Consider the following 56,648-nt stretch of genomic DNA (forward strand, 5'->3'; position numbering starts at 1 on the left):
CCTCGCCCGCGTCGTAGATCGCCCGCGACACCCCCGCCGGATGGGCGAGCGTGCCCATCAGCACGAACAGCGGCACGATGGACAGGCCATAGGGAAAGACGCTTTCGAAGGGCAGCGCGCCGAGGACGAACAGCGTGGTGGGCCAGCCGTTCACCGCGATGCCGCCGAAAAGGCCCACCAGCGCCATGGCGATCCCGATGGGGCAGCGCAGCGCCAGCAGCAGGGCAAAGGCGGCGAGGCCGGCATATCCGATTTCGATGGGGCTCATCGGCTGTCCTTCCGGTTCAGTGCAGCCCGGCAGCGCCGGGCGGGGCGCCGCGCCATTCCGCCACCGCCGCCAGCACCGCGCCCAGACCCGATACCGCCAGCCCCGCCGCCACCGGGATCCAGTAGACGATCATCGGCCAGCCGAGCGTCTGCGAACGGTCGCCGTAGTCCCAGACGGTCAGCGCCTGCGCGATGGCCGCGCGGCTGAGCACGAGGCACACCCCCACCGCCGCCAGCCACCACAGCACGCCAAACGCGCGGTCCACCCGGCGCGGCATGCGGTCGGTCAGGATCGTGATCGCCACATGGCCGCGGGCGGCAAAGGCATGGGCCACGGCGAAGAACACCGCATACATCATGAAGAACTGGGTGATGTCGATGATGCCGGCCACGGGCGGCAGCGACAGCAGGCGCGCCAGGATGTCGGCGATGGTCACGACCGAGGACAGCAGGACCATCGCCATCGACAGGATGGCGAGCCCGGCGAAAAGCCTGGACAGCATCTGCATGGGGGTTCCCTTCCAGCGGGCGGGGGGCAGGCCGGGCCGCGGCGGGCGCGGTCCGGCGGCGGGGCCGGTCGGCTCAGGGATGCGCGGCCGCAAGGGCCTGCATCGCGGCGCGGATCTCGTCGGCGTTCTCGACGCCGCGGGCCTTCACCTCGGCCAGAAGGGCCTGCGCCACGGGTTCCAGCGCGTCGCGCCAGGCGGCGATCTGGTCGGGCGTCGCGGTCAGGATCGCGTCGGGGTCGCGCTGCATGGCGATGGCGCGCGAATCCGCCTGCCATGATGCCCAGAGCGGACCGAAGGTCGCCACCAGCGCCGCGCCCGCGTTCTGGTCGATGCAGGCGCGCGCGGCCTCGGGCAGATTGTCGTAGGATTTCTGGTTCATCACGAAGAAGAACCCGCCGACGAAGACCGGCGCTTCCAGATGGTGGCGGATCACCTCGTGCAGCTTGTATTCGCGCAGGTTGGTCCAGTCCGTCGCGCTGCCGTCGAGGGTGCCTTTCTGCAACGCCTCGTATTGCTCGCCCGGGGGCAGGTTCACCGGATCGGCGCCGAAATGCGACAGGATGGCGGATGTGGCGGCGTTCTGGGTGCGGATGCGCAGCCCCTTCATCTCTGCCAGGTCGGTGATGCGGCGGTTGGTGTGGATGCCGCCGGGGTTGTGGGTCATCATGCCCAGGATCTTCACCCCCTGGTATTCGGGGCGCAGATACTCCTCGGCCACGCCGTAAAGGGCGAAGCTGCCGGCATTCGCGCTTTGCGCCATGAAGGGCAGTTCGATGATGGACGACCGGGGGAACCGGCCGCGGGGAAAGGCGATATGGCCGAAGGCCACGTCCACCACGCCCGCGCGGGCCTGATCGTACTGCTTGTCGATATGGCCGAGCGCGGATCCGGCGGGATGCACCTCGAACGCCACGGCGCCGCCGGTGCATCGGGTGATGCGTTCGGTCCAGGGGATCATGAATTCGGTGCTGAGCCCGATGGTCGTCGGCACGAAATGGCTGAGCTTCAGCGTGATCGTGTCGGCCGCCGCCGGAGCGGCCGCAAGGCCGGCGGCAAGCGCGCCGAGGCAGAGGTATTTGCGCAGGTCCATGATCTTCCTCCCCGAAGATCCGGCCGCCGCGGGTCCGCGCAGGGCGGGCGCCGGGTGGGCCGGTGTCGGTATTTTGGTATACAAATTTTGGAACATTGGAAGAGAAATCTTCCCGTGTGTCAAAAATTGTGCACCAAACACCCGCAATCCTGCGGGTGCCGTTCGGCGGTGGCCTGGGGCTTATTCCGTGGCGCTGGGGGCGGGCAGGGGGCGCCGGGTCACGGATTCGGCGGCGTGCAGATGCGCGGACATCGTGCTTGCGGCCCAGTCGGGGTTGCGCGCGGCGATCGCGGCGACGATTTCGTGGTGGTGGTTGGCGGACCGTTGCAGGTCGGCCTCGGTATACATCCGGTAGGTCCGGTGCACGAGCCCGATGTCGAGCGTGATCGACAGCAGCGCCGCCAGCCGCGGCGAATGCGCGGCGCGGATGATCGCCTGATGGAATTCGGCATTCGCGGCCGACAGCGCGGCGAAACCGTCCCCGCCCCGCGGATGCGACAGGGTGCTGATCTGTTCGGCCAGCGCCCGCAGCCCGGCGATTTCGGTATCCGACGCCATCCGTGCCGCGCGGCGGACGGCATAGGTTTCGAGCATCTGGCGCAGTTCGAACACCTGCGCCATCTCGTCCTGGCTGAGCCCGGCGACGCGCAGGCCCTTGCCCGGTTCGCGTTTGAGGAAACCTTGCAGCGTCAGCCGCTTGATCGCCTCGCGCACGGGGGTGCGCGACATCTGCAACTGTTCGGCCACCCCCGCCTCTGTCACCCGTTCCGCCGAGGCCAGTTCGCCCGCGACGATCATCCGCCGCAGCGCCTCATAGGCCTGATCGGCGTTGTTCGCGGGGCGGTCGGCGGGGTCGGCGGCTGTGGGCATGGCGCTGTCCGGGGCTGGGTCCGGTTCTCGATACCATGCCGTGCGGGGCGCGGCCAAGCCGTCTTGGGGTGGGGGTACGATTTGTATACATGGTAGCGGGTGTGATCTGCCATCATCCCTGAATATCATCATCTTCATGGGGATCTCAAAACTTCAATCTTCCAATCGGTATACAAAACAGCCTATATCCTCCGGGCGGCGCCGCCGGATCGCGCCGCATCAGCGGAGGAAGACATGAGCGGCGAGCGGCAGGACATGGAACGGCGGGGCCCATTGGCGGACCTGCGGGTGATCGAGATGGGCCAGCTTCTGGCCGGGCCGTTCTGCGGCCAGATCCTCGCCGATTTCGGCGCCGAGGTGATCAAGATCGAACAGCCCGGCGCGGGCGATCCGATGCGGCAATGGGGGCGCGAAAAGATGCAGGGCGCCTCGATGTGGTGGCCGGTCATCGCGCGCAACAAGAAGTCGCTGACGCTCGACCTGCGCCGCGCGGAGGGCCAGCAGGTGGTGCGCGATCTGGCGGCGAAATCCGACATCCTGATCGAGAATTTCCGCCCCGGCACGCTGGAACGCTGGAACCTCGGGCCCGAGGTGCTGGCCGCGATCAACCCCCGCCTGATCGTGGTCCGCGTCACCGGCTATGGCCAGACCGGCCCCTATGCGGCGCGCGCGGGCTATGGGGCCATCGGCGAGGCGATGGGGGGCCTGCGCCATGTGGTGGGCGATCCCTCGACGCCCCCCTCGCGCATGGGGATTTCCATCGGCGACGAACTGGCGGCGGTCCATGCCTGCATGGGCGCGCTGATGGCGCTGCATGCGCGCGAACGCACCGGCCGGGGGCAGGTGGTGGATGCGGCGATCTACGAATCGGTACTGGCGATGATGGAAAGCCTTGTCAGCGAATACGACGTGGCCGGCCATACCCGCGAACGCACCGGCGCGATCCTGCCCAATATCGCCCCCTCGAACGTCTATCCCACCGCCGACGGGCGGATGCTGCTGATCGCGGCCAATCAGGACACGGTGTTCCAGCGGCTGGCCGGGGCGATGGGCCGGCCGGACCTGGCCGGGGACCCGCGCTATGCCACCCACAACGCCCGGGGCGCGCGGCAGGCGGAACTGGACGGGCTGGTGGCGGACTGGACGCGCAGCCTGCCGCTGGCGGACCTCGAATCCCTGCTGAACGCGGCCGGCGTGCCCTGCGGGCTGATCTACACCGCCGCCGACATGGTGAAGGACCCGCATTTCGCCGCGCGCGAGGCGATCGTGGAACGCCCGCATCCGGTGTTCGGCACGATGAAGATGCAGAACGTCTTTCCCCGCCTGTCGGAAACCCCCGGCGCGGTGCGCCATGTGGGCCCCGAACTGGGCGAGCATACCGAATCGGTGCTGACCCGGATCCTGGGTCTGGGCGCGGCAGAGATCGCCGCGTTGAAGGCGGGGGGGATCGTCTGATCCGCCGCTTTGCCCCGGAAAGCAGAATGCCCGTTGGCGGTGCCGGCCGAATCGGACTAAGTCGGCATCGTACAAGGGAGATGATCCGGTGGAGTCTCGAACCCGCGGCGGCCCTGGGGCGCCGAAACGCACGAGGCGCGCCCGCGGCGCGCCGGCGGCAGACCCGCGGCTGCGGCTGCTCGACGTGGCGCTGAACCTGTTCGCGCGCCACGGTTTCGACGGCGTGTCCACCAACATGATCGCGGCCGAGGCGGGGCTGTCGCAGCCGATGGTCTATTACCACTTCCGGTCCAAGGAGGATCTGTGGCAGCGCGCCATCGACATGCTGATGCGCGATCTGGGCCGCCGCTATCCGCGCAGCGGCGAGGAACTGAAGGACCTCGACCCGGCGGCGCAGCTGAACGTGATGACCCGCCGTTTCATCCAGATGAGCGTGGGCGACCCGCGGCTGTCGCAGATCGTCATCCTCGAAAGCCTCGCGCGGAGCGAGCGGCTGGACTGGATGGTGCGCGCCTATCTCAAGTCGGGGTTCGCGGATTTCGACACCGCCATCCGCAACGGCATCGAAAAGGGCCAGATCAAGGACCTGCCGCTGCATGTGATCAGCAACACGCTGGTCGCCGCCTCGTCGCTGACCTTCTGCGTCGCGCCGCTGGTGGAAAAGGTCTATGGCGTCGATGTGCGTCAGCCCGCGCGGTTCCGCGAGGCGGCGGATGCCATCGTCGAGATCCTGTTCAACGGCCTTCTGGCCAAGCCGCGGGGCTGAGCACTCAGTGGAAATCCCGGCTGGGAAACAGCCGCTTGGCCTGTTCGCGCGGGTGGCGCGCGGCGGGGCGGGGGGCGTCGCGGCCCGGTTCGGTCTGCCCCGGTTCGGTCTGCCCCGGTTCGGTCTGGCCGAGTGTGGACAGCAGGGGCGAGATGTCCTCGATCCCTTCCGCGATCAGGTGAACCACCGGCCCCTGCCGTTCCACCCTTCCGGTGACGCGCAGCAACCGCCCCGCCACCACCGCTTTGCGGAAGGTGTCGTAGATCCGTTTCCACACGACGATATTGGCCACGCCCGTTTCATCCTCCAGCGTCAGGAACACCACGCCGGAGGCCGTGCCGGGCCGCTGGCGCGTGACCACGAGGCCGGTGACGGTGACGCGCCCGCGTGCCTGTGCCAGCCGGTCGTGGGGCAGACTGCCGCCTAGCCGGGGGCGCAGCAGGGCCAGGGGGTGGGTGCGCAGCGACAGGCGCAGGGCCACGTAATCCTCCACCACCTCCTGCCCCTCGGTCATCCGGGGCAGGGCGACGGGCGGTTCCGCCACGCCCTCGCCTTCGGTCCCGAACAGCGGCAGGGGGGCGGGGGCGCGCAGGGCGCGGGCATCCCACAGCGCCGCGCGCCGCGACAGCCCGAGGGGGGCGAAGGCGTCGGCCTCTGCCAGCCGTTCCAGCAGCCCGGGCGCCACCCCGGCCCGGCGCCAGAGGCTTTCGACATCCGGGTAGCCGTTGGCGCGCGCGCCCATGATCCATTCGGCTTCTTCCTGCGGCATGCCCCGGATCTGCCGGAACCCGAGCCGCAGTGCCAGTGACCCGTCCCCGCAGGGCTCCAGCGTGCAGTCCCAGCCGGAATGGTTGACCGATACGGGCCGCACCTCCACCCCGTGTTCGCGCGCGTCGCGCACCAGTTGCGCGGGGCCGTAGAACCCCATCGGCTGGCTGTTCAGCAGCGCGCAGGTGAACACAGCCGGGTGGTGGCATTTCAGCCAGGCGGACACATAGGCCAGCATGGCAAAGGCCGCGGCATGGCTTTCGGGGAAACCGTAGTCGGCGAAGCCCCGGATCTGGTCGAAACAGCGGGTGGCGAAATCGGGGTCGTAACCGTTGGCGATCATGCCGTTGATGAACTTTTCCTCGAACATGTGCACGGTGCCCATGCGCCGGAACGAGGCGAGCGAGCGGCGCAGCTGATCGGCCTCTTCGGCGGTGAAGCCCGCGGCCTTGACGGCGATCTGCATCGCCTGTTCCTGAAACAGCGGCACGCCGAGCGTCTTGTGCAGCACCTCGCGCAGGTCCTCCGACGGATAGTCCACCGGGTCCAGCCCCTGGCGGCGGCGGATATAGGGCTGGACCATGCCGCCCTGGATCGGGCCGGGGCGGACGATGGCGACCTCGATCACCAGATCGTAGAAGATTTCGGGCCGCATCCGGGGCAGGAAGTTCATCTGCGCCCGGCTTTCGACCTGAAACACCCCGATGGCGTCGGCGCGTTTCAGCATATCATAGGTCGCCCCGTCGCCCTGCGGCACGGTGTCGAGCCGGTGGCGGATGCCGCGATGGTCGGCCAGCAGATCGAACGCCTTGCGGATGCAGGTCAGCATGCCGAGGCCCAGAACATCGACCTTCAGCAGGCCGAGCGCGTCGATATCGTCCTTGTCCCATTCGATGACGGTGCGGTCCTCCATCCGCGCGTTCTCGATCGGGCAGAGTTCGTCGAGGCGGCCCTGCGTGATCACGAACCCGCCGACATGCTGCGACAGATGGCGGGGAAAGCCGATGATTTCCGCGATCAGCCCCACCGTCAGCCGCATCCGCCGGTCCTCGGGTGACAGGCCGGCGGCGCGCAGCTGGTCGTCGGTCGGCGGATGGCTGGACCAGCCCCAGATCTGCCCCGACAGCCGCGCCAGCACATCCTGCGACAGGCCCATGACCTTGCCCACCTCGCGGATCGCGGCGCGCGACCGGAAATGGATCACCACGGCGGTCAGCCCGGCGCGGTGGCGGCCATAGCGGGTATAGATGTGCTGGATCACCTCTTCGCGGCGTTCGTGTTCGAAATCCACGTCGATGTCGGGCGGCTCGCCCCGGTGGCGGGACACGAAACGTTCGAACACCATGGTGATCATGTCGGGCGACACATCGGTGATGCCGAGTGCCCAGCACAGGATCGAGTTCGCCGCCGACCCCCGCCCCTGACACAGGATCGCGCGCGACCGTGCGAAGGCCACGATGTCGTGAACCGTCAGGAAATAGGCCGCGTAGCCCAGTTCCGCGATCAGGGAAAGTTCCTTTTCTGCTAGTTCCCGCAGGCGGTCGGGCACGCCGCCGGGGCAGCGGCGGGCCAGCCCCGCCCATGTCAGCCGGTCCAGCCGGGCCTGCGCGGGTTCCCCGTCCACCTCTTCATGCGGGTATTGATAGCGCAGTTCGCGCAGATCGAAGGTGCAGCGGGCGGCGATGGCCATGGTGCGGGCCACGGCCTCGGGGTGGCGGTGGAAAAGGCGCGCCATGTCGGCCGCGCCCTTCAGCCGGCGTTCGGCATTGGGCAGGCGGCGGGTGCCGATCGTGTCGATGGTGCAGCCCTCGCGCAGGCAGGTCAGCACATCGGCCAGCGGGCGGCGATGCGCGCGGTGCATCAGCACGTCGCCCACCGCCACCAGCGGCAGGCCGGTGTCCTGCGCCAGCGCGGCAAGACGGTCGAGCCGCGGCTGATCCTGCCCGTCATAGCGCGGCGCGGCGCCAAGGTGGCACTGGCCGGGCAGGGCGCGGGCCATGCGGCGCAGGTCCGCCGCGGCACAGGGGGCGGCCAGCGGGTCGGGCGGCAGCGCGATCAGCACCAGCCCCTGCGCGCCTTCCTCCAGATCCGCCCGGGTCAGGCGGCAATCCCCCTTTTCCGCCCGCAGCTTGCCGCGCGACAGAAGCCGCGTCAGCCGCGACCAGGCGGCAAGGTCGGCCGGCAGCGCCACCCAGTCCACCGCGCTGTCGGCCAGCACCAGCCGCGCCCCGGGGATCAGCCGGGGCAGGCGCGCGAACACCGGCAGGGCGGCCTTGTCGGCGGGCGACATGGTCTGGCGGCTCGACGGGTCCTGCCGGGTGCGGCTGCGGATGGTCAGGGTGCCGGCGGCGATGGCCTCGTCGCGCACACGGGCCAGTTCCTTCAGCGCGGTGAAGGCCCGCACCACCCCTGCGACCGAGTTCCGGTCGGTGATCGCCAGCGCCGACAGCCCCAGTTCTGCGGCGCGGACCACCAGTTCCTCGGGGTGCGAGGCGCCGGTGAGGAAGGTGAAGTTGGTGGTGGTGCAGAGTTCGGCGTAGTCTTGGGGGGATAGGGCAGGGCCGGGGGCCAGCCCCGCGCAGGCTGGTTCTCGAACCAGTGGCGCACCACCCTGCGCCCCCGGAGTATTTGGGGCAAGATGAAGCCGCGGAGGGTCGGGAGGGGTCATATGAACTCCCCCTGGACATGCCAGCCCGGGGCCTGCGGGGTGTGGAACAGCCACAGGCGCGGGCCTTCCTGCGTGTCGATGCGCCAGTAGTCGCGCAGGCCGCTGCGCCAGGCGGGATCGTCCAGCCACCATTCCGGCGCGATACGTTCGGGGCCGGTGGCGCGCCGCGTGGTGAAGGGCTGGCGGCGCCAGCGGAAGGCGCGGGGCGGGTGGCCGGCCGCGTCCAGCGCGGGTTCGGGAGGAAACAGGATCGCCGGGCGCGGCGGGCCCGGAGGCGCGGCGGTGGCGGGCACGGTATGGGCGGCGGGGGTGATCAGGAAGCTGCGTTCCGGGATCAGGCTTTCCGCCGGGGCCAGACGCTGCACCCGGTCGAATCCCAACCGGTTGCCGAGGCGCGAGATCAGGTCGGCCAGCGCGTCCTGCCCGGCGGCGGGGGCGCTGCGGGGGCCGGTCTGTTCGGGGGGCAGCGGTTCCGTCACCGGCGCGGTCAGGCGCAGCGCGTCGATGCCGAAGCCGGCCTCGACCTCCTCCACCCCCTTGGCGAAAAGCGCGGCGATGCGGGCGGGGTCGCGCAGCGGGCGGGCGAGACCGATTTCCACCCGCGCGGTGGCGTGATCGACCCGGCGCAGCTCCAGCGCCAGCCGCCGCGCGCCCCGGTGGTGTTCGGCCAGCCGCGCGCACAGCCGGTCGAGCAGCCGGTCGAGCCCCGCCATCACATCCTCCTGCCGCCCGATCGGTTCGGGCAGGGTCAGGCGGGCGCCGAAATGCGGCGGTTCCGGTTCCGGCGACAGCGGTTCGTCCTGCCGGCCGAGCGCCTGGTCGAGCCGCAGCGCCAGCCCCGCGCCGAAGCGGCGGGTCAGCGGCGCGCGCGGCAGCGGGATCAGGTCGCCGATGCGGGGCAGGCCGAGACGGCAGAGCGCCTCGGCCGTGTCATGGTCGATGCGCAGCGCCGCGACCGGCAGGGGGGCCAGCCCCGCGGCCAGCGCCCCCGCCGCGATGATCCCGCCGCCATGGCGGGCCAGCGCATGCGCCGCGCCGCGGCTGCCGGCGATGGCGCTGGCCGCCGCCAGCCCCATCCGGTCGAGCCGCGCGTGAAGGTCGTCGCGCAGCGCGGCCTCGCCGCCGAAAAGATGCGCGACGCCGGTGATGTCGGCGATCAGCCCGTCGCTGCCCTCTGCCGCGACCAGCGGGCCATAGCGCCCCGCCCACCGGCGCAGCGCGGCCAGCGCCGCGGCCTCTTGCGCCAGATCGGCGGGCCGGGTGGCGAGGGCGGGGCAGATCGCCCGCGCCTCTGCCAGCGCCATGCCGCGCGCCAGCCCTTCGGCCGCGGCGGCGGGGGTGAGGCAATGCAGGTGATCGGCATTGCCCGACCGCAGGGTCAGGGCGAAAGGCCCCTCAACGGGGCGGCGCCGCAGGCTCGCATCGCTCGCCAGCCGCGGAAACCAGATCGAAAGCAGCCGTCGCGCCATGCCAATCGAGGGTCCAGTTCGCCATCGTTCCCTTTTTGTTCTTTATGCAGGACCAGCGGTGCAGAGTCGAGTCCCCCGCCAGCGGGGCGCAATGCCAGCGGGTTTCGGCCGCGTTGCTGCCCTGGCCTTCGCGGATCAGCATCAGGCCCGTGGTCCTTCCCGCCTCTGCCGCCAGTTGCAGCCGCCGGCCCGCGGTCAGCGACAGGGGCCTTTCCGGTTCGGCGATGACCAGCGCGGGGGCGGGGCTGCGCAGCGATTCCTCTGTGGCCCAGAGAAGATCGGCCTCGCCCGCCGGGCGGATCAGCATCAGCCGCGCCCCCACCCCGGGGGGCAGGCCGGGCAGCATCGGCGTTTCCGGCGCATGGGCGGGCAGGACCCAGACCAGCGGTCCCGGGTGCCGCAGCGCCTGGAACAGCGCGAAGGCGCGGCGGCCGGGGCCCTGGGCCTCGTGCACCCGGGCGGGAGCGAGCGTGTCAGGGGTCCTCATGCGCGCCCTCCTGCACAATTTCCAACTCGCCATCCGGCAGCGGCTGTTGCAGCGCCAGCGCCAGCGGCGCGGGGGCGGTCAGCCAGCGGTGCCAGTCCTCGGGCCGGGTCAGGATCACCGGCATGGCCTTGGGGTGGATCGCCGCGACCTCGCGGTTGGGCGGGCAGGTGAGGAAGGCGAACAGGTCCGCCGTCACCGGTCCCTCGGCCAGCCGGCGGGTCGAGGTCCATTGCGTGCGGATCCCGGCGAAGAAGGCCAGCGGCCGGTGCGGGCCGAGCGCGAACCACACCGGCCGGTTGCGCGGCGCGCCGGGGCGGGCGTCATGTTCGGCAAAGCTGGTGAAGGGCACGAGGCAGCGGTGTTCGACCCCGAGCCAGCGGCGCCAATGCAGGCTTGCCGTGTTGCGGATATTGGTCACGCCCGGGTCGGTGCGCCGGGTGCCCAGATGCTGCGCCGGCGTCGGCATCCCCCACCGGGCGCGCGCCAGCCGGTAGCCGCGGGGGCCGTGGCGCAGGATCGGGGCGGAACTGTCGGGCCAGATCGCGGGCAGGGGGGGCAGATTGCCGGCGGCATCCTCGATCAGCGGATCGTCCTTGTCCTCGTTCCCGTCCTCGCCGGGCGGGCCGGCGGGCAGGTCGGCCAGCACCTGGCGCAGGGCGTCCTGGCTGCGGGTCTGGGCATAGAGGTTGCACATGGGCGGGCCGGTTCCGGGGGTGGAATTGGAACATTAGCGGAACTTCCGGCCCGAGGGAAGGGGGGCGGCCCGGTGGTGGGAGCGCCGCCGGGGGCCAATCCCGCGCAGGCTGGTTCCCGAACCGGTGGCGCTACCCGCCAGCGCCCCCGGGATATTTGGGCCAGCCTGAAGACGCGGGCCCTGTTTCATCTGAAGGGGGCCCCGCATCTTCAGGCTGGACATAAATATCCCCGCCGGAGGCCGCTGTCCTTTCCATCGGTGCAGCGGTGCCGGGCTATTGCTGGATCACCGCCACATTCGCCTCGCCGTTCTGGATCAGGCCCGCGGCGTTGCCGTTGCCGATCTGGCGCAGGATCGCCTCGTTCCGGCCGCCCTGCACCGACAGGGTGATGGCGTTGTCGAGCCCCTGTTGCCAGAAGGCGGCAAGGTTCGCATCGCCCAGTATGCCCGCCGTGGCGGTATTGCCGAAGCCTTCCTGCACAAAGCTGCCGGCCGTCATTCCCGGCGGGGCGGTGACGGAAAAGCCGCCGGCGGTGTTGTTGCCGCTGCCCGCGATGGTCAGGGCAAAGCGGTTGCGTCCCTCCTGCCGCAGGTCGGCAAGGTTGTCGTCGCCGGCGATGACGGTTTCGGCCCGGTTGGTGCCGCCGAGCCCGGCGGCATAGCCCTGCCGCGTCACCGCATGGTTGCGGCTGCCCTCGATCGCGATGCGGGCGTCCGAACTGCCCATCTGTTCGATCAGCACCCGGTTGGCGTCGCTGTCGCCCAGAAGCGCCAGTTCCGCCACATTGGTGCCGAGCTGCGAGATGCCCGCCTCGTTGTCGTTGCCCTCGATCAGCGACATCACGATGTCGTTTTCCGTCCCGTCCTGCGCGAGGCCGAGCGCGTTGCCGTCGCCGGTCACGATCACCGCCCCGGTGCGGTTGAGCCGCCCGCGTTGCAGGATCCCGAAGGCGGTGGCATGGCCCAGGATCTCCAGCTGCATCTGGTTGCCGTTGGCGCCGGTATCCTCGGTTCCCCGGCGCTGGATCAGCGTGCCGGCGATGGCCCCGGTTTCGCCGGCATGGCCGCGCAATGCGGCGGTGCCGTTGACGTCGCCCTCGAACAGCGCGAAGATGGTGTTTTCGGCCGCCATCAGGTCGGAGGCGCTTTCCTGTTGCAGCAGGTCGAGGTGGTTGCCGAAACCCAGCATCGTCACATCCGCCGACTGGCCCGGCATGCCCGCCTGCTGATACTGGTCCACCCGCCGGATGGTGTTGTGATCGCCCCCCGCCTGTTCCAGCACCAGCCGGTTGCCCGCGCCGGGCGCGGGGCCGGCGGTCTGCTGGACCACCTCGTCCACCCGGTTGTGCGCGCCGTCCTGCGTGATGCGGGCGTCGTTGAACCTATCCGGGCTGCCGAAGAGGCTGCGTTGCAGAACGCCCACCCCGGCGGTGCCGATACTGTTGCCGGTGCCGGTCTGGCGCAGGGTCAGGCTGTTGTAATAGCCGTCCTGCGACAGCGGCAGAAGGTCGGTTCCCGCGCTGTTGCCAAGACCGATCTGGTCGATGACGGCGGCGTTGTCGGCCCCGTCCTGATCCACCACCGCCGAATTGTCGAGCGTCTGCGCCGCCGCCGCGCCACCGAGGCACAACGTCAGCGCCAGACCGCAACCGATGCCGGAACGATGGATCATCCGGGCCTCCTGCCGCTACTGTTTCACGACGACGGTGTTGAACCCGCCGACCTGGGTGAAGGTGGCGGAATTCGAGTTGCCGGTCTGGGTGATCTCTGCCCGGTTGGAGGTGCCGTTCTGTTCGCCGTCGATCAGGTTGTCGCTGCCGAGGATGCTGAAAAGGCTGGTGTTGGCGCTGCCGGTCTGGAACAGGGTGATGGTGTTGCGGTGGCCGTCGACGGTTGCGCGGGCCTCGTTGTCGGTGCCGTCCTGTTCGAGCCAGAGCGCGTTGTCCGCCCCCTCGTATTCGGTGACGATCTTGATCCGGTTGGCCACGCCGGTCTGCCGGGTGCCGATGTCGTTGCGCCAGCCCGAGATGACATTGACCGTCAGCCGGTTGTCCTGCCCGTCCTGATAGGCGCCCAGATCGTTTCCGCCGCCCCAGATGCGCAGTTCGTCCCCCGGATCGGCGCTGCCCATGCGGTTGCCGGTGCCCTGCTGCACCGTGCCCGTCTGGTTGCCGTCGCCGGTGATGGCGATGACCTGATGGTTGTCGTGGTTCGCCGCGCCGGGCACCACCGGCCCCTGGCGGTAGACGCCGCCCGCCGCGCCGCTGGCCGCCGCGAAGCCGCCAAGCGCGCGCCCGCCGTTGCCGAGGCCCAGTTGCAGCAGGTCGATGCGGTTGGCGCCCGTGGCTGCGGCGCCGCCGCTGGCGGTCTGGATCACGGCGTCGATCGCGTTGCCCCCGCCGCGCTGTTCGATCGCGGCGCTGTTGCCGTGGCGGGCGTCCGCCCGCGTCTGCACCACCGCGTCGATGCGGTTGTCGGTGGTCGCTGTCCAGCCGGCCTTGCCCTGGGTGATGACCAGGCTGTTGCCCGACAGCGGGGCCGACAGGTCGGTGGCGGTCTGCACCAGCACGCCGAGGCTGTTGCGGTCGGTATGCTGGGCGATCAGCGCGGTGTTCGACGCCCCGCCGGCAGAACCCGAGATCTGCGCCAGCCCCGGCACCCCCGCCAGCGGGCTGTCGCCGAGGCCGACCGTATTGCCGTCGCCCGCCTGCACCACCGTCAGGGCATTGTCGCGCCCCACCTGCACCATCGCGCGGGTGGCCGATCCGGCGCGGTTGGTGTTGCCGTCGGTCTGGTCGATCCGCGCGCTGTTGTTCTGCCCCGGCATTGGGCCGAACCCGCGCTGGTCCAGCCAGGCGCCGTTGCCGTCGGCCAGCGCGAACCCTGCCGTCAGGGCGAACCCGGCGCACAGCGCACCGATACCATGAAACCTGCGCACCACCGATCCCCCGGTTGCGATCACTCACTCAAACGGTCCGGCGCGCCGCGGCGGGGCGGCGCGCCGGGTCTTGCCCTATTGCGCGATGCCGGCGTTGTTGCCGTTGCCGATCTGGCTGAAATGGGCGGTGTTGCCGTTGCCGCCCTGCACCACCGCCACATGGTTCGCATCGCCCGTCTGCACACCGGTGATGACGTTGCCGTCGCCGGTCGAGACCAGCGCGAAGGCATTGGCATTGCCGGTCACGGTCAGACTGGCGAGGTTCAGGTCGCCGATCTGCTGGACGATGCCCGAGGGATGGGCCCCCGCCACCAGCCCGGCCACGCCCGTCAGCGACTGGTTCCAGCCGTTGTCGTTGCCGGTGATCATCACCGAAACCTCGTTCGACAGGCCCTGTTGCAGGCTCAGCACGCCATTGCCGTCGCCCCTGACATCCAGCGCGGCAAGGTTGAGGTCGCCCAGTTGCGCCGCACCGATGTTGTTGAAGGCGCCGGCGACAGTGGCGGCGGTGATCGTGTTGCCGTTGCCGTTCTGGTAGGTGCCGACCTCGTTGTCGTCGCCGGTGATCGTCAGCCGGCCCACGGTGTTGGAATCGCCGTACTGGGTGACGCCGAACTGGTTGCGGTCGCCGCTGATGTTCAGCGTGGCGGTGCTGCGCGCGGCGCGGATGCCGAAATCGCCCTGGATGATGGTGGAGGATGTCGCGCCCGCCATCGCCGCCGCGCCGCTCAGCGCGCCGGCATTGCCGTTGTTCCGGCCCGACATGTTCACCATGGCCTCGTTGCGGTTGTTGCCGCCGCCCGTGGTGGGGCTGGCCTGGATCACCCGCGCCAGCGTGTTGCCGCTGCCGGTCTGCATCACGTCGAGCATGTTGCCCCGGCTCGACTGCCGCCACTGGGTGACGCTGCCGACCGTGTTGCCGCCCTCGCCCGCCTGTTCGATGGCGACGGTGTTCCTTTGCAGCGTGGTGTTGGTGCCGGTCGTGGTCTGGCCGACCGCGCCGATGGTGTTGTTGTCCGACGACTGGGTGATGTCGATGATGTTGCCGTAGGCGCCGTCGCGGTTGCTGATCTGATGGATGCCCGCATCCGCCGCATCCGGGTTCGTGCCGAGGCCCGCCGCGTTGCCGTTGCCCGATTGCAGGATGGTCAGCTGGTTGCGCAGGTCCACCTGCCGGATGTTCCGGCCGGTGCTGCCGGCGTCGTTGTCCGCGCCGGTCTGCCGGATCAGCGCGCTGTTGCCGCTGCCCGACTGATCCAGCCAGGCCTCGTTGTTGTCGGCCAGCGCGGCGCCGGCAAAGGCCAGGCTGCTGGTGGCCAGAAGGAAGGGGACAATCCGCATGCGAATGTTCCTTGGAAAAAGCTGTCCGCCGAAGGGCAGGGAAGGGGCGCGCGCATTCCGCGCGCGCGCCCCCGGTTCCGGGGCCCCCGAAGGGGCAAACCGTTACTGTGCGATGGACGCGACGTTGCTGTTGCCGGTCTGGGCGAAGGTCGCGGTGTTGCCGCCGCCCGTCTGCGCCACGCCGGCCTGGTTCAGGTTGCCGCTGACGGTGCCGGTGATCGTGTTGCTGCCGCCGTTCTGGGCCAGGCCGAAGGCGTTGTCGTTGCCGGTGACGGTCAGGGTGGCGACGTTCAGATCGCCGGTCTGGTCGATGTTGCCCGACACGAGACCCGCCGGGATCAGCGCGCTGGTGAAGGCCGCGGTGGTGCCGTTGCGGTCGCCGGTGATGGTCAGGCTGGCGTTGTTCAGGCCGCCGGTCTGGTTCACGTTGGCGCCGTTGTCGTCGCCGAACTCGGAAACGCCGGCCGTGTTGTTGTCGCCCAGTTGCGCGATCGTCGCCGCGTTGTCGTTGCCCGACTGGCTGCCGCCGCCGATGTTGCCGTTGCCGGTCTGGGTGATGGCCAGCGCGTTGCGGTTGCCCGACTGGATGCCCGCGCCCGTGTTGTCGTTGCCGGTCTGGAACAGGCGGGCGGAGTTCTGGGTATCGCCGGTGCTGGCGCCCTGAAGGATCAGGAACTGGTTGTAGTCACCGCGCTGGTCGACGACGATCTGGTTGCCGCCCGAGCCGACCATCTTGGCGGTCGACAGCACCGAACCGTTGCCCGTGCCCTGCTGCCAGATGTCCAGCGTGGCGTGCGCACCGGGGTTCGGAACGTTGCCGGCGCCCGAGGTCGGATGTTCGGCATCGTTGTTGTCGCCGGTGATCGAGGCGTCGTTGATGGTGTTGTTGTTGCCCTGCTGGAACAGCTGCATGCCGCGGTTCCAGCGGTTCACCAGGCCGCTGCCGTTGCCGTCGCCCACCTGCGACGCATTGCCGATGGTGTTGCCGCTGCCACCCTGCTGCGTCAGCGCCATGGAGTTGCTGTCGCCCTGCTGCAACAGCGTGGTCAGCGTGCTGTTGGCGCCCGAGTTGCGCAGCACGGTGGCCTGGTTGCTGTCGCCTTCCTGCGTCGCGCTGCCGATATGGTTGTTGCCCGACGACCCGCCGGTATAGGTCGAGCTGAGGCTGTTGCCGTCGCCGGTCTGGCGCGCCGCGTCGATCACGTTGCCGCCCATCGCATAGGTGCCGCCGCCGGTCGCCTGAAGTTCGCGGAAGGCGTTGTTGTTGCCGTCCTGAAGGATCGGGTTCGCCGCCGTACCCACGCGGTTGCCGCCGGTGCCGGCCGCCTGCTGCACCTGCGCGGTGTTGCCGTCGCCCTGCTGGAGCAGATAGGCCGCGTTGTCGTCGTTGGCCAGCGCCCCCGTCGCCGCCAGGACCGCCGCACTGGTCGAGGCGAGGAAAATACGTTTCAGGTTCATTTCAGTCTCCTGGCAATAAACCGGCATGCGCCCATAGGCGTTCCGGCATGGATACACACCTGACCGGGCGCCCGGAGAGGCGCCTGGCCACATATTCCGCAGGGCTGGACTGGAACCGGCCTGCCGCCGAATTCCCATCACCAGAATCGTCCGTGTTGAAAACGGGCCCCCAGGCCACAAGACGATCCGCGCTCCCCCGAGGCAGAGTTAACATGCCCCCGAAGCGATTTCGACAGCCCTTGCCGGAAAAAGCCACAATTTTTCCAAAATTCGTGCCAAATTTTTGTCATTGCGGGGGGTGTCGGCGACAATCCTGCTGTTCCCGGCGTGATCCCGCCGTGGTTGGAAACGAGATGCTGCGCCGCAGCATGGTATTCCGCAATAGCCGCAAAACCTGCCGTTGATTATTGTGAATGGCCATACAACCTAAGATTGCATATCCATCGGATTCGCAATTCGCTAATTCGAATCAGGCGCCTTTCCTTTTGCCGCGCGGGGCGGGTGGGCGGTTGCCAATCCGCAACATCTGTGCAATTCCGGCGCAATCGGTTCGACTCGGGTAAATTCCGCATTGGCAGGCGGGCCGCGGCCTGCGATGTTCCGGTCCAACGGGCAGAAAAAGGCAATCGGGCAAACGAGTATTTTCATTCCGAGTAAGAGGACGCCGATGCGCAGACAGACATGGCTCATTGCCGCGTTCGCCGGGGCGGCGATGGCGACCGCAGGCATGGCGCAGGATCTTGTGTACCGCCCGGTGAACCCGAGTTTCGGGGGCAACCCGCTCAATTCCAGCCATCTTCTGTCGATCGCGGGGGCGCAGCGCACCGCGACCGCGCGCGACGCCCCGCGGGCCGGCACCGGCAGCGGCGACCCGACCACCCCCGACACCAGCGACGCCGACCTGTTCGTGCGCCAGTTGCAGGGGCGGCTTCTGTCGGCGCTGGCGGCGCAGGTGACGGATGCGATCTTCGGGCCCAATCCGCAGGACAGCGGCACCGTCACCTTCGGCACCACCACCGTCACCTTCGAACGCACGCTCGATTCCATCCGCCTGCTGATCGTCAACACGCTCGACGGATCGGTGACGGAAATCGTCGTTCCCCAACTTGTCTCGAGTGCCCCATGATCACGTTGCCCGCCCGTTTCCTGCGCCCTGCGGCGCTCTTGCTCGGTGCCCTGGCGCTGGCCGGCTGCGACGAACTGGTCAGCAAGTCGCTGGTCGAACATCCCGCCACCGTCACCCGGATCACCGAACAGAACCTGCAACTGCGCCTCATGCCCGCGCCGGCCCGGCGCATCACCGTTTCCGTCTACGACCTGCCCGATCTGACGGGGCAGTTCCGGGAACGCGACACCGTGCAGTCGCTGTCGCGCGCGGTCAGCCAGGGCGGCGGGCCGATGCTGATCAAGGCGTTGCAGGACGCGGGCGAGCGGCGCTGGTTCAGCGTGCTCGACCGCACGGCGCTGGACAACCTGTTGCGCGAACGCCAGATCGTGACGGAAATGCGCCGCCTCTACCGCGGCGAACAGGAGCCCGACCCGACCGCGATCCCGCCGCTGCACCATGCGGGGATCATCATCCAGGGCGCCATCGTCGGCTATGACAGCAACACCCAGACCGGCGGCTTCGGTGCGCGCTATCTGGGGGTTGGGGGCGACCAGCAATGGAAGCTCGACATCGTGACGGTGGCGTTGCGCGCGGTGTCGTCCGACACGGGCGAGGTGCTGGCCAGCGTCATGGTGGACAAGCCCGTCGCCTCGACCGCGCTGCGCGGCGGCATCTTCAGCTATATCGAGATGGACAAGCTGCTCGAGGTCGAAACCGGCGTGGCCGCGAACGAGCCCAAGCAGCTGGCGGTGCAGATGGCGGTGGAAAAGGCGGTGTTCGGCCTGATCCTCGAAGGCGCCGATGTGGGCATCTGGGACTTCGCCGACCGGAAGGCGGGGCAGGATCTGCTGAAGCTCTACCGGGCCGAGAAATACCGCGGCACCACCGTGCGCACGGATGTGAGCCTGGCGATGCCGCCCGATACGCGCAACCCCGCCCGCGTGGTGCCGACCCGGCCCGCCGCCCGGCCGGATCCGCGCACCAGCGCGCTGCCGCCGGTGCAGGAACGCGTGCTGCCCCCGGCCGCGACGGCGGCCCCGCCGGCCCCCCCGCCCGCGGCCAGCGCGGACGAGACCATCGGGTGATCCCGCGCCCGGCCCCCGCGGCCGGGCTTTCCGTTCCGGCCCCGGCTCCGGGGCCCGATTTTTCCTCTGCAACTTCACAGTTTGACCATCTTTCCTTCCGATCCTGCGCCAAAGGATCGGGAGGGCGACATGAGCTTGCGGGTTTGGGGACGGGGGCTGGCGGCTGCCGCGGCGGCGATGCTGGCCGGGGCCGTCGGGGCGGCGCCGCTGCCGCTGCCGGGCAACGACATCCTGCTGACCGCGATCGCCGGGGCCGACAACCTGCTGTTCATCACCCAGGACAATGCCGCCGCCGCCGTTCCGGGCGCCGCGCCGAACGGGATGCAGATCCGCATCGACGGCGACCGCAACGGCGGCGCCGCGGACTGGCGCGACCGGCTGATGGGGCAGGCGGGGCTTGCGGCGGGCGAACTGGTGCAGCGCGGCTTCGGCAACCGGCTGGACCTGACCGTGACCGGCAGCGACAACCTGTTCGCCATGTCCCAGACCGGCACCGCCAACCGCATCGCCGGCATCGTCACCGGCCATTTCAACCAGGCCGCCGTGACCCAGACCGGGGCGGGCAACAGCCTGAGCTTCAGCCAGACCGGCACCGGCAACATGATTGTTGTTTCCCAGGGCGGATGGTGATGCTAACCTGAGCCCGTAAGGGCGAAGAGGTGCGTTGTGTTCAGGTTTCCCAGTCTCGCTGTCGGCCTTGCCGTTGCCCTGGCCCCGGCGGCCTTCGCCGGCGACGGCAACAGCCTCGACCTTCTCCAGATCTCCAGCGGTGCGCTCGGCAACGCGCTCTATCTCGACATGGAGGGCGCGCGCGGCGCGCGGGTCGCGGGCGATGCAGCGGGCCTTCTGCCGGCCAGCCAGATCGGGTCGGGCAACCGCGCCGACGTGACCATCACCGGCAGCGGCGGGCAACTGGCGCTGATGCAGAACAATGCGCTTTCCGGCCTCGGCCTCGGGAACAGCGCCGAGGCGGTGATTTCCGGTCTTTACGGCACGGGCTCGATCCAGCAGATCGGCGACGGCAATGTCGCGGCGCTGAACCTTGCGTCGCCCGATGCGCTGAACCCGGCTTCGGGCAGCATCCTGCAAACCGGCATGGCCAATTCCGGCGCGCTGACGGTGCGGGGCGCCGGGGCCTCGGGCCTGTTGGTGCAGGTCGGCAGCGGCAACAGCAACGCCCTGACCGTCGAGGGCGCGGGCACCACCGCCAGCTATACCCAGATCGGCAACAACGCGGTGAACCCGCAGGGCGCAACCGTCGTGTCGAACGGCGGCAGCGTGGCGATCACCCAGTATTCCTTCTGATATGCGCGGGTTCGGGCGCATCGCCTGCGCGGCGGCGGGCCTTGCCGTCGCGGGCGCGGCCTGGGCGGGGCCACCGCCTGTCGTGCCGGTGATCGAGCTGACCCCGGGCGAGGGCACGTTGCGCATCGAGGGCTTCGTCCAAGGGGCGGGGCAGGGGGCGGGCGCCACCGTCACCGCCACGCTCGGCATCACCCATGCCGGCGCGGGCGGCGGCAGCACCATCCGCCAGTCGCGCCGGATCGCGCTCGACGGCAGCCGCGCCGCCATCGGCGCCACCAGCATCGGCTTCGGCCCGGAGTCGTACCTGAACGTCGAACTGGTGGTCGAGGCGGACGGCGCCGTCATCGCCCGCAGCCAGACAGAGATCGGCCGCCGCTGACCCCTTTCGCCCCCGCCCCCGAACGCAAGCAAGAGACCCAGATGCGCATCCCCCTTCTTCCTGCCCTGACCTTCGGCCTTCTGGCGCTGGCCGCGCCCGCCGCGGCGCAATCGCGCGCGCAGCTGGTCGAGGCTTTCGCGGGCGAATGGTACGTGTTCGACAGCCTGCTGGCGCGCGACGGCAATCCCTGCGCGCTGGTGTTCAGGAAGGATCCGGTGTCGGCCGACGGGCGCATGGCGGCGGCGATGCAAGGCTGCACCGACGCCATCGGCGCGATCGCGTCGTGGAGCGTCGAGGGCGGGGTGTTGCGGCTTTTCGATGCCGGCGACGAACAGCGCGCCGAACTGGGCGGCAGCCAGCGGCGCATCACCGGGGTGACGATGCCTGGCCAGAAGGGGCTGGTGGTGGAACGCGCCGGCGGCGACGGCGCGGCGCAGGACATCGCGATGGCGGTGCAGCGCCACCGCTGCTATTACGTCGGCACCACCGCCACCTGCGCGACCGGGGCAGAGCGCGCGCCCCCCGCCTTTTCCGCCGCCGGCGGACCGCTGGCCGAGATCGAGATGCTGGGCAATCTCGTCGTGCGCAACCAGCCCCGGCGCGATGCCAGCACCATCGGCACCATCCCGGCGGGCGCCTGCATCAAGGTCAACCAGTGCCTCACCGCCTCGGACGGCATCTGGTGCCGGGCGCGGTTCGGCGAGGTCACGGGGTGGCTGGCGAAAACCGCGGTGCGGCAGGGCGAATGGCCGATCATCACCTATCGCAACACCTGCCCTGCGCCCGCGGAAGCCGCCGACGCGGCCCCCGCCCCCGCCCCGGCCGCGAAACCCGCCCCCTGACGCAAGGGGCCGCCGGCGCAGCGGTCAGAACCGGGTCGTCAGCCCGACCGAGGCGCCGAGGTTGCGGTAGCGGTTCAGCACCACGGTGGATTTCTGCCTTTCCCAGTTGAGCCGCAGCACCGGGGCGAAACCGCGCCAGGACCAGTTCTGGTTGGTCAGTTCCGCCTGCACCATCATGCGGCGGTCGCGGCGTTCCACCCCGAACAGCGGGTGCAGCCCCTCGTGATCGTTGGCGTCCAGCAGGAGGTCGAGCCCCAGCCGCAGCCCGCCGTCGAAAAGGTACTGCCCGCCGATATTGACCCCCGCGCCCGTTCCCGACAGCCAGGGCCGGTCGCTCGACCGGTCCTCGATCCGCGCGCCGAAACGCAGGTGCAGGCGCGCGGTCGCCATATGGGTGAATTGCAGCGACAGCGCGGTGCGCTGCTGTTCGCCGCGCTGCGCGCCGTAGTCCAGCCTTTCGGTCAGCAACTGCCCCCAGAAGGTGGACCGCGCGCCGATGTCGCGGGCATAGCTCGCCGACACGCCCGTCCCGGTGCTGTAGAGCGTGGGGGTGCGCACAATCTGTCCGGCGGGCGTCAGCATCAGTTGCTTGTCGTTCAGCCAGCGGCGGGTGGCGAACACCTCTGCCGTCACGCGCTGGCCCTGATCGGCAAAGCGCAGCAACCCGGCCTCGACCCGCAGCGACATGTCGTCGGGCGCGCGGCTGTCGAAGAACCGGCCCTGCACGGAAAAGCCCAGCCGCCCGCGCAGATCCTGCCCCAGCCGCGGCAGCGCCGCCAGCCCGAAGCCGAGTTCCACCCCGTTCGCGGGCTGTTCGCGCGCGGCCGGGCGGATGCCCAGCACCCAGCCGCCCACCGTCACCCGTTCCGCCGCCGTGCGCCGGGCAGCGTTGCTTTCGGGAACGATGGCGAAGCGGAAATGCCCTTCCCAGTTCTTGCGGCGGTCGAGCGTGTCGATGCGCGCCTGCACCTGACCCAGCACATCGGGCGGCAAGCCCGCGCCGCGCGACAGTTCGAAATGATAGCGCGCGCGGTCGTCCTGCCCGGCCTGCGCCAGCGCCGCGGCCAGTTCCAGCCGATAGCGCACCTCCTGCGGGCGCAGCGCCACCAGCCGTTCCAGCGGCGCGATGGCGGCGCGCGGGCGGCCCTGCCGGCCATAGGCGAAGGCGAGCGCCCGGAGCCGGCGGATCTCGTCCGCCTCCGTCCCGGGGCGCAGGGGTTCGAGCAGGGCGATGGCGGTCTCTGCCTGCCCGGAAGCGGCGGCGCGTTCCGCGGCGGCAAGCGTGGCGGCGGCCGGATCGGCGCGCGCGGCCAGCGGCGGCAGCAGGCAGAAGATCAGCGCGGCAATCCACGGGCGCAGGGCCATCGGGCGGTCATCCGGTCTGTCGGTGGGGGCGGCGGGTCTGCCGATACACACCCGGGCCACGCGGGGTACACGGGCCGCGCAGCCCGGGGCGGATCGCGGGCCGGGACCCCAGTATCCCCGCCCGCGGTCAAATCCTGCGGTCAGTTCTGTTCCAGATAGAACGTGCCGCCGATGGTTGTATCGAACAGGGCCGGATTGGTGCTGCCCTGTTCGCGCGCGCCGCCCGAGACGGCGCCGATCATCGCATTGGCCCCCGGCCCGAAGAAGCTGCCGCCCATCAGCACGTTGACCTCGTTCACCGTGCCATCCGACGCGGTCAGGTCGCCGCCCATGTTGAACTGGAACGAGCCGACCTGGGTTTCGGGCACGTTCACCCCGCCCACATTCATCGCCGGGTTCACCACGCGCTGGATCGCACCGCCGCCGAGGGTGGAATCCACCTGCAACTCGCCGGTGAGGTTCTCGCTCTGCCCACCCTGCGTAATGACGAAGTTCGACGCCGTGCCCGAGAACGGGTCGGCGGTCTGCCCGTCGGTCCAGTCGACGGAAATGGCGAGATCGCCCTCGACCACACCGGTTTCGCCGTTCGACACCGTCGCGTCCGTGACATCGGCGCGCAGGCGGCCGGAATAATCGGCCTGCAAGCGGGTGGGCATGTCCGAGGTGGGTGCCCGGCCCGAAACACGGTCGAACTCGGCCTGGTAGTCGCCCCCACCGCCGCCGCCCCCACCGCCCCCGCCACCGCCGTTGCCCATGCACCCGGCGACGAGCGCCACCGCACCCAGGCTGCCCATCAGCCTCGCAAATTGTTTCATGTCTCTCCCCTGTACAAAACGGGCCGGATACCGGCCGCGACCGTTATGTGCCGCGACTTGCCGCAACGTCTCCCCCCCGTTCGGGGGGTGGGATTCCGTCCCCCCGGTGTTAAGCAACGAAAACTCTGGCCTGTCAGAGTTTTCAGGGCCAATCTGCAACCGATGCGCCATGTGTTGACCCCCGGTTCCGTCCTGTTTTCGGCCGTGCTTCTGGGCCTGGTTCAGGTTGGGCTGGTGGTCTGGCTGGCGACGCAGCAACCCTGGGCCGGCCTGTCGCTGCGCGCGGATCCCGGCAGCACGACGCTCAGCATCGCGCGTGTGGCGGGGGCGGGCCCGGCGGCGGGGCTGGCCGCGGGGGCGCCGGCCACCGCGATCGTGACCCCCGACGGGCGGCGCATCGTGCTGGAACCGGCGGATGTGATCGAGGAACCCGACATGCTCGGCAGCGTGCCCGCGCTGCGCCGTTTCTACGACCGGCAGGAGGCATTGGCCGGGGCGCTGGCGGCGGCGCGCGACGGCCCCCTGCGGCTGGAGCCCTCGGGTCAGGTGATCCGGCCCGCGCCCAGGCGCCCGGTGTCGGACCTGCCGGTCAGCTTCTGGACCCAGATCGGCGTCGGGCTGGCGGGGATCTGGCTGGGGGCCTGGGTCGCCTCGCTGCGGCTGCGCGAGCTTTCGGCCTGGATGTTCCTGCTGGCGGGATGGGGGCTGGCGCTGGCGGCGCATAGCGCGGCGCTTTACAGCACGCGGGAACTGGCGCTGCCGGCGGATGTGTTCGCGCTGGCCAGCCGGGTGAATGCCACCGGCACGCTGACCTTCGGCATCGGCATGGTGACGCTGTTCCTGCTCTATCCCCGGCGGGTGGTGCGCGGCGCGCTGACCGCCCTGCCGGCGCTGCTGATCGGGGGATGGATCCTGCTGATGCAGGTCGACGACTGGCCGCGCCATGTGCCGCAGATGCCGACGGCGGTGTCGGTGACGATGCTGGTGCTGCTGGCGGTGATCCTGGCGCAGGTGCTGATGGCGCGGCGCGACCCTTCGGCGCGGGCGATGCTGGGCTGGTTCGGCCTGTCGGTCGCGGTGGGGGCAGGGGCCTTCGTGCTGACGGTGATCCTGCCCACCGTGCTCGACCGTCCGCCGCTGGTGGAACAGAGCACGGGGTTCCTGTTCTTCCTGCTGATCTATGCCGGGCTCGCGCTCGGCATCGCGCGGTACCGGCTGTTCGATCTGGCGGACTGGTCGTTCCGCATCCTGTTCTATGTGGGCGGCGTGCTGCTGCTTCTGGCGCTGGACGTGGCGCTGGTCTACGGCCTCGCGCTCGACCGCGGGCCGGCGCTCGGCCTGTCGCTGGCGCTGGTGGGGCTGGTCTATCTGCCGCTGCGCGAACGCATGGCGGTCTGGCTGCGCCGCGACCGGGCGCTTTCGGCAGAGGATCTTTATGCCCGGCTGACCGCCGTGGCCCATGCCGTCACCCCCGAAGAGGCGCAGGCGCGCTACGAGGGCCTGTTCCGCGAGGTGTTTGCGCCGCTGTCCATCGCCCCCTTGCCCGACACCCTGTCCCCCGAGGTCCATCTGGCCGACGGCGGCGAGGCGCTGGAACTGCCGCCGGGTGCGGGGCTGCCGGGGCTGCGGCTGCACTGGGCGCGGCGGGGGACGCGGCTCTTTTCGTCGGCCGACAGGCGGCAGGCGGCGCTGCTGCTGACGCTGCTGCACGGGGCTATCGACCAGCACCGCCGCCATGCCGCCGCGGTCGAGGGCGAACGCCACCGCATCAACCGCGACATGCACGACAACATCGGCGTGCTGCTGATGAGCGCGCTGCACAGTTCGGGCATCGACCGCAAGGACCGCCTGATCCGCCAGACGCTGAGCGACCTGCGCGAGATCATCGCCAATCCCAGCCACCAGCCCTGGCAACTGCCGCGCCTGGTGGCCGACCTGCGGGCGGAAATCGGCGAACATCTGGCGGCGGCCGACATCGCGCTCGACTGGCAGGACACGGATCTGCCGGAGGTCACGTTGCGGCCCCAGACGGTGCACACGCTGCGCGCGATCCTGCGCGAGGGCACGTCGAACCTGCTGCGCCATTCGGGGGCCACGCGGGCGCGGGTGCGGCTGGCGGCAGAGGACGGCACGCTGGCGATCGAACTGGCCGACAACGGGCGCGGCCTTTCCGGCGAACCGGGGCAGAACGGCAACGGCCTGGGCAATCTGCGCGCCCGGGTGGAACAATGCGGCGGCCGGTTCGAGGTTGCGGCCGAACCCACGGGCACGGCGCTGCGCGCCCGCCTGCCGCTGCCCCCCTGTCCGCCCGACCCCGACCGGAGTCTTGCGGCATGAAACATGTGCTGGTCGTCGAGGACATCGCCGAAACCCGCCGCTGGCTGGCCGATATCGCCGCCACCGCCTTTCCCGGCGCGACGGTGGACAGCGCGGGGTCGCTGCGCGCCGGACGCGGGCTGCTGACGCGGACTTTCGACCTGGCGCTGATCGACCTCGGCCTGCCGGACGGGTCGGGGCTCGACATCCTGCGCCAGATCCGGGCGGCGGGCGAACCCACGATCTGCGTGGTGACGACGGTGATGGGCGACGACGCCAGCGTGGTGGCGGCGCTGTCGGCGGGGGCCGACGGCTATCTGCTGAAGGAAAACGAGGCTGCGGTGCTGATCCGGCAACTGGGGCAGCTGTCGATGGGCATCCCCGCGCTGTCCCCGGCCATCGCCCGGCGGATCATGGAACATTTCCGCTACACCGGCCCGGTGGCGGAGGCGGGCGCGACGCTGACCGACCGCGAAACCGAGGTGCTGGCGCTGATCGCGCGGGGCCTGCGCAATGTCGAGGTCGCGGCCCAGATGGGCATCGCGGAAACGACCGTCGCGGGCTATATCAAGATCATCTACCGCAAGCTCGGCATCGGTTCGCGCGCCGAAGCCGCCTGGCACGCCGCGCGCCTCGGCCTGAACGAACCGCCGATGCCGCGCTGATCCTTCCCGAAACCGCCCGGCGCCTGCCGCATGCCCGCAGCGGGGCGGCGGGCGGAGTACCATGCGGATGGGATATACGCCGGCCCCTGCGGCGGGCCTGATCGGCGCTGCTTTGCCCGAAGGAACCCGTCCCCGATGACCCGACCTGACGCCCCCCGCGCGCCGCATGCCATGCTCTGGGCGCTGATGACCGGCAATCTGGTCATCGGCACGGGGGTGATGCTGCCCTCGGGCCTGCTGACCGGGCTGATGGCGGATTTCGCCATCCCGGCGGAAACCGCGGGGCTGGTGGTGCTGGTGGGCGCGGTCGTCGTGGCGGTGGGGGCGCCGGTGCTGGCCTGGGCGACGACGCGGGTGGACCGGCGGCGGCTGCTGGTCGCGGCGCTGGCGATCTATGCCCTGGGGCATCTGGCCGCCGCGCTGGTGCCGGGGTTCGTGCCGCTCTTGGTGCTGCGGGCGCTGACGGTGGTGGGGGCGGCGATCTTTACCCCGCAGGCGGCGGCGACAGCGGGGCTGATCGTCACCCCGCAGCGCCGCGCGGCGGCGATCGCCTTCATCATGACCGGCTGGTCGCTGGCCCCGGTGGTGGGCCTGCCGCTGGGCAGCCTGCTGGGCGATGTCCTCGGCTGGCGCGCGGCCTTTGCGGGGCTGGCGGTCCTGTCGGCGCTGGCCGCCGTGGCGGTCGCGTTCACCTTGCCGCGCGGGCTGCGGGTGGAGCCGCTGGTGCTGTCGTCCTGGACCCGGGTCCTGCGCAGCCCGGCGCTGATGTGCGTGCTGGGGGTGACGCTCTGTTCGCTGGCGGGACAGTTCGTGCCGATGGCCTATCTGGCGCCGCTTTTGCAGGATGTGTTCGGCGCGGGGGCGGGGGAACTGGCGCTGGTCTTCGTCCTGCTGGGGATCACCGGGGTGATCGGCAACCAGGCCGCGGGCTGGCTGGTGGGCCGCTGGGGCGTGGGGCGCGGGGTGATGGTGTCGCTGGTCCTGATCGCGGCGGGGCTGGTGGTGACGGCGGCGGGGTTCGGGCGGTTCGAGCTGTTCCTGCTGGGCGTCTGCATCTGGGGCCTTGCCGCCTTCGCGGTCAATTCGTTGCAGCAGGGGCGGCTGGTGGTGCTGGCGCCGGCGCTGGCCTCTGCCACCGTCGCGCTCAACACCTCGGTGGTCTATCTGGGGCAGGCGGTGGGCACCGGGATCGGCGGCGTGCTGATCGCGCGCGGCGGCGTGACGGCGGCGCTGCCGCTGGCGGGGGCGGTGCTTCTGGGGCTGGCGCTGGTGCTGTCGGTGGTGGCCGCGCGGGCGCGGGCGCCCGCGCAAGGGTGACGGCATGCGGCTGCGGTTGACAATGCCGCGGGGGCGGCCTTTGCTGACGCCGCGGACCCGGCGCAGGAGGAGCGCCCCCGCAACGGGAATGCGACAGGCCCGCCGCCCCATGGCAGGCGCCGCCGGTTCGGGGCAGGAGATTGGACAGCGATGACGGTGGGGATTGCGGGTGCGGCCGGTACGGCCGGAGGGGGACTTGCGCCCCGGGCGCGGGGGAACCTGCTGCTGCTGGCGGGATGTCAAGCGCTGGGGCAGGCGGCGAACACGATGATGTTCGCGGCCACCGCGCTGTCGGTCGTCACCTTCTACGACAACCGCGATCTGGCCACGCTGCCGATGACGATGCAGCATCTGGGCATCATGCTGTGGGTGTTTCCGGCCTCGCTTCTGATGCAGCGGATCGGGCGGCGCGCGGGCTTCATGCTGGGCGCGGTGGTGGGTCTGGTGGGCGCGGGCATCGTGGGGCTGGGGCTCTACCTCGCCAGTTTCGTCACCATGTGCCTGGGCGCGGTGGTGTTGGGCTATGCGGTGGCGAATGTGCACATGTACCGCTTCGCCGCGGTGGAACTGGTGCCGGGCGCCTATCGTGCGCAGGCGATTTCCTGGGTCACGGCGGGGGGCGTGGTCGCGGGGATCATCGGGCCGGGGCTGGTGCGCTGGTCGCATGACCAGATCCTGCCGCTTTACCTGATGACCTATGCGGTGATGGCGGGGCTGCATCTGCTGAGCATCCTCGGCATGGCCTTCATCCGCTTTCCCGCCATCGCCGCCCCGCCCCCGCCGGGCATCGCCCCGCGCCCCGAGGAGGCGCCCCGCCCGCTGCGGGTGATCGCGGCGCAGCCCCGGTTCGTCGCCGCGGTGCTGGCCGCGATGGTCGCCTATGGCGCGATGGCCTTCCTGATGGGGGCCTCGCCGCTGGCCATCGTCGCCTGCGGCCTGCCGCATGCCGAGGCGCATTGGGTGCTGTTCCTGCATGTGATGGGGATGTTCGTGCCCTCTTTCTTCACCGGCAGCCTGATCGCGCGCTATGGCACGACGCAGGTGATGCTGGCCGGGGTGGCGATCCTCGCCCTTGGCATCGTCGTGGCGCTGATGGGCGAGAGTGCCTGGCATTTCCGCATCTCGATGACGCTGAACGGCGTGGGCTGGAACTTCGTCTTCGTCGGCGCGACGACGCTGGTGACGACCTGCTACAGGCTGAGCGAGCGGGGAAAGGTGCAGGCGCTGAACGATTTCATGGTGTTCGGCACCACGGCGCTGGCGACCTTCCTGGCGGGGTTCCTGCAGGAACGGCTGGGGTGGTACCCGCTGAACTGGTTCGGGGTGATCCTCTGCGTGATCATGCTGGGTGCGGTGGTCTGGCTGCGGATGCAGCGGGAACCGGCGGGGGCGGCCGGGTAGGGCGGGGCCGGTGGCGGGGGCGGCGCCGGGGCGCTGCCCCGGACCCCGGGATATTTAGGGACAGAAAATGAACCGGGACGGGTTCTAGCCTGCGGGCCAGATCCCCGGCACCTTCGCCGCCAGCCATTTGGCCAGGATCGCGTTGACCTCGCGCGGGCGTTCCTGGGCCATCCAGTGGCCGCTGTCGGCCACGGCCTCGGTCAGGTCGCGGCAATGGGCGCGCATGGGATCGCCGAAGCGCGACAGGACGGATTCGCAGGTGATGTCGTAGCGCCCGGCGATGAAGAGCGCCGGCATGTCCAGCACGCCGCCGTTCGGGGCGCGGTCGGCATAGGCGCGGTTCGCGGCCTCGTTCATGTAATAGCTGTCGGGGCCGAAAAAGCCGTTGCGGGACAGGCTTTCGGCATAGGCGGCCACGTCGTCCTCGGACAGGACGGCGGGGTCGCGGGGCAGGTCGGGGGCGCGGTCGGCGCCGCCGAACCAGCCGCCATTGGCGAAGATCTGCACATGCGGGCTGGGTTTGCCGAGCGCGTCGGGATTGCCGCGCCGCATCAGCGCGCGGATCGTGGCCGAGGGATCGGCGCCGAGCACATCGCAGGCGCGGCCGAACTGGCGGTGGTAGAACACCTGATAGGCCCATTGCCCCCAGGGGTAGAGGTCTGCGGGATAGAGATCGCGGTCCACCAGATCCACCAGCGCATCCACCCCGCGTTCGATGGTGCGGTAGGGGATGCAGAGGCTGGCCACCGCATGGGTGCGCCCGGGGTGATGCGCGGCCAGAAGCCAGGCGGTGGGGCTGCCCCAGTCGTGCCCGACCCAGACCGCCTTGCGGATGCCGAGCGCATCGGCCAGCCCGATGATGTCGCCCACCACCTTTTCCTGCGCATAGGCGGCATGGTCGGCATAGGCCGAGGACCCGCCATAGCCGCGCATGTCCGGCGCGATGGCGCGAAAGCCGAGCGCGCCGAAGCAGGGCAGCACATGGCGCCAGCTGCGCGACAGTTCCGGCCAGCCGTGCAGGAACAGGATCGCCGGGCCGTCGTCGGGCCCCGATTGCAGGTAGAAGATGCGATGGGTGCCGATGTCGACGGTCTGTCCGCGGGTGCCGTAGTCGGGGGTCATGGGGTCTCCTGCCGTTTTGGACAGGATGGCAGCGCGGGCGCGGGCGGGCTGTCCCCGCCCGTGGGACAGCGGGCCCGCGCAGGGAAACCGGGCGGCGCGGGCCCGACAGGATGGACCGGCACCCCCCATTCTGCATATGCAAAATCGCGCCAGCGCCCCGACGTGGCATTTTTATGCCCAACCGGCGCGAATCCGCACGGCGGGATTTCGCCGGCATGCAGGACGATCTTGCAAATTCGGTCGACTCACCGATATGCCAGAGCGGTCGCGACTCTGTGCCAAGGGTCGCCCGCAACCGTATGGAAAGTGGTCCGATGTTTGCCGTTTCTGCCCGTAGCCCGATGCCGGGGCGGCGCGATCTGCTGAAATGGACGGCCAGCCTCGCCGCGCTTGCGGCCGGCGGGGGCGGGGCGGGGATCGCGCGGGCGCAGCAGGCGCCGGCAGAAGATGCCGCAGCGCAGCAATTTTCCTTCGACCAGTTGACCGCAGACATGCGCGCCGCCGCCGCCCGCGCGTTCGAACCCGCGCCGCGCCCCGAGGGGTTTCTGGGCGAACTGGGCTATGACGACTACCGCCAGATCCGCTTTCGCCCCGACCACGCGCGCTGGCAGGATCCCGCGTTGCGGTTCCGGGTGCACGGGTTCCACATGGGCTGGCTCTATGCCGATCCGGTGCGGCTTTTCGAGGTCGTGGACGGCCGCGCGCAGGAGATGCATTTCACCACCGCCGATTTCGAATACCGCAACCAGCTGGCCGACCGCATCCCGCCGGATGCCGAACTGCCGGGGCTGGCGGGGTTCCGGCTGCACCACCCGCTGAACCGCCCCGACGTCATGGACGAACTGGTGGCCTTTCTGGGGGCGAGCTATTTCCGCGCCGTGGGCCGGGGCAACGCCTATGGCATCAGCGCGCGCGGCCTTGCCATCAACACCGCCACCACCGCGCCCGAGGAATTTCCCCGCTTCACCCGGTTCTGGCTGGAACGCCCGGCCCCCGGGGCGGCGCATGCCGTCGTCCATGCCGCGCTGGAGGGGCCGAGCGTGACGGGCGCCTACCGTTTCATCATCACCCCGGGGGCGGAAACGGTGATGGAGGTGACGGCGCGGCTGTTCTTCCGCGCAGATGTGGTGCAACTGGGCGTGGCGCCGCTGACCTCGATGTTCCTCTTCGCGGAAAAGAACCGCGCGGGCTATGACGACTATCGCCCCAATGTGCATGACAGCAACGGGCTGCGCATCGCGCGGGCGGATGGCGACATGCTGTGGCGGCCGCTGAACAACCCCCCCAATCTGGCCGGATCCTATTTCGCCGAAGCCTCGCCCCGTGCCTTCGGGCTTTACCAGCGCGATCGCGATTTCGACAACTACCAGGACCCCGAGGCGCGGTACGAACTGCGCCCCTCGTTGCAGGTGGAACCGCTCGGCGACTGGGGGGCGGGATCGGTGCGGCTGGTGGAAATCCCGACGGGGCACGAGATCAACGACAACATCGTCGCCTTCTGGGTGCCCGAGGCGCCGGTGAAGGCGGGCGAGGCGCGCGAATTCGCCTATCGGCTGCGGTGGGGGGCGCTGGCGCCCGATCCGGCGCAGACGCTCGCCTGGGTGCATGAAACCCGGTCCGGGCAGGCGGGCATTTCGGGGGGCACGCCCAATCCCGGCCAGCGCAAGTTCGTGATCGACTTCCGCGGCGGGATCCTTGCGCAGCTGCCCGCGGATGCCGACGTGAAGGCCGTGACCTCGGTGCTGAACGGCGAGATCATTACCACCACGATGCAGCGCATCGCGGGCACCGACATCTGGCGCGTCGTCATGGACGTCGCCGCGAAGAACGGGGCGACGGTCGAGCTTGGCGCGCATATCGCCGGTTACGACCGCCGCCTGACCGAAACCTGGCTCTATCAGTGGATCAACATCTGATGCTCGACCTTACCGCCGTTTCCGGGACCGCCTCTGCCGGGCTGGATGCCGACCGTCTGGCGGAAACCCTGGGCGCACCGCCCGTGGCGCCGCTCGCCATGCCGCGGCAGGTGCTCGAACGCGGCCCCGGCGCGGTGCGCGCGGGGCTGGCGCTGCGCCTTTTCGGCCTTGGCGACGCCCGCACCAGCGGCCCGCGCACCGGGCACTGACCATGCCCGCCCCCCCGCGCCGTTCCGGCGAAGGCGCCGCCCCCGCGCGGGCGGTGGCGCTTGTGCTCAGCCTCGCCGCGGGGGCGGGGGCGTTCATGCTGTTCTTGCAGTTCGGGTCCGCCGACGGGCTGCAATGGATCGACATCCTGCGGTCCGTGCTCATCTTCCTGTCCACCTGGTGGCTGGCCTGGGGGGCGGTGCAGGGGGTCATGGGGCTGTTTACCCGCGCCCGGGTTCCCCGTGCCTGTGCGCCGGTGCTGCCGGATGCACCCATTGCGGGGCGCACGGTGGTGCTGGTCCCGGTCTACAACGAGGATCCGGCCGTCACCTTCGCGCGCATCGCGGCGATGGACGCAAGCCTTGCCGCCGCCGGCGCCGCCCCCGCGCAGGTGCATTTCGCCATCCTGTCCGACACCCGCGACGACGCCATCGCCCGGCAGGAACGGCTGTGGTTCCTGCATCTTCTGCGCGAACGCGAGGGCGTGGGGCGGATCTTCTATCGCCGCCGGGCCGACAACCGCGGCAAGAAGGCCGGCAATGTCGAGGAGTTCATCCAGGCCTCCGGCGCCGCCTACGACCATGCGCTGATCCTCGACGCCGACAGCCTGATGGAGGGCGGGACGATCCTCGCCATGATCCGCCGGATGGAGGCGGAACCGGATCTGGGCCTCTTGCAGACCCTGCCCAAGATCATCCGCGCCCGCACGCGGTTCGGCCGGGCGATGCAGTTTTCCGCCGCCTTCTATTCGCCGGTCTTCGCGCGCGGGCTGGCGATGATGCAGGGGCGCACCGGGCCCTTCTGGGGCCACAACGCGCTGGTGCGCATGCGCGCATTCGCCGAGGCCTGCGGCCTGCCGGAACTGGCGGGCAAGCCCCCCTTCGGCGGCCATATCCTCAGCCACGATTATGTGGAGGCCGCGTTGCTGGCGCGGGCGGGCTGGCGGGTGCGGCTGGACGACGATCTGGGCGGATCCTGGGAGGAAGGCCCCGAAAACATCGTCGAACACGCCAAGCGCGACCGCCGCTGGTGCCAAGGCAACCTTCAGCACAGCCGCCTTCTGGCCGCGCCGGGGTTGCGGCCGTGGAGCCGCTTCGTCTTTGTCCAGGGCATCTTCGCCTATATCGCGCCGCTGTTCTGGCTGGCGTTCATGGCCGCCAGCATCGCCGCGCCCTCGCTGACGCCGCCGCTGGACTATTTCCCCGAACCCTACTGGCCCTTCCCGGTGTTCCCCTCGGACGAGACGTCGAAGGCGATCGGGCTGGCCATCGGGATCTTCGGCCTGCTGCTGCTGCCCAAGCTGTTGATCGCGCTGGCGGCGGGGATCGGCGGTCGGGCGCGGGGGTTCGGGGGGGCGCTGCGGGCGATGGGGTCCACGTTGGCGGAGTTGCTGTTTTCGTCGGTGACGGCGCCGGTGCTGCTGATGTTCCAGACCCGTTCGGTGTTGCAGGTGCTGATGGGCCGCGACGCGGGCTGGCCCGCGCACAACCGCAGCGACGGTTTCGTGCCGCTGGCCCGCGCGTGGGAGGCCGCACACTGGATCGTGATCTGGGGCATCGCGGGGCTGGCGGGCACATGGTGGCTGGCGCCGGTGCTGGTGTTCTGGCTCTCGCCGGTGGTGGTGCCGATGATCCTTGCGCCCTTCATCATCACCTGGTCCTCGGGCGAAAGCCGCGGCGGGCTTTTCGCCACCCCGCAAGAGGCCGAAACCCCGCCGGTGGTGGCGCTGCACGATGCGATCCTCGCCCGCTGGCAGGCCGGCCCCCCGGCCGACATTCCCGCCGCCGCGGCGGGCTGAGGCGGGGCGCGTCCGTCAGGGCGGGTTGATATTCAGCCCCCTCGTCTGGCTGGCGATGGCGCGTGCCTTCGCCACATCCTGCCGGTTCCGCTTGTCCGGCCGGGGGCCCCAAGCCCCCGGCCAGCGCCCGCCGGGGCAGGCGCTGGCCTTTCCAGTTTTCCCGGCATCACCGTCCCTGCGGCACCGCCGTGCGAACGGGCGGGGGAAACGCGGTGCGTTTCCTGATCCCGCCCGGCCAAACCGCTATGTGAATGCCGATTTCAGCCCTGCGGGGCAAGCCGCGCGCGCAGCCAGGCCAGCACCTCGGCCCGGGTCGCGTCATCCACCGCGTCGATGTTCAGAAGCCGCATGTTGCGCAGCCCGTGCATGGCCAGGAACGCCAGCGCCGCCAGCGCCGGGTCCGAGGCATTGGCGCGGATCCGGGCGAGGAAATCGCGTTCCCACCGCCGCAGCGGGTCGAGCATGCCGGGATCTTCCGCCAGCGCCGCCAGCAGGCCCGCGGGCGGGTCGGGGTGGCGGCGGCATTCGTCCTCCACGATGTCGAGATAGGCCGACAGCACGCCATCGGGCCGCGCGCTGCGCCCGGGTTCGCCCAGCATCGCGGCGGCGCGTTCCATATAATCGGCCACCATCGCCTCCAGCAGTTCGGCCTTGGACCGGAAATGGTAGAGCAACCCGCCCTTCGACACCCCCGCCCGCGCCGCCACCGCCTCCAGCGACAGATGCCCGGCGCCGGTTTCGGCGGCCAGTTCCTCTGCCGCGCGCAAAAGCTTCTGGCGGGTGCTGATCTTTTCCTGGCGCATCGGCTCGGCCCCTTGACAATACCGTCCGGACGGTAAACTTACTTGCCGCGCAAGGCAAGGCAGCGCAGGCTGCACCTGCCGGGCCAACCCCATTGCCGGCTTCCAGGGACGGATTTCATGTTCAAGCGCCTCTTCATCGCCATCATTCTGTTGGGGGCCGTCGCCGGTGGCGTGGTCTGGTTCAACCTGTTCCGCGACAAGATGATCGCGGATTTCTTCGCCAACCAGCCGGTGGTGCCCAATACGGTATCGACGGCAGAGGCCCAGCCCGGCCCCTGGACGCCCGCGATAGAGGCGATCGGCACCGTCAACGCCGCGCAGGGGGTGGAACTGACGGTGGAAACCGCCGGGATCGTCAAGCAGATCCTGTTCACCTCGAACGCGCAGGTGGCGGCGGGGCAACTGCTGCTGCAACTCGACGATGTGGTGCAGCGCGCGGATCTGGAAGCGGCGCGCACGCAATATGCGCTCAACCGCCAGACGCTGGAACGCGCGCGCGAACTGGTGGGCCGGGGCGTCAGTTCCAGCGTGTCGCTGGAACAGTCCGAGGCGGCGGCGACCGCATCCGAGGCGCAGGTGAAAAAGCTGGAGGCCGTGGTGGAACAGCGCCAGCTGATGGCGCCCTTCGCCGGCACCATCGGCCTGCCGCGCGTCGATCTGGGGCAATATGTGGCCCCGGGCACCATCGTCGCCACCTTGCAGGACCTGTCGACGATGCGGGTCGATTTCTCGCTGCCCGAACAGGAACTGCCGTTCCTGCGCATCGACCAGCCGATAGAGGTGCGCATCGAGGGGCTTGACCAGGCGTTCCGCGGCGCGATTTCCGGGATCGACCCGCGCGTCGATCCGTCGAGCCGCATGGTCGCGATCCGCGGCACGATAGAGAACCCCGAGGGCCGGCTGACCCCGGGCCAGTTCGTGCGCATCCGGGTGGAACTGCCGCAGGAAGAGGGCGTGATCGCCCTGCCGCTGACGGTGCTGCTGGCGAGCCTTTACGGCGATCACGTCTATGTCGCGCGGCCCAAGGCCGACACCCCCGACATGCTGGAGGCGCGGCAGGTCTTCGTCACCTCGGGCCGCCGGACGGGCGGGCGGGTCGAGATCGTGTCGGGCGTGGCGCCCGGCGATCAGGTGATCACCGCGGGGCAGAACCGGCTGTTCAACGGCGCCCCCGTCGCCATCGACAATACCGTCAACCCCGCCGTGCAGGCGACGGAGGCGAAATGAGCTTTTCCGACATCTTCATCAAGCGCCCGGTACTGGCGACGGTGCTGGGTCTCTTGATCCTGCTTCTGGGGTTCCAGGGGCTGGCGAACCTTCAGGTGCGCCAGTATCCCAAGGTGGACGAGACCGTCATCACCATCACCACGGTCTATCCCGGCGCCTCTGCCGACCTGATCCAGGGTTTCGTCACCTCGCCCATCGCCGGCGCGGTGGCGACGACGGAAAACGTGGACTACGTGACCTCCGCCTCGCGGCCCTCGGCCTCGGTGGTGACGGTGAACATGCGCCTCGGCGCCGATCCCGACACCGCGCTGACCGAGGTCATGTCCAAGGTCCAGCAGGTGCGCAGCCAACTGCCGCAGGCGGCAGAGGACCCGACCATCGTCAAGGGCACGGGCATGTCCTTCGCCACGATGTATCTGGCGTTGCAGAACCCCAACATGACCTCGGAACAGGTCACGGAATATATCGAGCGGGTGATCCGCCCGCGCATGTCCACCATCCCCGGCGTGGCCCAGGTGCAGATCATGGGCGGGGCGAACTATGCCATGCGGATCTGGATCGACCCCATCAAGCTCGCCGGCCGGGGCATCACCGCGTCCGAGGTGATGGCGGCGGTCAACAGCGCCAACTTCCTCGCCGCGCCCGGCAAGACGGAAAACGAATTCGTCACCTATGCGATCACCATGCGTTCCACGCTCCAGACGCCCGAGGCGTTCGGGGAACTGCCGCTGGCGTCGCAGGGCGACGAGGTGGTGCGCCTGCGCGATGTGGCGCGGGTGGAACTGGCGGCGGAATCCACCGACACCATCGTGAACTTCAACGGCCAGCCCGGCACCTTCATCGGCGTGTTCCCCACGCCCTCGGCCAACCCGCTGGACCTGTCGACCGAGGTGCTGCGCGAACTGCCCGCGATCCAGGACAGCCTGCCCGACGGCATGACGATCACCCTGATGTACGATTCCACCGAACAGATCGGCGCCTCGATCGACGAGGTGTTCAAGACCATCGCCGAGGCGGTGGGGATCGTGGTGCTGATCATCCTGCTGTTCCTCGGGTCGTTCCGGTCGGTGCTGATGCCGATCATCACCATCCCGCTGTCGCTGATCGGGGTGCTGTTCATCCTCTATGTGCTTGGGTATTCGATCAACCTTCTGTCGCTTCTGGCGATGGTGCTGGCGATCGGGCTGGTGGTCGACGACGCGATCGTGGTGGTGGAAAACATCCACCGCCATATCGAGGACGGGTTTTCCCCGATGCAGTCGGCCTTCATCGGCATGAAGGAGATCTTCGGCCCCGTCGTCGCGATGACGATCACGCTGGCGGCGGTGTTCGCGCCGCTGGCCTTCACCGGCGGGCTGACAGGCGCGCTTTTCCGCGAATTCGCCATGACGCTGGCGGGGGCGGTGGTGATTTCCGGCATCGTCGCGCTGACGATCACGCCCACGATGTCGGCGCGGCTGCTGAAGGCAGGCAATCATTCGCGGTTCCAGCGTTTCGTGGACCGCACCTTCGAGCGGCTGGCGAACTGGTACGAACGGCGGGTGGACTCCTCGCTCGACTTCCGGCCGGTGACGCTGCTGATGGTGGTGGTGCTGGTGGGGGTGACGGGCTGGGCCTTCACCCGCACCTCGACCGAACTTGCACCCGAGGAGGATTCGGGCGCGCTCTTCTCGCTGGTCAACGCGCCGCCCTATGCGACCTCGGAATATACCAAGGTCTATATCGACCAGATGCGCGAACTGACCAAGGACCTGCCCGAGCTTGACGCGAACTTTTCCATCGTCGGCTTCGGCGGGGCGACGAATTCGGGGATCGCGCTCTGGGCCTTCAAGGACTGGTCGCAGCGCGACCGCAGCCAGAAGGAGTTGCAGACCGACCTGCAAGGCCGGCTGACCAAGGTCGCGGGGGTGCAGGCCTTCGTGTTCGCGCCGCCCTCGCTGCCGGGGGCGGGCGGGGGGCTGCCCATCGGGATGGTGATCCAGACCACGGGCGAACCCTCGCGCGTCTACGAGGTGGCAGAGCAGATCAAGAACGAGGCGATGGCGACCGGCCGGTTCATCGTGGTGCAGAACTCGATGGCCTTCAACGCGCCGCAGGTGTCGATCAGCATCGACCGCGACCGCGCGGCGGCGCTGAACCTGCCGCCCGCGCAGATCGGCGCCACGTTGGGCCTGCTGGTGGGTGGCGGAACCATCGCGCAGTTCGACCGCGATTCCAACAGCTACGACATCATCATGCAGGTGCCGCAGGAATACCGCGACAATCCCGAACGGCTGGGGGATTTCTATGTCCGTTCCGCCACCGGGCAGATGGTGCCGCTGTCGGCGGTGGTGAACATTTCCACCACCGTTTCCCCCGCTGCGATCGAGCAGTTCAACCAGCTGAACTCCGCCACGCTGACGGCGCTGCCGATGATCGGGGTGTCCACCGGCGACGGGTTGCAGATGCTGGAGGATATCGCCCGGCCGCTGCTGCCCGACGGGTTCTTCATCGACTATTCCGGCCAGTCGCGGCTGGAGGTGAAGGAGGGCAACACCATCGTGCTGGCCTTCGCGCTGGCGGTGGTGGTGATCTATCTGGTGCTGGCGGCGCAGTTCGAAAGCTTCCGCGACCCGCTGATCATCATGATGTCGGTGCCGCTGTCGATCTTCGGCGCGGTGATCCCGCTGAACCTCGGGCTCGGCACGCTGAACATCTATACGCAGGTAGGGCTGATCACGCTGGTGGGGCTGATCACCAAGCACGGGATCCTGCTGGTGGAATTCGCCAACCAGATCCGCCGTGAACGCGGGCTGTCGGCGCGGGCGGGGATCGTCGCCTCGGCCAAGGTGCGGCTGCGGCCGATCCTGATGACCACGGCGGCGATGTCGCTCGGCGTGGTGCCGCTGATCGTCGCCGCGGGCGCCGGTGCGGCGGCGCGCTATTCCATGGGGCTGGTGATCTTTTCGGGGATCAGCATCGGTACGCTCTTCACCCTCTTCGTGGTGCCGATGTTCTACACCCTGATCAGCCGGCGCGAGATGGCCCCCCCGCCGGAAGAGCCATCGGCCGCGAGCCGCGCCGCCGCCGCCCATCACTGACCCCTGCACGGCGCCTTCGGGCGCCGTGCCGCATTCCGGGGGGCAATCGGGGCGTTGACATCCGCCCGCGTCTGCGCCCCCATCGGCGCAGGTCACTGCGAGGGGGCGACGATGGCGGGATGGGGCGAATTCGTGCTGGCCTATGCGGCCTTCCTGCTCAGCCATGTGATCCCGACGCGGCCCGCGATCCGGGACCCTGCGGCGGCGGTGCTGGGGCAGCGGGGGTTCACGCTGGCCTATTCGCTGCTGTCGGTGGTGCTGCTGACCTGGCTGATCGTTGCGGCCGGGCGCGCGCCATATGTGGGGCTGTGGGATCACGCGGTCTGGCAGCGGTGGGCGGTCAATCTGGCGATGCCGGTGGCGCTGGCGCTGGTGGTGTTCGGCCTTGGCGCGCCCAACCCGCTGTCCTTCGGCGGGCGGGCCGCAGGGTTCGACCCCGACCGCCCGGGCATCGCGGGCGTCGCGCGCCACCCGCTGCTGTGGGCGCTGCTGCTGTGGGCGTCGGCGCATATGATCGCCAATGGCGATCTGGCGCATGTGCTGCTGTTCGGGGGCTTTGCGCTGTTTTCGGCGATGGGCATGCGGATGATCGACCGGCGCAAGCGGCGGCGGATGCCGGATTGGGCGCAACTGGCGGCGCGGACCTCGGCCTTTCCGTTCGCGGCGCTGATGACGGGGCGGTGGCGGCCCCGGGGCGGGCCTTCGGTGTGGCGGCTGGCGGTGTGGCTGGCGGTGTGGCTGGCGCTGCTGTGGCTGCACCTGCCGGTGATCGGGGCCGATCCGCTGCCCTGAACGCGGCGCGCCGTTGTCCCGGACCAAAAATTTTCGTCCGAAAATTTTTCGCCCTCCCCCCGGCGCCGCTTCCCTTCCAACCCCGGACTTGACCCCGCGCGGGGAATGCGGCTGATGGTGCGGACGCCCCCGAAGGAGCCCGCGATGGAGATGTCGACCGATCTGCTGATCCTTGCCGTGATCCTGCTGGCCTCGGGCGCGGTGACGGGGGTGCTGGCGGGGGTGTTCGGCGTCGGCGGCGGGGCGCTGATGGTGCCGGTGCTGTTCGAGACCTTCGGCTTTCTCGGCTATCCCGAGGCCGTGCGGATGCCGATGGCGGTGGGCACCTCGCTGGCGGTCATCATCCCGACCTCGATCCGGTCCTACCGGGGGCATCTGGCGCGGGGTGCGGTGGATCAGGCGCTGTTGCGGGCCTGGGCGGTGCCGATCATCGCGGGCGTGCTGGCGGGCGCGGTGATCGCGCGTTTCGCCCCGCCGCTGGTGATGCAGCTGGTGTTCGTCGTCGTGGCCGGGGTGAACGCGGTCAAGCTGATCTCGGGCACCCGCCGGCTGGATGTCGCCAGCGACCTGCCGAAGGGGCCCTTGCTCGCGGGTTATGGCGGGATCATCGGGCTTCTGTCCTCGCTCATGGGCATCGGCGGCGGGCAGATCGCCAATATCATCATGACTCTGCACGGCCGGCCCATCCATCAGGCGGTGGCGACCTCGGCGGGCATCGGGGTGCTGATTTCGATCCCCGGGGCGCTCGGCTATATCTGGGCGGGCTGGGGCAGGGCGGATCTGCCGCCCGCCAGCCTCGGCTTCGTGTCGCTGCTGGGGGCGGCGCTGTTCATCCCCACCACGATCCTGACCGCGAACCTCGGCGTGCGGCTGGCGCACAGCCTGTCGCGCCGGCGGCTGGAGATGGGCTTCGGCCTGTTCCTGCTGCTGGTCAGCGCGCGTTTCGTCTGGGCCATCCTCGCGGGCTGAGCCCGCCGGACATGAACGTCGCGTCAACTTTTGCGCGGCGCGCGCAACAAAGTTTCAATTCCGTTGACGGGTGGGGGCCGCTCCGCCAATAAAAAAGCAGGAAGCCGCGGCTGAACCGCGGCCGAAGCGCATGCAGGGAGGAACACATGTCCGGGCTCATCGGCCTGACCCGTTGGATCGACCGGATGAACGAGACGATCGGCAGGGCGGTGTCCTGGCTGATCCTCGCGGCCACCGTCATCAGCGCCACCAATGCCGTTATCCGCAAGGTCTTCAGCACGTCCTCCAACGCCTGGCTGGAACTGCAATGGTATCTGTTCGGCGCGGCCTTCCTGCTGGCGGCGGCCTATACGCTCAAGCAGAACGAACATATCCGCATCGACATCGTGTACGGCCTGTTCCCGCGCCGGGTGCAGCACTGGATCGACCTCTTCGGCCATGTCTTTTTCCTGATGCCCTTCACGCTGCTGATGATCTGGTATTTCGTGCCCTATGTGCAGCGGTCGGTGCTGAGCGGCGAGGTGTCCACCAACTCCGGCGGGCTGGTGATCTGGCCGGCAAAGGCGCTGTTGCTGGCGGGGTTCACGCTGCTGGCGATCCAGGGCGTGGCGGAAATCATCAAGAAGATCGCCGTCATGCGCGGCCTCATGGAGGATCCGCATCCCTTCGTCTCTGCCCATGAGGCGGCGGAAATGGAAGGCAAGGCCCTGGCCGAAGAGGTGCGCAAATGATGGAATTCATTGCGGTGAACATGGCGCCGATCATGTTCGCCTCGCTGATCGTGTTTTTGCTGCTGGGATATCCGGTGGCCTTCGCGCTGGCGGCGAACGGGTTGTTCTTCTTCTTCATCGGGGTGGAACTGGCGCCGTTGTCGAACGGCACGATCACGCTCGACTGGCCGTTGCTGGGCACGATGCCCGACCGTTTCTGGGGGGTGCTGTCGAACGAGACATTGCTGGCCATTCCCTTCTTCACCTTCATGGGGATCGTGCTGGAACGATCCGGCATGGCAGAGGATCTGCTGGACACCATCGGGCAGTTGTTCGGCCCAGTCCGCGGCGGGCTGGCCTATGCGGTGGTCATCGTCGGCGCGCTGCTGGCGGCGACGACGGGGGTGGTGGCGGCCTCGGTGATCGCGATGGGGCTGATCTCGCTGCCGATCATGCTGCGCTACGGCTATGACCGGCGCGTCGCCTCGGGCGTCATCGCGGCTTCGGGGACGCTCGCGCAGATCATCCCGCCCTCGCTGGTGTTGATCGTGCTGGCCGACCAGCTGGGCCGGTCGGTGGGCGACATGTACAAGGGCGCGATGGTGCCGGGGCTGGTGCTGACGGCGCTTTACATGGGCTATGTCTTCGTCATCACCATGATCAAGCCCAAGGCGCTGCCCGCGCTGCCGGTCGAGGCGCGCACGCTCGGGTCCGGCATCACCTCGCTGCTGGTGGCGCTGCTGCTGTGCGCGGCGATCGCCTATGGCGCGCATGTGTGGCTGGCGCCGACGCAGGGGGCGAATGCCGACATCCTGGGCGCCACCGTGGGCGTGATCGTGATCTATATCCTGGCGTTGCTGGACAAGGGGTTGAAGATCAACCTGATGTCGCGGCTGGCGCAGCAGGTGATCATGGTGCTTATCCCGCCGCTGGCGCTGATCTTCCTGGTGCTGGGAACGATCTTCCTCGGCATCGCCACGCCGACCGAGGGTGGCGCGATGGGGGCGGTCGGTTCGCTTCTGCTGGCGGCGCTGAAGGGGCGGCTGAGCCTTGGTGTGATCACGCAGGCGCTGGCCTCGACCACGCGGCTGTCGGCCTTCGTGATGTTCATCCTGTTGGGCGCGCGGGTGTTCTCGCTGACCTTCTACGGCGTGAACGGGCATATCTGGGTGGAACATCTGCTGACCTCGCTGCCCGGCGGGCAGTTGGGCTTTCTCATCGTCGTGTCGGTGCTGGTGTTCCTGCTGGCCTTCTTCCTCGACTATTTCGAACTGGCCTTCATCATCGTTCCGCTGCTGGTGCCGCCCGCGCTGGCGATGGACATCGACCTGATCTGGTTCGGGGTGATCCTGGCGGTGAACATGCAGACCTCGTTCATGCACCCGCCCTTCGGCTTTGCGCTGTTCTTCCTGCGGTCCGTCGCGCCGCGGTCGTCCTATATCGACAAGGTGACGGGGCGGAAGATGGACGGCGTGACCACGGGGCAGATCTACTGGGGGGCGATCCCGTTCCTCTGCATCCAGCTGGTGATGATCGCGGTGGTGATCGCCTTCCCGCAGATGGTGATGCACTACAAGGGCCCGCAGGTGGACCCGAGCACGGTGACGATCACCCTGCCGCAGATGCCGGGCCTCGGCGGCGGCCTGGGGGCCCCGGGCGGGCTCGGCGCGCCGGGCGGGGGGCTGGGATCCCCCGGCGGTCTCGGGGCGCCGGGTGGCCTGGGGGCCCCGGGCGGGCTTGGCACGCCGGGCGGGCTTGCGCCGCCTGCGTCGAACTGAACGCCCCCGCAGGCGGGGAAACGGCGGCGCAGCGATGCGCCGCCGTTTTTCTTTGCGCCGTGCAGGGCCAATGAAAAAGGCCCCGGGTTTCCCCGGGGCCCTGCAAGGCCGGATGGCGCGGGGTCAGATCTTGCCCGCGTTCCGCTGCACCATCATGAAGGTGTCGTAGTTGTATTCGGCGATCTGCGCCCAGGTGTAGTTGTCGGCGCGGAAGTCCTTGATCGAATCCCAGATCTTCTTGAAGCCGGGGTTCGAGGCCTCCATCTCGGCATAGACCTCGTTCGAGGCGTCGAAGCAGGCCGACAGGATTTCGGGCGTGAAGGGCCGCAGTTGCGTGCCCTGCGTCACCAGCGACTTGATGGCGGTCGGGTTCTTGTAGTCGTACTTCTGCAACATGTCGGCATCCGCCGCCTGACAGGCCGTGCGCAGCAGCGACTGGTAATTCTTCGGCAGCCCCTCATAGGCGGCCTTGTTGAACATGAAGTGGACCGTCGGCCCGCCTTCCCACCAGCCGGGGTAATAATAGTAGGGCGCGACCTTGAAGAAGCCCAGTTTTTCGTCGTCATAGGGGCCGACCCATTCGGCGCCGTCGATCGTGCCCTTTTCCAGCGACGGATAGATGTCGCCGCCCGCGATCTGCTGCGGCACGACGCCAAGCCGTTCCAGCACCTTGCCGGCAAAGCCGCCGACCCGGAACTTGAGACCCTTGAGATCCTCGATCGTGTTGATTTCCTTGCGGAACCAGCCGCCCATCTGGACGCCGGTGTTGCCGCCGGGGAAACCGATGATGTTGTGCTGGCCGAGGAATTCGTTGAACAGGTCGATCCCGCCGCCGTGGTAGTGCCAGGCGTTCATCCCCCGCGCCGACAGCGAGAACGGCACGGCAGAACCGAGCGCCCAGGTCGGGTCCTTGCCCCAGTAGTAATAGCCCACCGTGTGGCAGGCCTCGACCGTGGCGGTGGTCACGGCATCGGCGGCCTGCAGGCCCGGCACCAGTTCGCCGGCCGAAAAGACCTGGATCTGGAAATTGCCGTCGGTCGCCTCGGACAGCATCTTGGACAGGGTTTCGGCGCCGCCATAGATCGTGTCGAGCGATTTGGGGAACGACGAGGTCAGGCGCCACGTCACCTTGGGCGACGATTGCGCAAGCGCCGGGGCGGCGAGTGCTGCGGCACCCGCGCCGCCGATGGCGGCCTTGGTCAGGAAAGAGCGGCGGTCCATGTATCCTCCCTAGTATCTTGTGATGCCCGCCGGTCGGCCTTTCCGGGCGATGCGACATGGCGGCGGAAGGTCAGCTTACACGGCGCGGGCAACCTGTCCAGCGGGTGCTGCGCAAGATTGTGTCGCCGGGCCGGATGACGCAACGGCAGGGATGCGCAAAAACAGACGCGCCCCCGAAGGGGCGCGCCGGCAGGATCGGGGATCCTGCGAAAGGGTTCAGGCGGCTTCGGCCTGAAGTTCGGCGGCGTGGCGGCGTTCGCTTTCCTCGCGCGACAGCGCGACAGAGGTGCGCACACCTTTGGCCACGAATTCCATCAGGCCCTTGACCACCCGTTCGTTCGGGTCGATCCCGGCGCAGGACAGCACTTCGCGCCCGTCGCGCGAGCGCGCCCACCGGGCGATCTGTTCCGGCCCGTTGCCATATTTCTTGTCATCCGCGATGGCATCGTCCAGCGCCGCAAGGACCACGGCGGCGAACAGCTTGCGCGCGCGCTGGCCCTGTTCATGATTGAAGGCGCTTCCATCCACGAAATCAGCCATTCCGTCGTCCTTTGTTCTTGCTCTTGCGTTTTCCGGCGTCCGCCGAATATGACCTTTTCCCGGCGATTCGGTATTTCTGTATCGGAATGTCAGGTATGCGTCCCGTGCATGGAACAAAATGCCCCGACCGTTACCGACACTGCATCTGGTCGGGATCCGGCCGGATTGCCACCAAGATATAGGGCGCCCTTGCAGGACTTCAACCGTTGGCGGGGGGATCGGCGCGCACCTGCGCATTCCCCGCCGTCAACGGCCCCCCGGCGCGGTCGAACCGCAGCCAGGCGATGGCACGGTCACCCGAACGGGTGAACAGCATCCCCGCCGGCCGGTCGCCCGCCAGGATCGGCGTGCCCGGCCCGGCGGGGCCGGTGACGGTGACGCCGGTCAGGCCCTTGCGCAGGTCGGTCTTGTGCTTCATCCGCGCCGTGACCTCCTGCCCGACGTAGCAGCCCTTGCGGAAATCGACGCCGTTCAGCCGCTCGAACCCGGCCTCAAGGATATAGGTGTCGTTCGGCACCAGCTCGACCCCCGTTTCGGGGATGCAATGGGCGACACGGATCGCGTCCCAGTCGATTTCGGGCGGCCCGCCCGGTTCGGCGCTGTACATCCGCCAGCCGAGCGCGGGATGCCGCGGGTCGGCCACCGCGCCGGGGGGCGCCGTGCCCAGGCCGCGCAGGACATGCAGGCCCGTGGGCGCGATCTGCACATCCGCCCGCAGCCGGTAGAGCGACAGGCGCTTGGCGGTTGCCTCCGCCAGCCCCTCGTGGATGTCCAGCAGCACGCCCTCGCCATCCGGCACCAGCAGGAAATCCGCCAGATACTTGCCCTGCGGCGTCAGCAGCGCGGCATAGACCGGCCCCTCGGCCAGCCTGCGCGCATCGTTGGTGATCAACCCCTGAAGGAAGCTTTCGCGGTCCTTGCCGGTGATGCGAAAGACCTTGCGGTCGGGGGCGGTTTCGCCGGTCATCCAAACCTCCGTGCCAGACGCCCGATATAGGCTGCGGGGCAGGGGGCGGCAACCGTCAGCAGCCGAGCCGCCTTTCCAGCGCCCGGATCTCGTCCACCTGCCGCTGCGCCTCGGGCGTCAGGCGGGGGTTGCTGGTAAAGCAGCCGCCGTTGCCGAAATAGTCGATCGCCCGGCGCGAGGTGAAACAATAGCCGAAGGATTTGAAGATCGCATTGCGCTCGACCCAGAGGTCCTGACAGGTCGGCAGGGCGCGCTGCGGCGCGGGGATGCGCAGGTCGGTCTGCGCGGCGGCAGGCAGGGCGAAGACGGCGAAAGCGGCAAGGATCGGCAGGCGCATGGCAGGCTCCATCGCTGATGCGCGAAGGATAGCGCCGCCCCGGGCAACCGGCCAGCCCTTTCCGGGCCCCCGTTTCTCAGGCGCCCTCGAACTGCAACCGGCACAGATCGGCATAAAGCCCCCCGCGCGCCAGCAGTTCGGCATGCGTGCCCGCATCCACCACCCGGCCCTGATCCATCACCACGATCCGGTCGGCGCCCTGCACGGTGGACAGCCGATGCGCGATCACCAGCGTGGTGCGCCCCGCCGCCAGCCGTTCCAGCGCCTCTGTCACCAGCGCCTCGGATGCGGCGTCGAGCGCGCTCGTCGCCTCGTCCATCAGCAGGACGGGGGCGTCGCGCAGCAGGGCGCGGGCGATGGCGATGCGCTGGCGCTGGCCGCCCGACAGCGCCGACCCGCGCGGCCCCGCCCGGGTATCGAGCCCCTGCGGCAGGCGGGCGACGAATTCGGCGGCATTCGCGGCCTCCAGCGCGGCCTGCAACCGGTCCTCGGGCACATCCGTCCGGCCCATCAGGATGTTGTCGCGCAGCGTTTCGTCGAACAGCCACGCATCCTGCGACACGACCGCGAACATCCCCCGCAGCGCCGCCAGATCCATCTGCGCGATGTCCTGCCCGCCAAGCGTGATGCGGCCCGCGGCCGGTTCCGCCAGCCGCGTCAGCAGGTGAAAGACGGTGGTCTTGCCCGCGCCCGAAGGCCCCACGATCGCCGTGCGCCGCCCGGCCTCTGCCCGCAGGTCGAGCCCGCGCAGCACCTGATGTTCGCCATACCACAGCGCGACATCGCGGAATTCGATCCCCGGCGCGCCCTCGGGCGGGGGCAGGGGGCGGGCGGGCACGGCGGGCACCGCGGGGCGTTCGTCGAACAATGCATAGAGCCGCTCGAGGCTCGCCGCCGCCACCTGCCACAGCCCCGCCAGCGCGCCGAGCCGGCGCAGCGGCTGAAACGCCAGCGCCATCGCGGTGAAGAACGACATGAACTCGCCCACCGTGCGCTCGCCCGCCAGAATCTCGCGCCCGCCGAGGACCAGCACGCCGAAGAACCCGATGCCCGTCACCAGGTCGATCAGCGCGGGCAGCACGGCGCGGCTGGTTTCCTTGCGCGTCTCGGCGCGGATGATGGCGCGGATCACCCGTTCGAACCGGCGGGCCTGGTAATCCTCCATCCGGTTGAGCTTGACGGTGGCGATGCCGTGGAACACCTCGTCCAGCCGCGTCGCGCGTTCGCCCGACTGGCTGCGGATCTGGCCGGTCTTGCGCCGGATATAGCGTTGCAGCAGCGCCGTCGGCGCGATCAGGATCGGCGCGCCGATCAGTGCGACCACCGTCCAGCGCACGTCGATCGACAGCGCCACCGCGAACAGCGTGACCAGCGCGATGATGTCGCGCCCCACACCCATGATGACCGCCTGCCACACGCCCTGCACGGCCAGCGTGTCGCCCTGCACCTTCTCGATCAGCGTGCCGGGGGAATTGGTCTGGTAGAAGCCCATGTCGAGCGTCAGCAGATGGCGCAGCAGATCCGCCTGCATCTTGCCCGAGGACCGCTGAGAGATCATCGTCAGCAGCGCCTTGTCGATCACCGACACCACCGCCCGGATCGCGAACAGCCCCAGGATCGCGCCGCCCACCCACCAGATCGCGCCCGCGTCCCCGCCCACGAACACGCGGTCGAACAGCGGTTCCAGCATCCAGCTGAGCGCGGCGAGGGTGGAGCCCTCGATCACCATGAACACGCCCGCCAGCGCCATCATCCAGCGGTGTTCGCGCAGATAGTCGCGCCAGAGCCGGGCGAAAAGCGCGGGGCGGGCGGGACGGTTCGGGGCGGAGGGCTTGCGCAAGGGGACAGGCTCACGAGGGGCGCCCCGGCGGGGCATCGCCCGCAGGTCTAGGGAAAACCGCCCGTTTCCGCAAGCTGCGCGGGGTTGGGGCCGCGCCCGGCGGCAGTGCGGATGGACAGGGCAGGGCCGGGGGCCAGCCCCCGCGCCGGCTGGTTCTCGAACCGGTGGCGCTACCCGCCAGCTCCCCCCGGGATATTTAGGGACAGAAAATGAAGAACGGCGGGTAATAGCCAGATCCTGTTCATTTTCTGTCCAATAAATATCCCCGCCGGAGGCCCCCGCCCTCTCCACCCGCACTACCGTCGGGCAGAGGCGCGGGTCAGGGACCGTTGGCCGCCAGCCAGTCCTGCATCCAGGCGATTTCCGCCTCCTGCGCGGCGATCACCGCCTCGGCCAGCTTGCGGACCTCGGGGTCCTTGCCGTGGTCCAGCACCACGCGGGCCATGTCGACCGCGCCCTGATGGTGGGGGATCATGCCGCGGATGAAATCGACATCGGCGTCGCCGGTCGGCGGAATGTCCATCCCCTGGTGCATGCGGGCGTTCGCCTCGGCGAAGGCGCGGGCGGCGGGGCTGTCGGCGGCAGCATGGCTGCCGTGGCCGGAATGATCCTGGGCGAGCGCGGGCGCGGCCAGCCCCGCGGCCAGGGTCAGTGCAAGCATCGGTCGCATCGGTACCTCATTCGCAGACGCGGTAATCGTGCAACCTTCCCCCCGCGGGAAGGCAAGTCACGCCCGTGTGAGGCGTCAGCCCCGCGCCGCCGCCATTGCGCCGGGCAATGCGGCCTCCAGCGCCGCCAGATCCTCGGGGCGGCCGGCGCTGATGCGGATGCAGCGGTCGTGCGGGGGGACGAAGGGCATGCGCACGAACACCCCCCGCGCCGCCAGCCCGTCGCGCACCGCCCGCGCGAAGGCGCCGTCGCCGCCGCAGTCGAGCGTGACGAAATTGGTGGCCGAGGGCAGCGCCGCCAGCCCCTGCGCCGCGCCGATGCGGGCGATTTCGGCCCGCGCCGCGGCCACCCGGTCGCGCACCTGCGCCAGATGGGGCTGATCGGCCAGCGCCGCCAGCGCCCCCGCCTGCGCGATGCGCCCGACGCCGAAATGGTTGCGCACCTTGTCGAAGGCCGCCACCAGCCCCGGCGCGGCCAGCGCATAGCCCACCCGCAGCCCGGCCATGCCGTAGCCCTTGGAAAAGGTCCGCATGCGGATCACCCGGGGGTCGTCGGGGTCCAGCCCCGGCGCGGTGCCGGGGGGCGCGAGGTCGACATAGGCCTCGTCCAGCACCAGCAGGCTGCCCTCGGGCACGGCCTCGACCATCCGCGCCACCGCGGCGCCGTCGTGCCAGCTGCCCATCGGGTTGTCGGGATTGGCGAAATAGATCAGCTTCGCGCCCACCTGCGCCGCGCGGGCGACCAGCGCCTCCGGGTCCTCGGCATCGCCGCGGTAGGGCACCCTGTGCAGCACCCCGCCATGGCCCGCGACATGGAAGTTGAAGGTCGGATAGGCGCCGTCCGACGTCACCACCGCATCGCCGGGCCCGACCAGCAGGCGGACGAGATAGCCGAGCAGCCCGTCGATCCCCTCGCCCACCGTCACATGCGCGGGGGTGGTGCCGTGATGGGCGGCCAGCGCCGCGCGCAGGTCGTGGACCTCGGGGTCGCCATACATCCAGACATCGCGCGCCGCCCGCGCCATCGCCTCCACCGCCAGGGGCGAGGGGCCGAACACGTTCTCGTTCGCGCCGAGCCGGGCGGCGAAGGGGCGGCCCATCGCGCGCTCCTGCGTCTCGGGCCCGACGAAGGGGACGGTGGCGGGCAGCGCGGCGGCGAGCGGGGTGTAGCGGGGGCCAGTCATGATGACGGCATCAGAGCCGGAAATGCCGCGCCCTGCAAGGCCGCTCAAGCCAGCGGGATCGCCCGGTAGCTGTCGGCCCAGGGCGCGATCCCTTCAAGCGTCCGGGCGATGCGCAGCACCAGCGCCTCGTGATCCCGCGCGCCGATGATCTGGAGCCCGACGGGCAGCCCGTCGACAAGGCCGCAAGGCACCGAGGCCGCCGGGCAGCCGACGAAATTGACCACCTTGGTAAAGGCCGTCAGCCCCGGATGGCTGGGTGCGGCCGAGGGCACATCCCCCACCGGCGGCGCGACCATCGCGGCGGTCGGGGTCAGGATCGCGTCGTAGCGTTCGAAATACTGCCGGAACGCCGCGATGAAGCGATAGCGCATCCGCAGCGCATGGGTGTATTCGCCCGCGGTGATCGTCATGGCATGTTTCAGCCGCTCGCGCACCGTGGGCGTCAGCAGGGCGCGCCGGGCGGGGTCGAGGTAATAGTCCTGCCCCACCGACGAGGCCCGGTCGCCGTTGGTGATCACCCAGAAGGCATCGGAAATGTCGTCGAGCCTGTCGCCCAGTTCCTCGACCACCGCGCCTTCCTGCGCCAGCGCCCGTGCGCGGGCGGCCACCGCCGCGATCACCGCGGGGTCGGGGCGGTCGCCTTCCTCGCGGCAAAGGTCGGGGCACCAGGCGAGGCGCAGCCCCTTCACCCCCGCGTCCAGCCCGGCCAGATAGTCGCCGGGCGGGGTGGCGGAGGACGCGCCGTCGCGCGGGTCCGCCCCGGCGATGACCTGCAACAGGGCGGCGGCGTCGCGCACATCGCGCGTCATCGGGCCGAGGCCGGTGGCGAACAGCGTTTCCCCGAAGGACCCGTGCCGCGGCACCCGCCCGGTGCCGGGCAGCAGCGTGAACACGCCGCACAGCGCCGCCGGGATGCGCAGCGACCCGCCGCCGTCGCTGCCGATCGCCAGCGGGCCCATGCCGGCCGCCAGCGCCGCCGCCGCCCCGCCGCTGGACCCGCCGGGCGAACGGCCGGGCGCCCAGGGGTTGCGGGTAGGCCCGGCGAGGCGGTTCGTCGTATGGGCGGACATGGCGAATTCGGGCAGGTTGGTCTTGCCGATGACGGCGCCCCCGGCGGCCTTGACCCGTTCGACGCAGGCCGCGTCCTCGGCCGGCACGTTGTCGCGCAGCAGCAGCGAGCCGCCGGTGGTGCGGATGCCCCGGGTGGAGATCTGGTCCTTCACCGACACCGGCAGGCCGTGCAGCGGGCCGAGCCTGTCGTCCCGCATCACTGCCCGTTCGGCCTCTGCCGCCTGCGCCAGATACTGGTCCCCGGCCAGGGTGATGAAGGCGTTTATCTGCGGGTCCAGCCGCGCGATCCGGTCGAGGAAATGCCGGGCCACCTCGACCGGCGAGATGTCCTTGCGCGCGATCCGGTCGGCGATCCGCCAGCCCGGTTCATAGCTCAGCCCGTCGTCCCCGGCCATGGTGCCCCCTCCCTGTCGTGCCCGGGTGTGAGGATCGGCCCCTACCGTCCCGCGATCAACGTTTATCTGCGCGGTTTGCCGATGGAAGCCATCGGTAACGCCGATGGCTCGCAGGGGTGCCCGTGTTCCCGCAAGCGCCGGAATCGGTAGGCGTCGGGGTGACGGCAACCGGCCCGGCAGCGGGGCCCGCCCGGACCGCAGGACATGCAGACCAACGACAAGGAGAGGATGAGATGAGAAAGGAACATGCCTGCCTGCTGGCGGCCTGCGCGGTGGTGTCGCTATGGGCCGCAGGCGCGGCCGGGCGATGATGGCCGGGCTGACGCGCGACGGGCGGCCGCTGTCGGTGCAGTTCGTCGGCCGGTATTTCGACGAACGGACCCTGTTCCGGGCCGCCTGCGCATGGGAACGCGCCAGCGGCGTGGCGGACCGCCATTCGCCGACCCAGGGGGCGGCCCTTCGGTCTGGCTGGCGAAGGCGCGTGCCTTCGCCAGCCAAATGGTGGGACTTCAGGTCCGCCCCGCCGCCCCTACCGATCCGGCGGCAGCAGGCCGAGCCCGCGCAGGTAGATGCCGATCCCGGCCTCCAGCAGGTCCTCGGGGCTGAAGGGGGCGTGGGCGCCCGGGGTGCCGCGGGCGAAAAGCTCCACCACCCCGTGGCTCATCGCCCAGACATGGGCCGAGAACATCGCCGCGGGCGGGCGGCGCCCGGGGGGCAACTGTTCGGACAGCCGCGCGGCGGCGCGTTCCATCATCGCCCGGCTGCGCTGTGCGGCCTGCGCCAGTTCCGGGTAGGCCCCCGGCGCGAGGCCGCTTTCGAACATTGCCATGTAATGCCCCGGAAAGCGGCGGGCGAAGGCCAGATAGGCGCGTCCCGTCGCCTCGAACGCCGCCAGCGCCGAGGGACGGCCGTCGTTGAAGGCATGTTCCATCAGGTCGGCGAAGATGGCGTAGCCCTGGCGCGCGACCTCTGCCAGCAGGTCCTCGCGCCCCTGGAAATGGCGGTAGACGGCGGCCGGGGTCACGCCCGCCTCTTTCGCGGCCTCGGACAGGGTGAAGCCCTGCGGCCCCTTTTCGGCGATCAGCGCCAGCGCCGCCTCGACCAGCGCCTGGCGCAGGTTGCCGTGGTGATAGCCCGCCTTAGCCATCTGCGCCGTCGGCCGCCCCCACGCCATCCGCCCCCACGCCATCCGCAACCTGGGCCAGATCGCGCCCGCCGCAGATCGCGGGGTCGATGGCGCCGATGGCCGCGGTGTCCTTGTGGGCATAGTCCATGGCCGACAGCACCGCCTGCACCGCCGCGATCCGCGCGCGCAGCTTGTCGTCCGACCGGATCACCGTCCAGGGCGCATAGGGCCGGTCGCTGCGGGTCAGCGTCTCGGTGATCGCGGCGGTGTATTCGTCCCATTTGCCGAGGCCCTCGATGTCGATGGGGCTCAGCTTCCACTGTTTCAGCAGGTCCTTTTCGCGCGCGAGGAACCGGCGCAGTTGTTCGGGGCGGCTCACGTCCAGCCAGATCTTCAGCAGGGTGATGCCTTCGTCCACCATCAGCCGCTCGAATTCCGGCAACTGGTAGAAGAACCGTTCGCGTTCGTCGGGGGTGCAGAAGCCCATGACATGTTCGACGATGCCGCGGTTGTACCAGCTGCGGTCGAAGATGGCGATTTCGCCCTGCGCGGGCAGCCAGTCGATATACCGCTGGAAATACCACTGCGCCGCCTCGCGGTCCGAGGGTTTGGGCAGCGCCACCACCGCGGCCACGCGGGGGTTGAGGTTTTCCGTCAGCCGCTTGATCGTGCCGCCCTTGCCGGATGCGTCGCGGCCCTCGAACACCACCACCAGCCGCTTGCCCGTCGCCTTCACATCGGACTGGAGCTTGGCCAGTTCGATCTGCAACGCGTCCATGTGGCGGCTGTAATCCTTCTTCTTCATCTCCTTGCGGTAGGGGAAGGCGGGGTCGGGCATGTCGCCGTCATCCGCCGCCGCGATGGCCTTGCGCAGGGCAGGGGGGGCGGTGTCGCGGTAATAGCGGCTGATGGCGCCGTCGAAGGGCAGGCTGGTCATCGGGGCTTCTCCTCGAACGGGCCAGTATCCGGGCCGGTATCCGGGCCAGTATCGCGCAACGGGCGGCGGGCGCAATCTGCCGCGCCCGCTGCCGCCCGCCCGCTCAGCCGCCGATTTCCGCCATGTCGTAGGGCGTGGTCTGGTAGATCTCGTTGATCCAGTTGCCGTAGAGCAGATGCGCATGGCTGCGCCAGCGGTTCATCGGCGGCTGCGCGGGGTCGTCGTCGGGGTAGTAGTTCTGCGGCACGTTGATCGGCGTGCCGTTGGCCACGTCGCGGTCGTATTCCTGTTTCAGCGTGTCGCTGTCGTATTCGAAATGGTTGAAGATATAGAGCGCGCGGTGGCAGGTGTCCTCGATCAGGCAGGGGCCGACCTCTTCGCTGCCCAGAAGCGTGGCCAGGCCCGGGCGCGCCGCGACCTCTGCCTCGCGGACCTCGGTCCAGCGGCTGACGGGGATCACGAAATCGTCCGAGAAGCCGCGCAGATAGGGCGAGGCGGGCGTCAGGTTCCGGTGGCGGAAACAGCCGAACGCCTTGTGGCCGAGGATATGCTTGGGCAGGCGGTGGAAATGCCAGGCCATCGCCATGCCGCCCCAGCAGACGCCGAAGGTGGAATGGACATGCGTCTGCGTCCAGGCGAAGACGCGGGTCAGTTCGTCCCAGTAGGTCACTTCCTCGAACGGCAGGTGCTCGATCGGGGCGCCGGTGATGATCAGCCCGTCGAGCCTTTCGCCGCTCGCCTCCACCTCTGCGAAGGGGCGGTAGAAGGCTTCCATATGTTCGGGCGCGGTGTGTTTCGACTGGTGTTCCGTCATGCGGATCAGTTGCAGGTCGATCTGCAACGGCGTCGCGCCGATCAGCCGGGCGAACTGCGTTTCCGTCTGGATCTTCTTCGGCATCAGGTTCAGCAGGCCGATGCGCAGGGGGCGGATGTCCTGGCGCGCCGCGCGGCCCTCGCCCATGACCATGACGCCCTCGCGGGTCAGGATGTCATAGGCGGGCAGGCTTTCGGGCAGTTTGATCGGCATGATGCGACTCCTTCCGCACCGGGTTTAGGCCGTTGCGGCGCGGCGGTCCAGCGCATGGGCGATCAGGTCGTCGAAGTCGTGTGCGTCGCGGATCGCGCCCACCTCTTCGGCGGTGACGGCGATGCCCCAGTTGCGCGCCATCGCCGCATAGCGCGGCTGGCGGTGGGCCAGCGCGCGGGCATAGGTCCAGCGCACGAAGGCGTCGGGGTCCACTGCGCCCTCGGCCAGCCCGGTTTCCGCCAGATAGGCGGCCCAGGCGGCGGTGAGGAATTCGGGCTGGTAATACATCGGCTTCGGCGCGCGGTCGAAGCGGCGGATCAGTTCGGCGGTATGCGCGTCCGATCCCGCGATCCAGACCATCAGCAGGCTGCCCGACAGCCCCGTCAGCACCGGATCGGCGGGGTCGTCCGGGTCCACCACCTCGCAGATGGAGCCGCCCGAATCGCAGATGAAATTGCCGTAGCCGTAAATGTCCTGCGCCCGGTCGATGAAGCGCGGCGTGTCGAGCAGGGCGGCGATTTCCGCCTCGCGGTGCTGGTCCTGGCGGCGGCGGTATTCGTCGAACGACAGCCCCCCCTTCGCCGGATCGCCGGGCTTGCCCAGATAGGTCGAAAGCGGCGCGAGGTTGTGGAAGGTGATGTTCGACGCGATATAGACCGAATCGGTCAGCAGCAGTTCGCGCAGGAATGGGTTCTTCATCGCCTCGCGCTTGAAGTTGTCGGCGATATGTTCGCCCATGTAGCGCGTGCCGATGCGGTAATCGACGGAATAGTGGAACCAGCCGCCCTCGGCGCGCAGAAGGCTGGCCACATGGGTCTTGCCCAGACCCGACATCCCGAACAGCAGCACCCGCCGCTTGCGCGCCGCCCGCCAGTCCTGCGCCGTCCGGTAGATCATCTGCCCGCCCCCTTGTTGCCGCGCCGCGTGCTAGCGCGTTGCGGGGCGGATTTCACGCAGAAACTTTTTCCCCCGCCGGCGCGCGCAGGTTGAGCCAGTTGCCGGCGACGATCAGCGCCGCCCCCGCCAGCAGCGCCAGCGTGATCGATTCGCCCCAGAACACCGCCCCCACCACCGCGATCAGCGGCAGCCGGCCGAAGTCGATGGGCATCACCAGCCCGGCAGGGGCCAGCGACAGCGCCGAGGTGACGCAGAAATGCCCAAAGAAGCCGACGGCCCCCAGTAACACCAGCCAGGGCACCGACTGCCAGGTGGGCAGCGTCATGTGCAGATCCGCCGCCGCGGCAGCCAGGCCGAGGGCGGCCTGCATCACCCCCAGCCAGAACAGGATCCCCAGCACCGTTTCGCCCCGCGTCAGCCGTTTCGTCAGGATGATCGTGGCGGCGAAGAACAGCGCCGATCCGGCGGCGGCCAGCACGCCGGGCTCGATATGGCGGAAATCGGGCTGCGCCACCACCAGCGTGCCGGCGAATCCCAGCACCGCCGCCATCAGCCGCCAGCGCGTCAGCGCCTCGCCCAGAAACACCGCCGACAGCAGGATGACCCAGATCGGCGCGGTGAATTCCAGTGCAAAGACCTGCGCCAGCGGGATCGCCGT

General features: G+C 69.6%; 50 protein-coding genes (2 of these 50 only partly in view). 21 read left to right on the forward strand and 29 right to left on the reverse strand.

Features of this window, described 5'->3' with window-relative positions:
* From RGD00_RS11275 to RGD00_RS11290, 4 genes are all read right to left on the reverse strand, one after another.
* Positions 1-268 carry the 5' portion of a TRAP transporter large permease gene (locus tag RGD00_RS11275; RefSeq protein ID WP_310457432.1) on the reverse strand. Its footprint begins 1,037 nt before the window's first position, so 268 of the gene's 1,305 nt are visible here — the first part of the coding sequence; it begins with the start codon at positions 266-268; the stop codon falls past the left edge of the window.
* Positions 269-284: 16 nt separating this feature from the next.
* Positions 285-776: a TRAP transporter small permease gene (locus tag RGD00_RS11280; protein WP_310457433.1), complete on the reverse strand. Its 492-nt coding sequence runs from the start codon at positions 774-776 to the stop codon at positions 285-287.
* Positions 777-849: 73 nt separating this feature from the next.
* Complete coding sequence (locus tag RGD00_RS11285; protein ID WP_310457434.1) at positions 850-1,866, reverse strand: TRAP transporter substrate-binding protein; 1,017 nt, start codon at positions 1,864-1,866, stop codon at positions 850-852.
* 180 nt (positions 1,867-2,046) lie between these two features.
* Positions 2,047-2,736: a GntR family transcriptional regulator gene (locus RGD00_RS11290; protein WP_310457435.1), complete on the reverse strand. Its 690-nt coding sequence runs from the start codon at positions 2,734-2,736 to the stop codon at positions 2,047-2,049.
* Positions 2,737-2,970: 234 nt separating this feature from the next.
* On the opposite strand from RGD00_RS11290, the gene RGD00_RS11295 reads away from it, so the two are divergent.
* Positions 2,971-4,191, forward strand: coding sequence for a CaiB/BaiF CoA transferase family protein (locus RGD00_RS11295; protein ID WP_310457436.1), 1,221 nt, complete (start codon positions 2,971-2,973; stop codon positions 4,189-4,191).
* 88 nt (positions 4,192-4,279) lie between these two features.
* Positions 4,280-4,957 (forward strand): TetR/AcrR family transcriptional regulator, encoded by a 678-nt coding sequence (locus RGD00_RS11300; RefSeq protein ID WP_310457437.1) that lies wholly within the window; start codon positions 4,280-4,282, stop codon positions 4,955-4,957.
* 4 nt (positions 4,958-4,961) lie between these two features.
* Here RGD00_RS11300 and RGD00_RS11305 read toward each other — a convergent pair whose 3' ends face one another.
* The 8 genes from RGD00_RS11305 to RGD00_RS11340 all read right to left on the reverse strand — a co-directional run bounded on the left by RGD00_RS11305 (position 4,962) and on the right by RGD00_RS11340 (position 16,780).
* A complete protein-coding gene (locus RGD00_RS11305; RefSeq protein WP_310457438.1) occupies positions 4,962-8,393 on the reverse strand; it encodes an error-prone DNA polymerase in 3,432 nt (1,143 codons plus the stop codon).
* Entirely contained in the window at positions 8,390-9,862 is a 1,473-nt protein-coding gene (locus tag RGD00_RS11310) for a Y-family DNA polymerase (RefSeq protein WP_310457439.1), read from the reverse strand. The genes RGD00_RS11305 and RGD00_RS11310 overlap by 4 nt, the downstream gene beginning before the upstream one ends.
* On the reverse strand, positions 9,789-10,349 hold the full coding sequence (locus RGD00_RS11315) for an ImuA family protein (protein ID WP_310457440.1): 561 nt from the start codon (positions 10,347-10,349) through the stop codon (positions 9,789-9,791). The genes RGD00_RS11310 and RGD00_RS11315 overlap by 74 nt, the downstream gene beginning before the upstream one ends.
* On the reverse strand, positions 10,336-11,043 hold the full coding sequence (locus RGD00_RS11320; protein ID WP_310457441.1) for an SOS response-associated peptidase: 708 nt from the start codon (positions 11,041-11,043) through the stop codon (positions 10,336-10,338). The genes RGD00_RS11315 and RGD00_RS11320 overlap by 14 nt, the downstream gene beginning before the upstream one ends.
* Before the next feature lie 274 nt (positions 11,044-11,317).
* Positions 11,318-12,715, reverse strand: coding sequence for a hypothetical protein (locus RGD00_RS11325; RefSeq protein WP_310457442.1), 1,398 nt, complete (start codon positions 12,713-12,715; stop codon positions 11,318-11,320).
* Positions 12,716-12,730: 15 nt separating this feature from the next.
* On the reverse strand, positions 12,731-13,981 hold the full coding sequence (locus tag RGD00_RS11330) for a hypothetical protein (protein WP_310457443.1): 1,251 nt from the start codon (positions 13,979-13,981) through the stop codon (positions 12,731-12,733).
* 75 nt (positions 13,982-14,056) lie between these two features.
* Positions 14,057-15,322: a hypothetical protein gene (locus tag RGD00_RS11335; RefSeq protein WP_310457444.1), complete on the reverse strand. Its 1,266-nt coding sequence runs from the start codon at positions 15,320-15,322 to the stop codon at positions 14,057-14,059.
* A 102-nt stretch (positions 15,323-15,424) separates the two neighbouring features.
* Positions 15,425-16,780: a beta strand repeat-containing protein gene (locus tag RGD00_RS11340; protein ID WP_310457445.1), complete on the reverse strand. Its 1,356-nt coding sequence runs from the start codon at positions 16,778-16,780 to the stop codon at positions 15,425-15,427.
* A gap of 667 nt (positions 16,781-17,447) precedes the next feature.
* Between RGD00_RS11340 and RGD00_RS11345 the strand changes: the two genes are divergently transcribed.
* The 6 genes from RGD00_RS11345 (at position 17,448) to RGD00_RS11370 (ending at position 21,499) form a co-directional block, all read left to right on the forward strand.
* On the forward strand, positions 17,448-17,906 hold the full coding sequence (locus tag RGD00_RS11345) for a curli assembly protein CsgF (RefSeq protein ID WP_310457446.1): 459 nt from the start codon (positions 17,448-17,450) through the stop codon (positions 17,904-17,906).
* Entirely contained in the window at positions 17,903-18,973 is a 1,071-nt protein-coding gene (locus RGD00_RS11350) for a CsgG/HfaB family protein (RefSeq protein ID WP_310457447.1), read from the forward strand. The genes RGD00_RS11345 and RGD00_RS11350 overlap by 4 nt, the downstream gene beginning before the upstream one ends.
* A gap of 129 nt (positions 18,974-19,102) precedes the next feature.
* Positions 19,103-19,603 carry a hypothetical protein gene (locus RGD00_RS11355; protein ID WP_310457448.1) on the forward strand — a complete coding sequence of 167 codons (501 nt, stop codon included), beginning with the start codon at positions 19,103-19,105 and terminating at the stop codon, positions 19,601-19,603.
* A gap of 36 nt (positions 19,604-19,639) precedes the next feature.
* On the forward strand, positions 19,640-20,278 hold the full coding sequence (locus tag RGD00_RS11360; protein ID WP_310457449.1) for a hypothetical protein: 639 nt from the start codon (positions 19,640-19,642) through the stop codon (positions 20,276-20,278).
* Between the two features lies 1 nt (position 20,279).
* A complete protein-coding gene (gene csgH / locus RGD00_RS11365) occupies positions 20,280-20,657 on the forward strand; it encodes a curli-like amyloid fiber formation chaperone CsgH (RefSeq protein ID WP_310457450.1) in 378 nt (125 codons plus the stop codon).
* Between the two features lie 41 nt (positions 20,658-20,698).
* Positions 20,699-21,499, forward strand: coding sequence for an SH3 domain-containing protein (locus tag RGD00_RS11370; protein WP_310457451.1), 801 nt, complete (start codon positions 20,699-20,701; stop codon positions 21,497-21,499).
* Positions 21,500-21,523: 24 nt separating this feature from the next.
* Here RGD00_RS11370 and RGD00_RS11375 read toward each other — a convergent pair whose 3' ends face one another.
* Both RGD00_RS11375 and RGD00_RS11380 read right to left on the reverse strand, forming a co-directional pair.
* Positions 21,524-22,864 (reverse strand): surface lipoprotein assembly modifier, encoded by a 1,341-nt coding sequence (locus RGD00_RS11375; RefSeq protein ID WP_310457452.1) that lies wholly within the window; start codon positions 22,862-22,864, stop codon positions 21,524-21,526.
* Positions 22,865-23,004: 140 nt separating this feature from the next.
* A complete protein-coding gene (locus RGD00_RS11380) occupies positions 23,005-23,679 on the reverse strand; it encodes a hypothetical protein (RefSeq protein ID WP_310457453.1) in 675 nt (224 codons plus the stop codon).
* Between the two features lie 162 nt (positions 23,680-23,841).
* On the opposite strand from RGD00_RS11380, the gene RGD00_RS11385 reads away from it, so the two are divergent.
* The 4 genes from RGD00_RS11385 to RGD00_RS11400 all read left to right on the forward strand — a co-directional run bounded on the left by RGD00_RS11385 (position 23,842) and on the right by RGD00_RS11400 (position 29,378).
* On the forward strand, positions 23,842-26,016 hold the full coding sequence (locus RGD00_RS11385; protein WP_310457454.1) for a sensor histidine kinase: 2,175 nt from the start codon (positions 23,842-23,844) through the stop codon (positions 26,014-26,016).
* Positions 26,013-26,660 carry a LuxR C-terminal-related transcriptional regulator gene (locus RGD00_RS11390; protein WP_310457455.1) on the forward strand — a complete coding sequence of 216 codons (648 nt, stop codon included), beginning with the start codon at positions 26,013-26,015 and terminating at the stop codon, positions 26,658-26,660. The genes RGD00_RS11385 and RGD00_RS11390 overlap by 4 nt, the downstream gene beginning before the upstream one ends.
* A 135-nt stretch (positions 26,661-26,795) precedes the next feature.
* The gene (locus tag RGD00_RS11395; RefSeq protein WP_310457456.1) at positions 26,796-27,977 is read left to right on the forward strand and encodes an MFS transporter; all 1,182 of its coding nucleotides are present in this window, start codon (positions 26,796-26,798) and stop codon (positions 27,975-27,977) included.
* 150 nt (positions 27,978-28,127) lie between these two features.
* The gene (locus RGD00_RS11400; protein ID WP_310457457.1) at positions 28,128-29,378 is read left to right on the forward strand and encodes an MFS transporter; all 1,251 of its coding nucleotides are present in this window, start codon (positions 28,128-28,130) and stop codon (positions 29,376-29,378) included.
* Positions 29,379-29,462: 84 nt separating this feature from the next.
* Here RGD00_RS11400 and RGD00_RS11405 read toward each other — a convergent pair whose 3' ends face one another.
* Positions 29,463-30,500: an alpha/beta fold hydrolase gene (locus tag RGD00_RS11405; protein ID WP_310457458.1), complete on the reverse strand. Its 1,038-nt coding sequence runs from the start codon at positions 30,498-30,500 to the stop codon at positions 29,463-29,465.
* Positions 30,501-30,814: 314 nt separating this feature from the next.
* On the opposite strand from RGD00_RS11405, the gene RGD00_RS11410 reads away from it, so the two are divergent.
* Genes RGD00_RS11410 through mdoH form a run of 3 tightly spaced genes read left to right on the forward strand, consistent with a single transcriptional unit; the run spans position 30,815 to position 34,421 of the window.
* Positions 30,815-32,416, forward strand: a complete 1,602-nt coding sequence (locus tag RGD00_RS11410; RefSeq protein WP_310457459.1) for an OpgD/OpgG family glucan biosynthesis protein — start codon at positions 30,815-30,817, stop codon at positions 32,414-32,416.
* A complete protein-coding gene (locus RGD00_RS11415; RefSeq protein WP_310457460.1) occupies positions 32,416-32,625 on the forward strand; it encodes a hypothetical protein in 210 nt (69 codons plus the stop codon). The genes RGD00_RS11410 and RGD00_RS11415 overlap by 1 nt, the downstream gene beginning before the upstream one ends.
* 2 nt (positions 32,626-32,627) lie before the next feature.
* The gene (gene mdoH / locus RGD00_RS11420) at positions 32,628-34,421 is read left to right on the forward strand and encodes a glucans biosynthesis glucosyltransferase MdoH (protein WP_310457461.1); all 1,794 of its coding nucleotides are present in this window, start codon (positions 32,628-32,630) and stop codon (positions 34,419-34,421) included.
* A 260-nt stretch (positions 34,422-34,681) separates the two neighbouring features.
* Here the strand turns inward: mdoH and RGD00_RS11425 are convergent, their stop codons facing one another.
* Positions 34,682-35,224, reverse strand: coding sequence for a TetR/AcrR family transcriptional regulator (locus tag RGD00_RS11425; protein ID WP_310457462.1), 543 nt, complete (start codon positions 35,222-35,224; stop codon positions 34,682-34,684).
* 117 nt (positions 35,225-35,341) lie between these two features.
* Here RGD00_RS11425 and RGD00_RS11430 point away from each other — a divergent pair, with 117 nt between their 5' ends.
* The 6 genes from RGD00_RS11430 (at position 35,342) to RGD00_RS11455 (ending at position 43,780) form a co-directional block, all read left to right on the forward strand.
* A complete protein-coding gene (locus RGD00_RS11430; protein WP_310457463.1) occupies positions 35,342-36,451 on the forward strand; it encodes an efflux RND transporter periplasmic adaptor subunit in 1,110 nt (369 codons plus the stop codon).
* Positions 36,448-39,531: an efflux RND transporter permease subunit gene (locus RGD00_RS11435; RefSeq protein WP_310457464.1), complete on the forward strand. Its 3,084-nt coding sequence runs from the start codon at positions 36,448-36,450 to the stop codon at positions 39,529-39,531. The genes RGD00_RS11430 and RGD00_RS11435 overlap by 4 nt, the downstream gene beginning before the upstream one ends.
* A 111-nt stretch (positions 39,532-39,642) precedes the next feature.
* On the forward strand, positions 39,643-40,323 hold the full coding sequence (locus RGD00_RS11440; RefSeq protein WP_310457465.1) for an NnrU family protein: 681 nt from the start codon (positions 39,643-39,645) through the stop codon (positions 40,321-40,323).
* 144 nt (positions 40,324-40,467) lie between these two features.
* Positions 40,468-41,292 (forward strand): sulfite exporter TauE/SafE family protein, encoded by an 825-nt coding sequence (locus RGD00_RS11445; protein WP_310457466.1) that lies wholly within the window; start codon positions 40,468-40,470, stop codon positions 41,290-41,292.
* Positions 41,293-41,438: 146 nt separating this feature from the next.
* On the forward strand, positions 41,439-42,023 hold the full coding sequence (locus RGD00_RS11450; protein ID WP_310457467.1) for a TRAP transporter small permease subunit: 585 nt from the start codon (positions 41,439-41,441) through the stop codon (positions 42,021-42,023).
* A complete protein-coding gene (locus RGD00_RS11455) occupies positions 42,020-43,780 on the forward strand; it encodes a TRAP transporter large permease (RefSeq protein WP_310457468.1) in 1,761 nt (586 codons plus the stop codon). Before RGD00_RS11450 ends, RGD00_RS11455 begins: the two co-directional genes overlap by 4 nt.
* 123 nt (positions 43,781-43,903) lie before the next feature.
* On the opposite strand, the gene RGD00_RS11460 is transcribed toward RGD00_RS11455, so the two are convergent.
* The 13 genes from RGD00_RS11460 to RGD00_RS11520 form a co-directional block, all read right to left on the reverse strand.
* Entirely contained in the window at positions 43,904-45,001 is a 1,098-nt protein-coding gene (locus RGD00_RS11460; RefSeq protein WP_310457469.1) for a TRAP transporter substrate-binding protein, read from the reverse strand.
* 216 nt (positions 45,002-45,217) lie between these two features.
* Complete coding sequence (locus RGD00_RS11465; RefSeq protein ID WP_310457470.1) at positions 45,218-45,541, reverse strand: DUF6280 family protein; 324 nt, start codon at positions 45,539-45,541, stop codon at positions 45,218-45,220.
* 199 nt (positions 45,542-45,740) lie between these two features.
* Positions 45,741-46,508, reverse strand: coding sequence for a CAF17-like 4Fe-4S cluster assembly/insertion protein YgfZ (gene ygfZ / locus RGD00_RS11470; protein WP_310457471.1), 768 nt, complete (start codon positions 46,506-46,508; stop codon positions 45,741-45,743).
* 55 nt (positions 46,509-46,563) lie between these two features.
* Entirely contained in the window at positions 46,564-46,845 is a 282-nt protein-coding gene (locus RGD00_RS11475) for a YARHG domain-containing protein (protein ID WP_310457472.1), read from the reverse strand.
* Between the two features lie 76 nt (positions 46,846-46,921).
* Positions 46,922-48,721 (reverse strand): ABC transporter ATP-binding protein, encoded by a 1,800-nt coding sequence (locus tag RGD00_RS11480; RefSeq protein WP_425603409.1) that lies wholly within the window; start codon positions 48,719-48,721, stop codon positions 46,922-46,924.
* Between the two features lie 283 nt (positions 48,722-49,004).
* Positions 49,005-49,355 carry a CopM family metallochaperone gene (gene copM / locus RGD00_RS11485; protein WP_310457473.1) on the reverse strand — a complete coding sequence of 117 codons (351 nt, stop codon included), beginning with the start codon at positions 49,353-49,355 and terminating at the stop codon, positions 49,005-49,007.
* Between the two features lie 75 nt (positions 49,356-49,430).
* A complete protein-coding gene (locus RGD00_RS11490) occupies positions 49,431-50,537 on the reverse strand; it encodes a pyridoxal phosphate-dependent aminotransferase (RefSeq protein WP_310457474.1) in 1,107 nt (368 codons plus the stop codon).
* Between the two features lie 44 nt (positions 50,538-50,581).
* A complete protein-coding gene (locus RGD00_RS11495; protein WP_310457475.1) occupies positions 50,582-52,003 on the reverse strand; it encodes an amidase in 1,422 nt (473 codons plus the stop codon).
* Between the two features lie 529 nt (positions 52,004-52,532).
* The gene (locus RGD00_RS11500) at positions 52,533-53,150 is read right to left on the reverse strand and encodes a TetR/AcrR family transcriptional regulator (protein WP_310457476.1); all 618 of its coding nucleotides are present in this window, start codon (positions 53,148-53,150) and stop codon (positions 52,533-52,535) included.
* Entirely contained in the window at positions 53,143-54,066 is a 924-nt protein-coding gene (ppk2, locus tag RGD00_RS11505; RefSeq protein WP_310457477.1) for a polyphosphate kinase 2, read from the reverse strand. Before ppk2 ends, RGD00_RS11500 begins: the two co-directional genes overlap by 8 nt.
* A 103-nt stretch (positions 54,067-54,169) precedes the next feature.
* On the reverse strand, positions 54,170-55,093 hold the full coding sequence (locus RGD00_RS11510; protein ID WP_310457478.1) for a homoserine O-succinyltransferase: 924 nt from the start codon (positions 55,091-55,093) through the stop codon (positions 54,170-54,172).
* Positions 55,094-55,117: 24 nt separating this feature from the next.
* A complete protein-coding gene (locus RGD00_RS11515) occupies positions 55,118-55,990 on the reverse strand; it encodes an ATPase (protein ID WP_310457479.1) in 873 nt (290 codons plus the stop codon).
* Between the two features lie 52 nt (positions 55,991-56,042).
* Positions 56,043-56,648 carry the 3' portion of a DMT family transporter gene (locus RGD00_RS11520; protein WP_310457484.1) on the reverse strand. 234 nt of this gene lie beyond the right edge of the window, so the window shows 606 of its 840 coding nt (coding positions 235-840); its start codon lies beyond the right edge, outside the window; it ends in the stop codon at positions 56,043-56,045.

The organism is Ruixingdingia sedimenti, from assembly GCF_031432425.1.
Taxonomy (GTDB): domain Bacteria; phylum Pseudomonadota; class Alphaproteobacteria; order Rhodobacterales; family Rhodobacteraceae; genus Ruixingdingia; species Ruixingdingia sedimenti.

Excerpts from the sequence above, each read along its gene's own strand:
- copM (WP_310457473.1), bottom strand. The coding sequence starts at position 49,355 with ATGCGACCGATGCTTGCACTGACCCTGGCCGCGGGGCTGGCCGCGCCC.
- RGD00_RS11310 (WP_310457439.1), bottom strand. The coding sequence starts at position 9,862 with ATGGCGCGACGGCTGCTTTCGATCTGGTTTCCGCGGCTGGCGAGCGAT.
- RGD00_RS11340 (WP_310457445.1), bottom strand. The coding sequence starts at position 16,780 with ATGAACCTGAAACGTATTTTCCTCGCCTCGACCAGTGCGGCGGTCCTG.
- RGD00_RS11380 (WP_310457453.1), bottom strand. The coding sequence starts at position 23,679 with ATGAAACAATTTGCGAGGCTGATGGGCAGCCTGGGTGCGGTGGCGCTC.
- RGD00_RS11280 (WP_310457433.1), bottom strand. The coding sequence starts at position 776 with ATGCAGATGCTGTCCAGGCTTTTCGCCGGGCTCGCCATCCTGTCGATG.
- RGD00_RS11290 (WP_310457435.1), bottom strand. The coding sequence starts at position 2,736 with ATGCCCACAGCCGCCGACCCCGCCGACCGCCCCGCGAACAACGCCGAT.
- RGD00_RS11390 (WP_310457455.1), top strand. The coding sequence starts at position 26,013 with ATGAAACATGTGCTGGTCGTCGAGGACATCGCCGAAACCCGCCGCTGG.
- RGD00_RS11480 (WP_425603409.1), bottom strand. The coding sequence starts at position 48,721 with ATGCCCCGCCGGGGCGCCCCTCGTGAGCCTGTCCCCTTGCGCAAGCCC.
- RGD00_RS11415 (WP_310457460.1), top strand. The coding sequence starts at position 32,416 with ATGCTCGACCTTACCGCCGTTTCCGGGACCGCCTCTGCCGGGCTGGAT.
- RGD00_RS11495 (WP_310457475.1), bottom strand. The coding sequence starts at position 52,003 with ATGGCCGGGGACGACGGGCTGAGCTATGAACCGGGCTGGCGGATCGCC.
- RGD00_RS11475 (WP_310457472.1), bottom strand. The coding sequence starts at position 46,845 with ATGCGCCTGCCGATCCTTGCCGCTTTCGCCGTCTTCGCCCTGCCTGCC.
- RGD00_RS11440 (WP_310457465.1), top strand. The coding sequence starts at position 39,643 with ATGGCGGGATGGGGCGAATTCGTGCTGGCCTATGCGGCCTTCCTGCTC.
- RGD00_RS11285 (WP_310457434.1), bottom strand. The coding sequence starts at position 1,866 with ATGGACCTGCGCAAATACCTCTGCCTCGGCGCGCTTGCCGCCGGCCTT.
- RGD00_RS11500 (WP_310457476.1), bottom strand. The coding sequence starts at position 53,150 with ATGGCTAAGGCGGGCTATCACCACGGCAACCTGCGCCAGGCGCTGGTC.
- RGD00_RS11425 (WP_310457462.1), bottom strand. The coding sequence starts at position 35,224 with ATGCGCCAGGAAAAGATCAGCACCCGCCAGAAGCTTTTGCGCGCGGCA.
- RGD00_RS11395 (WP_310457456.1), top strand. The coding sequence starts at position 26,796 with ATGACCCGACCTGACGCCCCCCGCGCGCCGCATGCCATGCTCTGGGCG.
- ppk2 (WP_310457477.1), bottom strand. The coding sequence starts at position 54,066 with ATGACCAGCCTGCCCTTCGACGGCGCCATCAGCCGCTATTACCGCGAC.
- RGD00_RS11510 (WP_310457478.1), bottom strand. The coding sequence starts at position 55,093 with ATGCCGATCAAACTGCCCGAAAGCCTGCCCGCCTATGACATCCTGACC.
- RGD00_RS11320 (WP_310457441.1), bottom strand. The coding sequence starts at position 11,043 with ATGTGCAACCTCTATGCCCAGACCCGCAGCCAGGACGCCCTGCGCCAG.
- RGD00_RS11410 (WP_310457459.1), top strand. The coding sequence starts at position 30,815 with ATGTTTGCCGTTTCTGCCCGTAGCCCGATGCCGGGGCGGCGCGATCTG.
- RGD00_RS11490 (WP_310457474.1), bottom strand. The coding sequence starts at position 50,537 with ATGACTGGCCCCCGCTACACCCCGCTCGCCGCCGCGCTGCCCGCCACC.
- RGD00_RS11430 (WP_310457463.1), top strand. The coding sequence starts at position 35,342 with ATGTTCAAGCGCCTCTTCATCGCCATCATTCTGTTGGGGGCCGTCGCC.
- RGD00_RS11465 (WP_310457470.1), bottom strand. The coding sequence starts at position 45,541 with ATGGCTGATTTCGTGGATGGAAGCGCCTTCAATCATGAACAGGGCCAG.
- RGD00_RS11295 (WP_310457436.1), top strand. The coding sequence starts at position 2,971 with ATGAGCGGCGAGCGGCAGGACATGGAACGGCGGGGCCCATTGGCGGAC.
- RGD00_RS11435 (WP_310457464.1), top strand. The coding sequence starts at position 36,448 with ATGAGCTTTTCCGACATCTTCATCAAGCGCCCGGTACTGGCGACGGTG.
- RGD00_RS11405 (WP_310457458.1), bottom strand. The coding sequence starts at position 30,500 with ATGACCCCCGACTACGGCACCCGCGGACAGACCGTCGACATCGGCACC.
- RGD00_RS11460 (WP_310457469.1), bottom strand. The coding sequence starts at position 45,001 with ATGGACCGCCGCTCTTTCCTGACCAAGGCCGCCATCGGCGGCGCGGGT.
- RGD00_RS11305 (WP_310457438.1), bottom strand. The coding sequence starts at position 8,393 with ATGACCCCTCCCGACCCTCCGCGGCTTCATCTTGCCCCAAATACTCCG.
- RGD00_RS11335 (WP_310457444.1), bottom strand. The coding sequence starts at position 15,322 with ATGCGGATTGTCCCCTTCCTTCTGGCCACCAGCAGCCTGGCCTTTGCC.
- RGD00_RS11355 (WP_310457448.1), top strand. The coding sequence starts at position 19,103 with ATGAGCTTGCGGGTTTGGGGACGGGGGCTGGCGGCTGCCGCGGCGGCG.
- RGD00_RS11400 (WP_310457457.1), top strand. The coding sequence starts at position 28,128 with ATGACGGTGGGGATTGCGGGTGCGGCCGGTACGGCCGGAGGGGGACTT.
- RGD00_RS11385 (WP_310457454.1), top strand. The coding sequence starts at position 23,842 with ATGCGCCATGTGTTGACCCCCGGTTCCGTCCTGTTTTCGGCCGTGCTT.
- RGD00_RS11370 (WP_310457451.1), top strand. The coding sequence starts at position 20,699 with ATGCGCATCCCCCTTCTTCCTGCCCTGACCTTCGGCCTTCTGGCGCTG.
- RGD00_RS11375 (WP_310457452.1), bottom strand. The coding sequence starts at position 22,864 with ATGGCCCTGCGCCCGTGGATTGCCGCGCTGATCTTCTGCCTGCTGCCG.
- RGD00_RS11455 (WP_310457468.1), top strand. The coding sequence starts at position 42,020 with ATGATGGAATTCATTGCGGTGAACATGGCGCCGATCATGTTCGCCTCG.
- RGD00_RS11450 (WP_310457467.1), top strand. The coding sequence starts at position 41,439 with ATGTCCGGGCTCATCGGCCTGACCCGTTGGATCGACCGGATGAACGAG.
- RGD00_RS11445 (WP_310457466.1), top strand. The coding sequence starts at position 40,468 with ATGGAGATGTCGACCGATCTGCTGATCCTTGCCGTGATCCTGCTGGCC.
- ygfZ (WP_310457471.1), bottom strand. The coding sequence starts at position 46,508 with ATGACCGGCGAAACCGCCCCCGACCGCAAGGTCTTTCGCATCACCGGC.
- RGD00_RS11515 (WP_310457479.1), bottom strand. The coding sequence starts at position 55,990 with ATGATCTACCGGACGGCGCAGGACTGGCGGGCGGCGCGCAAGCGGCGG.
- RGD00_RS11325 (WP_310457442.1), bottom strand. The coding sequence starts at position 12,715 with ATGATCCATCGTTCCGGCATCGGTTGCGGTCTGGCGCTGACGTTGTGC.
- RGD00_RS11315 (WP_310457440.1), bottom strand. The coding sequence starts at position 10,349 with ATGAGGACCCCTGACACGCTCGCTCCCGCCCGGGTGCACGAGGCCCAG.
- mdoH (WP_310457461.1), top strand. The coding sequence starts at position 32,628 with ATGCCCGCCCCCCCGCGCCGTTCCGGCGAAGGCGCCGCCCCCGCGCGG.
- RGD00_RS11345 (WP_310457446.1), top strand. The coding sequence starts at position 17,448 with ATGCGCAGACAGACATGGCTCATTGCCGCGTTCGCCGGGGCGGCGATG.
- csgH (WP_310457450.1), top strand. The coding sequence starts at position 20,280 with ATGCGCGGGTTCGGGCGCATCGCCTGCGCGGCGGCGGGCCTTGCCGTC.
- RGD00_RS11350 (WP_310457447.1), top strand. The coding sequence starts at position 17,903 with ATGATCACGTTGCCCGCCCGTTTCCTGCGCCCTGCGGCGCTCTTGCTC.